At 63.0% G+C, this 57315-nt stretch carries 53 protein-coding genes (1 of these 53 only partly in view); 28 read left to right on the top strand and 25 right to left on the bottom strand.

The window, feature by feature from the left end; genetic code table 11:
- On the top strand, nt 1-1297 hold a 1297-nt coding region (locus tag RE4_RS22245), incomplete at its 5' end, for a DUF7927 domain-containing protein (RefSeq protein WP_155716987.1).
- Nucleotides 1298-1376: 79 nt separating this feature from the next.
- On the opposite strand, the gene RE4_RS22250 is transcribed toward RE4_RS22245, so the two are convergent.
- Complete coding sequence (locus tag RE4_RS22250; RefSeq protein WP_021346144.1) at nt 1377-3458, bottom strand: PhoX family protein; 2082 nt, start codon at nt 3456-3458, stop codon at nt 1377-1379.
- A gap of 234 nt (nt 3459-3692) precedes the next feature.
- Between RE4_RS22250 and RE4_RS22255 the strand changes: the two genes are divergently transcribed.
- The 7 genes from RE4_RS22255 (at nt 3693) to RE4_RS22285 (ending at nt 9178) form a co-directional block, all read left to right on the top strand.
- Complete coding sequence (locus RE4_RS22255; RefSeq protein ID WP_019746144.1) at nt 3693-3929, top strand: hypothetical protein; 237 nt, start codon at nt 3693-3695, stop codon at nt 3927-3929.
- Nucleotides 3926-4864 carry an ABC transporter ATP-binding protein gene (locus RE4_RS22260; protein WP_019746143.1) on the top strand — a complete coding sequence of 313 codons (939 nt, stop codon included), beginning with the start codon at nt 3926-3928 and terminating at the stop codon, nt 4862-4864. The genes RE4_RS22255 and RE4_RS22260 overlap by 4 nt, the downstream gene beginning before the upstream one ends.
- Nucleotides 4861-5652, top strand: coding sequence for an ABC transporter permease (locus tag RE4_RS22265; RefSeq protein ID WP_060939362.1), 792 nt, complete (start codon nt 4861-4863; stop codon nt 5650-5652). The genes RE4_RS22260 and RE4_RS22265 overlap by 4 nt, the downstream gene beginning before the upstream one ends.
- Before the next feature lie 21 nt (nt 5653-5673).
- Entirely contained in the window at nt 5674-6816 is a 1143-nt protein-coding gene (locus RE4_RS22270) for a sensor histidine kinase (protein WP_019746141.1), read from the top strand.
- Nucleotides 6813-7427, top strand: a complete 615-nt coding sequence (locus RE4_RS22275; protein ID WP_019746140.1) for a response regulator transcription factor — start codon at nt 6813-6815, stop codon at nt 7425-7427. The genes RE4_RS22270 and RE4_RS22275 overlap by 4 nt, the downstream gene beginning before the upstream one ends.
- A gap of 153 nt (nt 7428-7580) precedes the next feature.
- Nucleotides 7581-7988, top strand: coding sequence for a YciI family protein (locus tag RE4_RS22280; RefSeq protein WP_021346141.1), 408 nt, complete (start codon nt 7581-7583; stop codon nt 7986-7988).
- Between the two features lie 8 nt (nt 7989-7996).
- Complete coding sequence (locus RE4_RS22285) at nt 7997-9178, top strand: RNA polymerase sigma factor (RefSeq protein WP_029256772.1); 1182 nt, start codon at nt 7997-7999, stop codon at nt 9176-9178.
- On the opposite strand, the gene RE4_RS22290 is transcribed toward RE4_RS22285, so the two are convergent.
- The 11 genes from RE4_RS22290 to RE4_RS22340 form a co-directional block, all read right to left on the bottom strand.
- Nucleotides 9164-9910 (bottom strand): amino acid ABC transporter ATP-binding protein, encoded by a 747-nt coding sequence (locus RE4_RS22290; protein ID WP_019746137.1) that lies wholly within the window; start codon nt 9908-9910, stop codon nt 9164-9166. The two genes, RE4_RS22285 and RE4_RS22290, sit on opposite strands and share 15 nt — an antisense overlap.
- Nucleotides 9911-9914: 4 nt before the next feature.
- Nucleotides 9915-11732 carry an ABC transporter substrate-binding protein/permease gene (locus RE4_RS22295; RefSeq protein WP_021346139.1) on the bottom strand — a complete coding sequence of 606 codons (1818 nt, stop codon included), beginning with the start codon at nt 11730-11732 and terminating at the stop codon, nt 9915-9917.
- Between the two features lie 151 nt (nt 11733-11883).
- Entirely contained in the window at nt 11884-12825 is a 942-nt protein-coding gene (locus RE4_RS22300) for an SMP-30/gluconolactonase/LRE family protein (protein ID WP_060939363.1), read from the bottom strand.
- Between the two features lie 31 nt (nt 12826-12856).
- Nucleotides 12857-14056, bottom strand: coding sequence for a GTP-binding protein (locus tag RE4_RS22305; RefSeq protein ID WP_060939364.1), 1200 nt, complete (start codon nt 14054-14056; stop codon nt 12857-12859).
- A 98-nt stretch (nt 14057-14154) separates the two neighbouring features.
- Nucleotides 14155-14793: a nitrile hydratase subunit beta gene (gene nthB, locus RE4_RS22310; protein ID WP_060939365.1), complete on the bottom strand. Its 639-nt coding sequence runs from the start codon at nt 14791-14793 to the stop codon at nt 14155-14157.
- A 26-nt stretch (nt 14794-14819) separates the two neighbouring features.
- Entirely contained in the window at nt 14820-15443 is a 624-nt protein-coding gene (nthA, locus tag RE4_RS22315; RefSeq protein ID WP_042953455.1) for a nitrile hydratase subunit alpha, read from the bottom strand.
- Between the two features lie 73 nt (nt 15444-15516).
- Entirely contained in the window at nt 15517-17082 is a 1566-nt protein-coding gene (locus RE4_RS22320) for an amidase (RefSeq protein ID WP_060939366.1), read from the bottom strand.
- Nucleotides 17083-17196: 114 nt separating this feature from the next.
- Nucleotides 17197-18603 carry a substrate-binding protein gene (locus tag RE4_RS22325; protein ID WP_060939367.1) on the bottom strand — a complete coding sequence of 469 codons (1407 nt, stop codon included), beginning with the start codon at nt 18601-18603 and terminating at the stop codon, nt 17197-17199.
- 45 nt (nt 18604-18648) lie between these two features.
- Entirely contained in the window at nt 18649-19017 is a 369-nt protein-coding gene (locus RE4_RS22330; protein ID WP_020909773.1) for an ArsR/SmtB family transcription factor, read from the bottom strand.
- A 115-nt stretch (nt 19018-19132) separates the two neighbouring features.
- Nucleotides 19133-20194, bottom strand: a complete 1062-nt coding sequence (gene oxdA, locus RE4_RS22335; RefSeq protein WP_020971427.1) for an aliphatic aldoxime dehydratase — start codon at nt 20192-20194, stop codon at nt 19133-19135.
- A 204-nt stretch (nt 20195-20398) separates the two neighbouring features.
- Entirely contained in the window at nt 20399-21379 is a 981-nt protein-coding gene (locus RE4_RS22340; RefSeq protein WP_020909771.1) for a helix-turn-helix domain-containing protein, read from the bottom strand.
- A gap of 175 nt (nt 21380-21554) precedes the next feature.
- Between RE4_RS22340 and RE4_RS22345 the strand changes: the two genes are divergently transcribed.
- From RE4_RS22345 to RE4_RS22355, 3 genes are read left to right on the top strand one after another with little or no spacing between them, the layout of a single operon-like run.
- Nucleotides 21555-22190, top strand: a complete 636-nt coding sequence (locus RE4_RS22345) for a TetR/AcrR family transcriptional regulator C-terminal domain-containing protein (protein WP_060939368.1) — start codon at nt 21555-21557, stop codon at nt 22188-22190.
- A gap of 36 nt (nt 22191-22226) precedes the next feature.
- Entirely contained in the window at nt 22227-23732 is a 1506-nt protein-coding gene (locus RE4_RS22350) for a class I adenylate-forming enzyme family protein (RefSeq protein ID WP_021346129.1), read from the top strand.
- Nucleotides 23733-23742: 10 nt separating this feature from the next.
- Nucleotides 23743-25434 carry an acyl-CoA dehydrogenase family protein gene (locus RE4_RS22355; RefSeq protein WP_060939369.1) on the top strand — a complete coding sequence of 564 codons (1692 nt, stop codon included), beginning with the start codon at nt 23743-23745 and terminating at the stop codon, nt 25432-25434.
- Here the strand turns inward: RE4_RS22355 and RE4_RS22360 are convergent.
- Complete coding sequence (locus RE4_RS22360) at nt 25431-26309, bottom strand: LysR family transcriptional regulator (RefSeq protein ID WP_042953452.1); 879 nt, start codon at nt 26307-26309, stop codon at nt 25431-25433. The genes RE4_RS22355 and RE4_RS22360 overlap by 4 nt on opposite strands.
- Nucleotides 26310-26455: 146 nt before the next feature.
- Between RE4_RS22360 and RE4_RS22365 the strand changes: the two genes are divergently transcribed.
- Genes RE4_RS22365 through RE4_RS22375 form a run of 3 tightly spaced genes read left to right on the top strand, consistent with a single transcriptional unit; the run spans nt 26456 to nt 30767 of the window.
- Nucleotides 26456-27826, top strand: a complete 1371-nt coding sequence (locus tag RE4_RS22365; RefSeq protein ID WP_042953443.1) for an MFS transporter — start codon at nt 26456-26458, stop codon at nt 27824-27826.
- Entirely contained in the window at nt 27826-29541 is a 1716-nt protein-coding gene (locus RE4_RS22370; RefSeq protein ID WP_060939370.1) for an acyl-CoA dehydrogenase family protein, read from the top strand. The genes RE4_RS22365 and RE4_RS22370 overlap by 1 nt, the downstream gene beginning before the upstream one ends.
- On the top strand, nt 29538-30767 hold the full coding sequence (locus tag RE4_RS22375; protein ID WP_020909765.1) for a CaiB/BaiF CoA transferase family protein: 1230 nt from the start codon (nt 29538-29540) through the stop codon (nt 30765-30767). The genes RE4_RS22370 and RE4_RS22375 overlap by 4 nt, the downstream gene beginning before the upstream one ends.
- Here the strand turns inward: RE4_RS22375 and RE4_RS22380 are convergent.
- Nucleotides 30689-31483, bottom strand: coding sequence for an LLM class F420-dependent oxidoreductase (locus RE4_RS22380; protein ID WP_020971420.1), 795 nt, complete (start codon nt 31481-31483; stop codon nt 30689-30691). The genes RE4_RS22375 and RE4_RS22380 overlap by 79 nt on opposite strands.
- A gap of 321 nt (nt 31484-31804) precedes the next feature.
- On the opposite strand from RE4_RS22380, the gene RE4_RS22385 reads away from it, so the two are divergent.
- Both RE4_RS22385 and RE4_RS22390 read left to right on the top strand, forming a co-directional pair.
- Nucleotides 31805-32413 (top strand): ClpP family protease, encoded by a 609-nt coding sequence (locus RE4_RS22385; protein WP_020909763.1) that lies wholly within the window; start codon nt 31805-31807, stop codon nt 32411-32413.
- A 4-nt stretch (nt 32414-32417) separates the two neighbouring features.
- Nucleotides 32418-33005, top strand: coding sequence for an ATP-dependent Clp protease proteolytic subunit (locus RE4_RS22390; protein WP_003945993.1), 588 nt, complete (start codon nt 32418-32420; stop codon nt 33003-33005).
- Here RE4_RS22390 and RE4_RS22395 read toward each other — a convergent pair whose 3' ends face one another.
- Genes RE4_RS22395 through RE4_RS22405 form a run of 3 tightly spaced genes read right to left on the bottom strand, consistent with a single transcriptional unit; the run spans nt 33006 to nt 34751 of the window.
- On the bottom strand, nt 33006-33374 hold the full coding sequence (locus RE4_RS22395; RefSeq protein WP_003946041.1) for a helix-turn-helix domain-containing protein: 369 nt from the start codon (nt 33372-33374) through the stop codon (nt 33006-33008). It abuts the gene before it with no gap.
- A gap of 58 nt (nt 33375-33432) precedes the next feature.
- Entirely contained in the window at nt 33433-33930 is a 498-nt protein-coding gene (locus RE4_RS22400) for a TIGR04338 family metallohydrolase (protein WP_020971418.1), read from the bottom strand.
- On the bottom strand, nt 33927-34751 hold the full coding sequence (locus RE4_RS22405; RefSeq protein ID WP_042953437.1) for a DUF2786 domain-containing protein: 825 nt from the start codon (nt 34749-34751) through the stop codon (nt 33927-33929). The genes RE4_RS22400 and RE4_RS22405 overlap by 4 nt, the downstream gene beginning before the upstream one ends.
- A 114-nt stretch (nt 34752-34865) precedes the next feature.
- Here RE4_RS22405 and RE4_RS22410 point away from each other — a divergent pair, with 114 nt between their 5' ends.
- The 6 genes from RE4_RS22410 to RE4_RS22435 all read left to right on the top strand — a co-directional run bounded on the left by RE4_RS22410 (nt 34866) and on the right by RE4_RS22435 (nt 41962).
- On the top strand, nt 34866-35939 hold the full coding sequence (locus RE4_RS22410; protein WP_003946073.1) for an ABC transporter ATP-binding protein: 1074 nt from the start codon (nt 34866-34868) through the stop codon (nt 35937-35939).
- Between the two features lie 170 nt (nt 35940-36109).
- A complete protein-coding gene (locus RE4_RS22415; protein WP_003946022.1) occupies nt 36110-37399 on the top strand; it encodes an ABC transporter substrate-binding protein in 1290 nt (429 codons plus the stop codon).
- 20 nt (nt 37400-37419) lie between these two features.
- Entirely contained in the window at nt 37420-38595 is a 1176-nt protein-coding gene (locus RE4_RS22420) for a carbohydrate ABC transporter permease (RefSeq protein WP_020971415.1), read from the top strand.
- Nucleotides 38592-39428: a carbohydrate ABC transporter permease gene (locus RE4_RS22425; protein ID WP_019746113.1), complete on the top strand. Its 837-nt coding sequence runs from the start codon at nt 38592-38594 to the stop codon at nt 39426-39428. Before RE4_RS22420 ends, RE4_RS22425 begins: the two co-directional genes overlap by 4 nt.
- A 22-nt stretch (nt 39429-39450) precedes the next feature.
- Nucleotides 39451-39660, top strand: a complete 210-nt coding sequence (locus RE4_RS22430; protein ID WP_019746112.1) for a hypothetical protein — start codon at nt 39451-39453, stop codon at nt 39658-39660.
- Between the two features lie 112 nt (nt 39661-39772).
- Nucleotides 39773-41962, top strand: a complete 2190-nt coding sequence (locus RE4_RS22435; protein ID WP_041815441.1) for a transglycosylase domain-containing protein — start codon at nt 39773-39775, stop codon at nt 41960-41962.
- Nucleotides 41963-41984: 22 nt separating this feature from the next.
- Here the strand turns inward: RE4_RS22435 and RE4_RS22440 are convergent, their stop codons facing one another.
- Nucleotides 41985-43283, bottom strand: coding sequence for a T3SS (YopN, CesT) and YbjN peptide-binding chaperone 1 (locus tag RE4_RS22440; protein WP_060939371.1), 1299 nt, complete (start codon nt 43281-43283; stop codon nt 41985-41987).
- Nucleotides 43284-43425: 142 nt separating this feature from the next.
- Nucleotides 43426-44484, bottom strand: a complete 1059-nt coding sequence (locus tag RE4_RS22445) for an SDR family oxidoreductase (protein WP_019746109.1) — start codon at nt 44482-44484, stop codon at nt 43426-43428.
- 91 nt (nt 44485-44575) lie between these two features.
- Between RE4_RS22445 and RE4_RS22450 the strand changes: the two genes are divergently transcribed.
- A complete protein-coding gene (locus RE4_RS22450) occupies nt 44576-44887 on the top strand; it encodes an ArsR/SmtB family transcription factor (RefSeq protein WP_007735219.1) in 312 nt (103 codons plus the stop codon).
- Nucleotides 44888-45037: 150 nt separating this feature from the next.
- On the top strand, nt 45038-46429 hold the full coding sequence (locus RE4_RS22455) for an amidase (protein WP_060939372.1): 1392 nt from the start codon (nt 45038-45040) through the stop codon (nt 46427-46429).
- On the opposite strand, the gene RE4_RS22460 is transcribed toward RE4_RS22455, so the two are convergent.
- Nucleotides 46421-47152 (bottom strand): oxygen-binding di-iron domain-containing protein, encoded by a 732-nt coding sequence (locus RE4_RS22460; protein WP_020909757.1) that lies wholly within the window; start codon nt 47150-47152, stop codon nt 46421-46423. The two genes, RE4_RS22455 and RE4_RS22460, sit on opposite strands and share 9 nt — an antisense overlap.
- A 97-nt stretch (nt 47153-47249) precedes the next feature.
- Here RE4_RS22460 and RE4_RS22465 point away from each other — a divergent pair, with 97 nt between their 5' ends.
- Nucleotides 47250-47795, top strand: coding sequence for an ATP-binding protein (locus tag RE4_RS22465; protein ID WP_238077125.1), 546 nt, complete (start codon nt 47250-47252; stop codon nt 47793-47795).
- On the opposite strand, the gene RE4_RS22470 is transcribed toward RE4_RS22465, so the two are convergent.
- The 3 genes from RE4_RS22470 to RE4_RS22480 are packed head-to-tail and all read right to left on the bottom strand — an operon-like array spanning nt 47763 to nt 50309.
- Nucleotides 47763-48422: an enoyl-CoA hydratase-related protein gene (locus tag RE4_RS22470; RefSeq protein WP_020909755.1), complete on the bottom strand. Its 660-nt coding sequence runs from the start codon at nt 48420-48422 to the stop codon at nt 47763-47765. The two genes, RE4_RS22465 and RE4_RS22470, sit on opposite strands and share 33 nt — an antisense overlap.
- A complete protein-coding gene (locus tag RE4_RS22475; RefSeq protein ID WP_021346115.1) occupies nt 48419-49078 on the bottom strand; it encodes a TetR/AcrR family transcriptional regulator in 660 nt (219 codons plus the stop codon). Before RE4_RS22475 ends, RE4_RS22470 begins: the two co-directional genes overlap by 4 nt.
- Before the next feature lie 43 nt (nt 49079-49121).
- The gene (locus tag RE4_RS22480; RefSeq protein ID WP_020971408.1) at nt 49122-50309 is read right to left on the bottom strand and encodes a CaiB/BaiF CoA transferase family protein; all 1188 of its coding nucleotides are present in this window, start codon (nt 50307-50309) and stop codon (nt 49122-49124) included.
- Between the two features lie 282 nt (nt 50310-50591).
- Between RE4_RS22480 and RE4_RS22485 the strand changes: the two genes are divergently transcribed.
- From RE4_RS22485 to RE4_RS22495, 3 genes are all read left to right on the top strand, one after another.
- Nucleotides 50592-51707: an XdhC family protein gene (locus tag RE4_RS22485; protein WP_007735213.1), complete on the top strand. Its 1116-nt coding sequence runs from the start codon at nt 50592-50594 to the stop codon at nt 51705-51707.
- A 102-nt stretch (nt 51708-51809) separates the two neighbouring features.
- A complete protein-coding gene (locus tag RE4_RS22490; protein ID WP_019746100.1) occupies nt 51810-53453 on the top strand; it encodes a PucR family transcriptional regulator in 1644 nt (547 codons plus the stop codon).
- A gap of 148 nt (nt 53454-53601) precedes the next feature.
- On the top strand, nt 53602-55035 hold the full coding sequence (locus tag RE4_RS22495) for a uracil-xanthine permease family protein (RefSeq protein WP_020971407.1): 1434 nt from the start codon (nt 53602-53604) through the stop codon (nt 55033-55035).
- Between the two features lie 96 nt (nt 55036-55131).
- Here the strand turns inward: RE4_RS22495 and RE4_RS22500 are convergent, their stop codons facing one another.
- Complete coding sequence (locus tag RE4_RS22500; protein ID WP_020909751.1) at nt 55132-56643, bottom strand: carboxyl transferase domain-containing protein; 1512 nt, start codon at nt 56641-56643, stop codon at nt 55132-55134.
- Nucleotides 56640-57315, bottom strand: the 3' portion of a protein-coding gene (locus tag RE4_RS22505) for a CaiB/BaiF CoA transferase family protein (protein WP_020909750.1). It continues 551 nt past the right edge of the window; only the last 676 of its 1227 coding nucleotides appear in the window; its start codon lies off the right edge, out of view; it ends in the stop codon at nt 56640-56642. The genes RE4_RS22500 and RE4_RS22505 overlap by 4 nt, the downstream gene beginning before the upstream one ends.

Here is a 57315-nt window from a genome sequence, read left to right on the forward strand (position 1 = left end):
CGGTGTCGACGCGACTGCTCCGACCCTCGAGGGCACCACGCTCTCCTGGACGGGTGCACTCGAAGCTGGTAAGTCGGTTGTTCTGACCTATCAGGTGAAGATCAACGACGGTGTTGCCGGCGGCGTTCTGATCAACAACAAGGTCACCGGTACTGCGAAGCCGCCGACCGGTCCGGAGATCACTCCTCCGCCGGTCACGACCGAACACCCGGTTGATGGCACTCCCGCAATCGAGGTACTGAAGTCCTCTGACCCGTCCACCACGAACCGTGTGGTTGGCGGCCAGGAGATCACGTACACGCTCACGTTCAAGAATGTGGGCACCGCGGATGGTGAGATCAGCTTCTACGACGATCTGACCGATGTTCTCGACGATGCAGTAATGACGAAGAATCCGGCTACTACTTCCACGCTGGTTGTTTCGGGTGTCGTCGACAACGTCTTCACGGTCACCGGAAAGCTGGCCAAGGGTGAGAGCGCGACGGTGACGTACACCGTCAAGGTCAATCCTGAGATCGGAACGTTGTCAGGTCCCGGATTCACTCCGGGCGTCCTGAACAACTACCTGGTGGTTGGTGGCGAGAACCCGCCGGTGGACTGTGTTCCGGGCGACGCTCTCTGCACCGAACACCCGGTGGACCCGCCGGAGACCACCACCACGGTGCCTCCGACGACCACCACGACGCCGCCGGTCACGACGGAGCCCTGTGTTCCTCCGACGACGACGACCACGCGGATGGTTCCGACCACAACGGTTGCGACGACGACGGCTAGCGCGACCACTGCCGGTGACGCTGATGTGACCGGTACGGAGGAATCCACCACCAGGGAGGAGACCACCACAGAGGAGACCACGACAGAAGAAATTGTCGCGGAGGAGATTGTGGATCCGTGTGGCGTGACGACAACGACGCCGCCGACGACAACGACGCCGGTCACGACAGTTCCGCCGACCACGACGGTTCCGAACACGACGGTGCCGGTTACACCGACGATCATCATTCCCCCGATCGTCGTTGTGCCTCCGATCGTCGTACCGCCGACGGTTCCGGGTCAGCCGGTTCCGAGCACGGTTCCGGGACAGCCGAAGCCGCCGACAGCAAACCCGGGTCAGCCGGGTCAGCCGAAGCCGCCGACGTCTGCTCCTCAGGGTGGAACGATCAACTCGGGTGGTGGCGCTGGTGAGAGTGGCGTGAACACCGGGTTGCTCGCGGCAGGCGGTTTGGTTCTGCTGCTGGCGCTGGGAACGGGTGTTGTTCTCCTGACGCGTAAGCGTCGCGAGGATGGTGACAACTGATTCTCTTGAGAATCTGAGGTAAACGACGTGGGGCAGATCGCAGAGTATGCGATCTGCCCCACAGTCGTTTTCGTGTGTGCTACGAGCCGAGCCGAGATCCGTCCTTCTTCCAGGCTGCAACTACCGACGGGCGAGGCTGGGAGGAACCACCGTCGGGCCAATGGGATGCGGGGCTTTCGATGCTGGCGTCGTCGGTCTCGCCGGGGTGCTGGACGCAGACGATGACGCGCTTCTCGTCCACGATGGGGCCGCAGGTTTCGGCGCCGACGGGAACGGTGAGGAACTGCTTTGTCTCACCGCGGTTTTCGCCTTCGAGGACAACGCTGAACAGTCCGTCGTTGGACTTGAGTGCGTTGCCGTCGGTGGAGATCCACAGATTGCCGTGCGGGTCGAAGGCAAGGTTGTCCGGGCATGAGATGGGGCTGACCTTGCTCTTGTCGAACCCGCCGAAGTAAGTATCGGCTGTGGCCGGATCTCCGCAGACGAGAAGAAGATTCCAGCCGAAGGTGGTGCCGGCGTGGTCGTCGGTGATTTCGAGGACCTGGCCGTTCTTGTTGTTGTTCCTCGGGTTCGCCTCGTCGGCCGCGGCACCACCGTCGACTCCGCGCTTGGTGTTGTTGGTCAGTGCGACGTAAACCTTGCCGCTCTTCGGGTTTGCCTCGAAGTCCTCGGGGCGATCCATCTTCGTTGCCCCGACCTTGTCACCGGCCTGGCGGGTGAAGACGGCGACCTCTTCGGCGCTCATACCGTCTACCAGCGATTCGCCCTTGCCGTCTTCGCCGGTGCGCAGGATGGCTACCCACTCGCCGGTTCCGTCGAACGTGCCGTCCGACGGGAGTTTGCCGGTTCCGTCGATCTCGCCGGCGGAGTTTCCGCTGAGCTTTGCAACGTACAGTGTTCCGGCGTCGAGCAGAGTCATGTTGTGGCGCATGGCTGCCTGACTCTTGCCGTCCTGCATCTTTCGGCTCGAGACGAACTTGTACATGTAGTCGAAGCGCTCGTCGTCACCGCTGTATGCAACGACGGTGCCGTCCGACGTGATGTAAATGGTGGCGGCTTCGTGCTTGAAACGTCCGAGCGCTGTGTGCTTGATCGGAGTCGACGACGGATCCCAGGGATCGATCTCGACGACGTATCCGAATCGGTTGACCTCGTTGGGTTCTGCGACCAGATCGAACCGCTTGTCGAAGCGTTCCCACTTGCGCTCGGAAGCGGCTCCGGCCAGACCGTAGCGCTTCAGCCGGGCTGCCACCGTGGGATCGGTGACACCCTCGGCGTTAGCGAAGTACTGGTTGAAGTTCTCTTCGCCGGAAAGCACTGTGCCCCAGGGTGTGACGCCGCCAGCGCAATTGTTGAGGGTGCCGAGCACTTTGGTTCCCGTGGGATCGGCACTCGTCTTGAGGAAGTCGCTACCTGCAGCGGGGCCGGTCACGACAAACTCCGTGGTTCCGGTGATGCGGCGGTTGTTCGATCCGATCTCCGGTACCAGCTTGCCGTTGTCGGATTCGCCCTTGACCTGGACGACTGACAGTCCGTGGCTGGCCAGGCCGATCTTGAACTGCTCCTCGGTCGGGTTCTCCGCATCGTAGCCGCGGAACATCGCCGGCTCGGTGGAGTATTCGTGATTGACCACGAGGAGGTAGGTGTTGGGCTGCCCGTCGACCGGGAGCAATCCGGCGAAGTCGTTGTTGAATCCGAACTGCAGTTCCTGTGCTGCCGCAGTCTGCTTGTCGAAGTCGAATGCCGGGGCTCCGGCGAGAACGGCGTCACCCCAACGGATGACGACGGCCTGATCGTATCCGTCAGGGACCGTGACCTTGTCTTCCTTGTTGGGCGCGACGGCGTCGAAGTTCGTCCCCGCTGGTGTGGTTCCGCCGCTGCTGCCGCTCGCTGATCCGGTTCCCGGTTCGGCACTTGCGGATTCGTCCGAACACGCGACGAGGGCGCTGCCCGCTCCCACCGCGAGCACTGCCATGCCGCTGCCCCGGAGCATGCCGCGACGAGTCAGTGCCGTGCGTGCGATATCGCGGAAGTATTCGCCGCCCGAGGTGTTGGGGACCTCGTGAGAGCACGCGTTTCCGCACTTGTACTGGCAGGTGATCGACGCGCGTGCAGACACGCCGTCGTGTTTGACGAACAAGGCCAAAGGCTTGATAGCCACCGTGAACTCCCGAGATTCGATGTACGGACTTCGGGAACCGTAGAAGCTCTAAGCGAGGGTAAAGGAACGTAAAAATGAACGGCAAAACAACGAGGCGACCCTTACCTGCAATTTACGACGCGTCCCCGCGGGGACGTCGCATGACATTTGTCATCGCCGATCCATGACGGTGTCACCGCAGGTGATGACGCTGTGCACTGTTTTCGTCGCGGACTTCCCGCGAGGCTTGGGGGCATGAGAGAACCACATGAGGGAAGCCTCCTGACGGACCTGATGGACATCGGACCCGCACCCACGATGGGCCGCGAACTTGTTGTGATCGTGGTGAACATCGCGATCATCGGAGGGGTATTCGCGATCATCGGCTCCAATCCGGTGTCCTGGATTCTTGTTGCCGCTCTCGCGGTCTACGCGGGCATTCGATTCACGATCGGACTGCGCAGCTGGAACCGAGAGGAGGCGCAGCGATGAAGGGCGATCCCGTGATCGACGTAGTCGGAATGTCGCGGCGCTACGGCTCCGGCAAGGAGGCGTTCGATGCTGTTCGCAATCTGGATCTGAGTGTTCAGGAAGGTGAGCTGTTCGGCCTCCTCGGAACAAACGGTGCCGGCAAGACATCCACTCTCGAAGTGATTCAGGGCCTTTCACGAGCCAGTGCCGGTACGGTGCGCGTTCTGGGAATGGATCCGGTGCGCAACCGCAAGCAGATTCGACCGTCGCTTGGCATCATGCTCCAGAAGGGTGGGCTTCCCCAAGACCTGACTGCTCGTGAGAGTTTGGCGATGTGGGCCGGAACGTGCTCGAATCCGCTTCCCGTCGACGAGGTGCTCGAGCGCGTGGACATGCGCGACCGTGGCGATACCCGCGTGAAGTTCCTCTCGGGCGGTGAAGCGCGCCGACTGGATCTGGCGTGCGCGATCATCGGCCGGCCACTCGTACTGTTCCTCGACGAACCGACTACTGGTTTGGATCCCGAAAGTCGTCGTAACACTTGGCAATTGATCGCTGACTTGAAAGCGTCGGGCGTCACCATCATGTTGACGACGCACTATCTCGACGAAGCTGAATCCTTGTGCGACCAATTGGCGATCATGCACCGTGGATCGGTCGTGCGCAGCGGAACCGTGGCGGACGTCGTCGCAGATCATCCCGCCCAGATCAAACTGCACCGCCCAGGCCTTCCGCTCCCAGCGCTGGCCGGCGCCGAGGTGCGCGTCGAAAACGATCTGGTGCTGATCACCACTCGCACCGTCCAGGAGACGCTGACGGAACTGCTGCTGTGGGCGCAGCACAATGATGTCTTGCTGACCGGCTTGGATGCCCGGGCGGCGTCCCTGGAGACAGTATTCCTCTCCATTGCAGACCAATTCGATCATCACGCAACTCTCGAAGGAGCGTCGGCATGAACCGCATCGCAACCCTGTCTCGTTCGGAGTTCACGCTCCTGGGACGAAATCGACTGTTGCTCTTCAATGCAATCGTCCTCCCGCTGATCTTTCCCGTGGGAATGCTGTACCTGTCGCGAGACGGCGGGCTGTCGGACAAGTCGGTGTCGGCAGGCCTCGAGGTATTTGCGCTCTTCCTTCTCGTCTTCGTGGTCTTCTACAACCTGCTGTCGGTGTACGCGACGCGCCGTGACGAGTTGGTTCTCAAGCGACTACGGACCGGGGAATGCAGCGACGCCGAGATCCTGGCGGGCCCGGCAGTGCCGTCGTGGGTTCTCACCGGCCTGTTGACGGTGGTGATCGGAATCGCCGTGATGGTTCTGGGCGGTAGTGCTCCGTTCAATCCGGTCCTGGTGCTGGTCGCAGTGATCGGCGGCGCCGCGCTCTTCACGGCGCTGGCGTTGATCACTTCGGCTGTAACGCGAAATGCAGAGGCGGCGCAGATCACCTGCATGCCGATTCTGATTCTGGCGACGGCAGGTATGTCTTCGATCAGGAATGTCGTGCCGGACAACGTTGCTCGCATTCTCGATTTCACTCCGCTGGCCGCGGTAGTCGACCTTCTCAATCTCGGATGGCTGGGGCGGACCACTGGCGAACTGGCTGATCTGGGCGATGCGCCCGGTGCGGCAACGGGATTTGTCGACACCTTCGGTTCGGCTGCGCAACCGCTGTTGGTCATGCTGGCGTGGATCGTCGGTTCGGTTCTGATCGCGAACGTCCACTTCCGCTGGGAACCGCGTTCGTAGAACTCTGAGAAGGTAGTGGGCATGATCGCGCAGAACTTCGGACGCTGGAATCCGAGACGGACGTGGCGAACCGCGTCGAACGTCGACAAGGTTCGCCTCTACACGCGGCAATCGTTCATCATGGTCGCAGTGGTTTTCGGTGGCTTCGGTGCGGTCACCGAGATCGTTGCGGATCGGTACCTGTCGGGTGTCTTCCTCGGGATCAGTGCCGTTGCGTGCGCCATCGCCGTGTCTCGGATGCCAGATCTGGGTGGAGTCGTGGCCAAGCCCGTCCAGATTCCTCTTGCCGTGATGACGTTGTCGGCGTTCTGCTCGGCGGGAATCGCCTTGGGAAGCAATGGCGAGAACGGTCCGTACTTCTGGCTGGCGGCAATCCTTGTCGTGCCCCTTGCCGGGTTGACGTCGTTGCGCTGGCTGATCGTGGGCTCGGTGGCCGCCGGGGTTGTACTGGGACTGCTTGCGGGTCCGGAAAGCGGCGTGTCCGTCGGAATCGTCGCCGCCTTCATGGGGCTGACCGTTTACATGTCGGTGTGGCTGCTTCGCATGGTCACCGAATTGGACGAGGCTCGCGGAGCTGCCGCTGCCCTGTCCGTCGCCGAGGAGCGGTTGCGATTTTCGCGCGATCTCCATGACGTCGTCGGGCGTGCGCTGTCTGCAATTGCGGTGAAAAGCGAACTTGCAGCCACTCTTTCACGACGCGGCGACGATCGTGCCGCCGCGCAGATGGACGAAGTACGCGAACTTGCGCAAGATTCTCTCGACGAAGCGCGCGAGTTGGTTCGGGGATACCGGTCCATCGCCTTGGCATCGGAGCTGGCCGGTGCGCAGTCTCTGCTCGAGGCCGCCGGAATCTCCACCGCGATACGTGGATCGGCAGATCAACTGCCGGTGGAACTGGCCGAGGCCGCCGCGTGGGTCGTCCGTGAAGGCGTGACCAACATTCTCCGGCACTCCAGTGCCGAGAATTGCAGCATCGAGGTGTCCGCGGACGGCGTCGTGATTGCCAACGACGGCGCACGGATCGCAGAGCCGAACAACGGAACCGGTCTGAACGGATTGCGCGAGCGCGTCGGCGCCGTCGGAGGAACTGTCGAAACCGTCCAGGACGAAGATCGCTTCACCCTCACCGCCCACTTTCCGTCCCGAACGAAGGAGTCTCGGTGACCGAGCCGATCAAGGTACTGCTGGCCGACGACGAGAACCTGATCCGCTCGGCTCTGGCCATGATGTTGTCGCTCGAGGACGACATCGTCGTCGTGGCAGAAGCCGAATCCGGCGAGGATGCCGTGATCGCTGCTGCAAAGCATCAACCTCACGTAGCCGTGCTCGACCTTCAGATGGCGGGTATCGACGGCATCGAGACGGCGCAACAGATTGCGCAGACGGTCTCGGGGTGCGTCTCGATCATCGTGACGAGCCACGGGCGTCCTGGGTACTTGAAGAAGGCACTGTCAGCAGGTGTCCGCGGATTTCTACCGAAGACGACGCCTGCGGCGACGCTCGCCGAGGTGGTCCGCAGCGTCCATGCCGGCGGGAGGTACGTCGACCCGTCGTTGGCTGCCGAGGCGATCGGCGCCGGCGACTCACCGCTTACTCCGCGCGAGGCGGACGTACTCGAATACGCGGCCGACGGGGCATCCATCGAGCAGATCGCTTCCCGGGCACACCTGTCTGCGGGTACCACCCGAAACTATTTGTCGTCAGCTGTCACCAAACTAGGTGCAGCCAATCGGCACGAAGCTGCAGTGATCGCTCGTCGGCAGGGGTGGATTTAGGGCCTCCGGCCCCCGTGCGCCTTTCTGGTTGCGGGCACTACCAAAAAGGCGCACAGGGCCGAAGGCCCTGCGATGTCGAGAATCCCCGACTTGCTTCGTCCCTGTAGTGAAGTGCGACCAGAATGGGTGGCACCGACACAGAGGAGATTCACGATGGCCAAGTACTTGCTGCTCAAGCACTACCGCGGCGCTCCGGCTGCAGTCAACGACGTGCCGATGGACCAGTGGACACCGGAAGAGATCACGGCCCACGTGAAGTACATGCAGGACTTCGCGGATCGGCTCGAGAAGGCGGGCGAGTTCGTCGACGGTCAGGCTCTCGCTCCTGAGGGCACCTTTGTCCGGTACGACGGTGAGGGTCGCCCGCCGGTCACCGACGGCCCGTTCGCGGAAACCAAGGACCTCATTGCCGGCTGGATGGTGATCGACGTCGACAACTACGACCGAGCCGTCGAATTGGCCGGGGAGCTCTCGGCCGCGCCCGGCGCAGGCGGGAAGCCGATTCACGAATGGCTCGAACTGCGCCCGTTCCTGACCGAGCCGCCGACCATCACGGACTGACGACTCTCATGGACGACGCGCTGCTTCGAAGTCTGACTCCGAGCGTGCTCGGCATCCTCGTCCGCCGCGGAGCAGATTTCGCGTCGGCCGAGGATGCCGTGCAGGATGCTCTGCTCGAGGCGGTCAGGACCTGGCCGGACAACCCGCCGCGGGACCCCAAGGGCTGGCTGGTCACAGTGGCCTGGCGGCGGTTCCTCGACGGGATCCGGTCGGATGCGGCTCGTCGCAAGCGGGAGTTTCTGGTTGACGAGCAGCCAGGCGAGCGGCCGGTCAGCGGGTCGGTGCCGGGCGTGGACGACACACTCCAGCTCTACTTTCTGTGCGCTCACCCGTCGTTGACGCCGTCGTCCGCCGTTGCACTCACGCTGCGCGCTGTCGGTGGGCTGACCACTCGCCAGATTGCGCAGGCCTACCTGGTGCCCGAAGCGACGATGGCTCAGCGCATCAGCCGAGCCAAGCGCACGGTCTCCGGCGTCCGGTTCGAGCAACCCGGCGATGTCGCCACCGTTCTACGTGTCCTTTATCTGGTCTTCAACGAGGGGTACTCCGGCGACGTCGACCTGGCTGCCGAGGCCATCAGGCTCACCCGGCAGCTCGCCGCTGCGATCGATCATCCCGAGGTGGCGGGGTTGCTCGCTCTGATGCTGCTTCATCACGCTCGCCGCGCCGCGCGCACTGCCGCAGACGGCAGCCTGGTTCCGCTTGCCGAGCAGGACCGCGGACGGTGGGACACCGAGACGATCGCGGAAGGGGTCGTGATCCTTCAGGGAGCCCTCGCTCGCGACCGACTGGGCGAGTTCCAAGCCCAGGCCGCGATTGCCGCACTTCATGCCGACGCTCTCACAGCAGACGAGACCGATTGGGTGCAGATCGTGGAGTGGTACGACGAACTCGCAGCCCTGACCGACAGCCCGATCGTCCGGCTCAACCGAGCGGTGGCCGTCGGCGAGGCAGACGGACCACGCGCCGGCTTGGCAGCTCTTGCAGCGCTGGACGATTCACTTCCACGCCATGCCGCAGTCGAGGCCTATCTCCGTGAACGCGACGGAGACGTGGAGACGGCGGCGAGGTTGTATGCCGATGCAGCGCACAAGGCATCCAACCTCGCCGAACGTGACCATCTGATGCTTCAGGCGTCGAGGACCAACGCCCGTCGATCTCTGAAGCGTCCTGGGTCAGAGAACCTGTGACAGGAACGCCTGCAGTCGATCGGTCTCGGGATCGTCGAAAAGCTGTTCAGGAGTACCGGTTTCGACAACGGCGCCGCGGTCCATGAAGAGCACCTTGTCGGAAACGGAACGCGCGAAGCCCATTTCGTGCGTCACGACGACCATGGTCATACCGGACTTCGCGAGATCGGCCATCAACGCCAGAACGCCCTTGACCAGTTCGGGGTCGAGAGCTGACGTCGCCTCGTCGAAGAACATGACCTCGGGCTTCATCGCCAAGGCGCGGGCAATGGCGACGCGCTGCTGCTGACCACCGGAAAGGTTGCCGGGCCGCGAGTCCGCCTTCTCCTTGAGCCCCACCAGATCCAGCTGCTCGAGCGCGAGCGCCCGAGCTTGTTCCTTGGACAACCCCTTGAGCTTGTTCGGCCCGAGCGCGATGTTCTCGGCGACGGTCTTGTGCGGGAACAGGTTGAAGTGCTGGAACACCATGCCGATTCGTTGGCGAAGCTCGTCGGGATTGTCCTTCAAGACGGACTTCCCGTCGAGCAGCACGTCACCCTGCTCAGGCTCGTGCAGACGGTTCAGCACGCGCAGGAGAGTCGACTTGCCCGAACCCGAGGGCCCGATGACGGTGACGGTGTTTCCGGCGTCGACGTGCAGGTTGACGCCGCGAAGCACCTTGTTGGCACCGAAGGACAGATGCAGGTCCTTGCCGGTGAGCGATACGGACTTCAGTTCAGAGCTGGTGGTCATGTCCTCAGCCCCTTTCCACGACGATGGCCTGCTCGAGCGGATCCAACGTGCCTGAAGTGTCGGCGCGTCCGGTCCGGAGCCGGTTGTCGATGTAGTTGACGAGGTGCGTCAGCGGGATGGTCAGAGCAAGGTAGAACAAGCCTGCCGCAACGAGCGGGGACAGGCTGCCGGTCTGGGCGTTGAGATCACGTCCGACGGCAAAGAGTTCCCGCTGGGTGACGAGGAGACCGAGGAAGTAGATCAGCGACGAGTCCTTGATCAGCGAGATGAACTGGTTCATCAACGCCGGCAGAACGCGTCGTACACCCTGCGGGATGACGACCAGCGACATGGACTTGCGGTAGCTGAAGCCGAGGGCGCGGGAAGCCTCGAGCTGCCCGGACTCGACGCTCTGGATACCGGATCTGAAGATCTCACCGATGTATGCCGACGCGAGCAGCGACAGCGCCGCGACACCGAGCCAGTACGGATTGCTGCCGGTGATTCCCTTGACGATCGGTCCGACTCCGAGCCCGATGATCAAGATGATGACGACGGCGGGCAGGCCACGGAAGATGTCGGTGTAGACGCGGGCGGGCCAGCGCAGCCAACGGGTGCGCGAGATACCGGCGACAGCGAGCAGCATGCCGAGGACCGTGCCGATGATGCCAGACGCGAGCGCAAGGATCAGGGTGTTGGGAAGACCGGTCTTGAGGAGATCGGGGAATGCCTTCTTGTACAGATCCCAGTCGAAGAACGTGTCCTTGAGCTGTTCGAGCGTCGACTTAGGTTGGTACGACGCGGTATCGCCACCGTCACCGTTTGCTGCGTTTTCCGCCGCAATGGCTGCGAAGTCGGGCAGTTCCGGAGTGGCCGCGGCCTTGGATCCGGGCTTCCAGCCTTCAGGGAGTTGACGCGGTACCCAGTCGGCGTACAGCTGAGACCAGGTTCCGTCGTCGATGACTGCGTCGAGGCCGGAGTTGAGGGCGTCGATCAGCGGCTGGTTTTCCTTGTTCACCGCCCAGCCGACGAAGTTGTTGACCGAGAAGGTGTTCTGGATGATCGAGGTCGGGTCACCCGGAGCGATTGCGCCTTCGGCCTGCTGAGACGGAGCTACCCAGGCGTCGATCTGTCCGGACTTGAGGTTCGCGTACGCCGTGGCGTAGTCGGGAAACTTCACGGGATCGAGCTTGAGCGTGTTCACGACGTAGTCGTCCTGCACGGTTCCCTGCACGACGCCGATGCGCTTTGATGCGTCCAGGTCTCCGAAGCCGGTGATCGGGCTGCCGTTAGGCACGACGAGGGAGAAGTATCCGAAGTCGTAACCGTTGGTGAAGCCGACGGTGTTGCGACGGTCGTCTGTGGTGGTGATGGACGACGAGCCGACGTCGAAGCGTCGACCGGCAACCTGGGCGAGGAGCCCGGCGAACTCGGTGCCGACGAACTCGACCTTCAGGCCCAGCTTGTCCGCGACGGCCTTCAGCAGCTCGTTGTCGTATCCGGTGTACTGATTCTCGGAGTTGACGCAGATGCTCGGGGGCGCGTCACCGAGCGTGCCGACCGTGATGACCCCGGGTTTGATCAAGTTCAGCTTCGAGGTGTCGATCCGATCGACCGGGGTGACGGTGGCCGTGGTGTAGCGGTCTTCGGCGCCCGCACCCGCTGCCGCATCCAGATTGGTGGGCGCCGCGGTTGCGGCTCCCACTCCTGGAGGTGCACACAGGTCTGTGGGGGCTGCCGACGAATCCGAGCCACTCGAGCACGATGACAGAGTCAACGCCAGGAGGGCAGTGAGGAGCAGTGCCACCACCAGGCGGATCTTCGCTGCGACGGAAGAAAACATGCGAGCAGCGTAAACCTAAGGGTAGCCATTTCTCCGTGTAGAACTGTTGACAGTTTTCGGACAAGCGGCCGCTGCGCTGCGGGCATGCCTTCAAATCAGCGTGATTTTAAGTATCGCCAGGTCGGAGAATCCCGTCTCGAAGAGAACGGAGTTACCGAACCGGTGCGAGTTCGACGCCCGCCGGAGGTACCAGGCGGCGCAGTGTCCCGTCGAAGCCGGTGACGTAGAGCGCCCGGCCGTCGCCGTCCCGGCCGATACGCACTGAACTCGGCCCGGTCCACCCACCCGACAGACCCGAAGCGACGACGCAGGACTTCCCGGTCTCGGGATCTACACGATAGATCGCGCCCTCGAGGTGAGCAGCGACGTAGAGCATCCCATCCCGCGACATGGTCAGATCGTCGAGACCGGGTACCGGGCTCGGGACGGTTGCGACAACGGCCCACGCATCAGGGGTATCCACAGGGACTCGAATGATCTGACCTGTGAACAGATCATCGGTGTACACGGCTCGATGATCCGGACTGAGCGCGAGCCCCTCCGAACGTGGCACTGCGGCCCAATTGGGTACGACGGTTCGGGAGTCATGTTGATAGCGCGACACGCCCTTCGACGGGCCGCCCTCCGTTCCGACCCACGTCGTCAGCAGATCGCCGTCAGGTAGGCGGAGCAAGCCGTTGCCCGCGAAGTCGGCGGGGGCGGACAGCTGATCCGTCGTGGTGTCCAGTTGCCACAGCTTGCCGTCCTGTCTGGTGAGGAAGGACAGCCTCGAACCGTCGAGCTGCAAACCGCCAGGAGCAGCAATGCCGTCGAGGACGGTTCGTACCTGTCCTTCGGCGTCGACGTGATAGATCTTCGACTCGCCGGAGAGGTAGAACCCGCCGTTGTCATCGGTCTCGAGGTTTTCGAGCTGTTCCAACCCCTGGGCTACGGTCTCGACCTGCCAATCGCCGCACATCGGCGCGGTTGTCCAGGTGGCCTCCGCCGGCGTCGCCGCGGCAGCGGTCCCGGCTGCGATTGCCGCGGCAGCGGTCCCGGCTGCGATTGCCGCGACGATCAACAACGCCCGAGTTCGGTTGCGTGATAGCCCCATTGCGCACAACTTACGGCAAATCGGACCAATATCAAACGGTCTGGTCGGTATAGTCGACGCCCAGGGGGTCGCTCCAGGTGGTCCACACGTCTGGCCCGAGTTCGATCTCGGCTGTGGTGAGTAGACACGCGTCGAGTTCTCGGTGCAGTCGAATTGGGTCGATGGATTGGCCGATGAAGACGAGTTCTTGTCGGCAGTCACCGACAGGTTCTTCCCACTTGTCGAGGATTCCGTCGCGACGGTAGTCGTCGGCCGGCCACTCGTCACGGGGTAGAAACTTCCACCAACGGCCGACGTATCCGTGGCGAATGAGATGACCGGCCTGAGAAATACTCCCGATCTCGGTGAACCGGCCGGCATTCCAGTAGTAGCCCTTGGCCCGAAGTAACTTTCCGTTGGTCCACTCGCTGCTCAGGAAATCATGCAGGCGTTGTGGGTGGAAGGGCGCGCGCTCGCGGTACACCACCGAACCGATTCCGTACTCCTCGGTTTCGGGGGTGTGTTCACCTTGGAGTTCTTGTAGCCATCCAGGGGCCTGAGCAGCTTTCTCGAGCGAGAACAAGCCGGTATCGAGAATCGTGTCGAGTGGGATACGGCCGAGAGTCATCGGAACTATCGCAGCAGTTGCGTTCAAAGATCTTAGGACCGAAGTCAATTCGACCAGGTGCTGGTGCGAGACGAGATCGGCCTTGCTCACCAGGATGACGTCGGCAAACTCGATCTGATCGACAAGCAGATCCGCGATGTCGCGTTCATCTTCCGGGGCATCGGCTTCGACGCGACCTCCAGCCGTGTAGTCGCGCAGAAAACTGTTGCCGTCGACGACTGTGACCATGGTGTCGAGTCGGGCGACGTCGGCCAGGGCATGGCCGTCGGTATCGATGAAGGTGAACGTCTCCGCGACGGGCAGCGGTTCGGAGATGCCCGAAGATTCGATGAGAAGGTAGTCGAATCGGCCATCGGCGGCCAAGGCGCTTATCTCGGAGAGAAGATCCTCTCGCAGAGTGCAGCAGATGCAGCCGTTGGTCATCTCGACCAGTTTCTCCTCGGAGCGACTGAGCGAGATCTCACGCTCGACTTCTGCACTGTCGATGTTGATTTCGCTCATGTCGTTGACGATCACCGCAACCCGGCGGCCCTCCCGATTGCGCAGGATCTCGTTGAGTAGCGTCGTCTTCCCGGCGCCCAGGAAACCTGACAGCACCGTGACCGGAAGTCGTGTGTCGACCATGATTTCCAGTGTCCTTCCGAATGAGTGAATCGTTGTGATCAGGCGGCGGTCACGCGAACCGCTGCGATCGCGTGACCGCCGCCTGGAATGCTGGAAGATCAGGCCGCAGGCTCGAGGTAACCCTCGAAGAGGTCGACAACGACGCTTCCGCCGTCGGTGTCGCTGCCGAACAATTCCTCCGCAGCGAACGTCACGTGGTAGGTGGGTTCTTCGCCGGCGTCGTTGCGGCCGTGACCGATTGCGTCGGGGAACGGCCACTTCTCGGTGGTCCGGTGAGCGATGGTCCCCACCCGTCCTCGGCAGTAAGCAGGCATTCGAATATGCCCGGGAACGTATTCGTCTCGCACACGTACTCGCTGACCGACCTCGAAGGTGGTTGTGTCGACGCGAGCCGGTCGGCCTTCGGATTCGCTTGGCCGTGAGAGTGGGAACGGTCCTCCTGCAAGGCTTTCGAGCTCTTCCTGCGTCAGGATTCCCTTTTCGACCATCAGCGCCGCGACGCCGATGACGTACCGCTCGTAGTACGAGGTCATCATGTAGTGGCGGGGCTCCATCCGCTCGACGACGTATCGAACTTCGTCGACGCTGAAGGCCCCGAGTTCGGCGACACCGGCGAACATCAGGCTGTACGGCAGGTGCTCCCACTCGGCGTGGAAGGTGGGGCCGATGTCGGCGTTGACGGTATGCGGGACTTTGCCGAAGCCTTGAACTCCGGCAAGATCGTGTACTCCATCCATGGTGTGCTTCTTTCTTGTCGGGGTGGTCAGACGGTGGGGACCTGCGGGACTGCGACGCCGATCAGGCAGTCCTTGGTGACGATTTCCTGCAGTTGTTCCCGGCTCCAGCCTTCGGTGCCTGCGGGACGTTGCGGTAGGACCATGTACCGAGTTTCGGCGGTGGTGTCGTAGACGCGGATCTCGACGTCCGACGCGATCTCGGTTCCCATCTCGGAGAGAACCTTCCGTGGCTCGCGGACCACGCGTGCACGGTATTCGAAACTCTTGTACCAGGTCGGCGGCAGACCGAGGATGGGCCACGCGGTGCATGAACACAGCGAGCACACGATCACGTTCTTGAGGGTCGGGGTGTCTTCGACTGCCACGATGTATTCGCCCTGGGGGCCCAGATATCCGTACTGGGCAACCGCGGCGGTACCGTCGGTGAGAAGCAGCTGCCGGAAATCGGGGTCGGTCCAAGCCCGCGCGACCAATTCCGCTCCGCGCCTTGGACTGAAGTCCTCCTCGAAGGTCTTCTTCCATCCCTCGACGTAACCGTCGGGTACCAATCCCTTACCGTCGAGTGCGCGGAACAGGGCCCACGCGCGATCGGAGACCGGCGCCTGGGCCGGTGCGGCGTTCTCCGTTGTGTGGTCGATCGTTACTGACATCTGGTTCACCTTTTCTATGCGGGCTGATCATGTGTGAATCGGTGGAATTTGTTGTGCAAGTGCGGATACAGGACTAGGTGAGGCTGAGTTGTGGTGCGGAGTCGGAGATGTGGTCGGCAGGAGCCGGAAACGCGCCGCGAAGCTTTTCGAATGCGCGCCCGACCCGGAGGACCGTCGCATCGTCGAAGGTCTTGCCGGTGATCATCATTCCGACCGGAAGCCCGTTTACCAGGCCGGCCGGAACGGACAGGGACGGATGTCCGGTCACGTCGAATGGTGCCGTGTTGGCGATCATCCCGAGAGCCTTCGTGATGAAGGTTGCACGATCCACGTCCTTCGCCGGCAATTCGGATGCGACGTAGGGCAGTGTGGGCATCACCAGGACGTCGAATTGTCTCAAGGCAGTGTCGTAGGCGGCGCGGGCGAGCGGTACGAGGTTCCGGGCTTTGCCGTAGCTCGCGCCGCCGAGGGTGGTGATGCCGTGGTGGCCGGTCAGGGCCACTAGTTTGACGGTTTCGGACAGAGCGTCGGCGTGCTGAATGCGTCGAGAAGCAAAGTGTGCCATCAGTTCCGGATCGTACAAACCTTCGGCGTTCATGCCGTATCCGTTGCCGTCCAACATCTGGTAGGCACCACCGTCCGTGGCGATCACGTTCCAGATGTGGAAAGCATGCAGGTGCCACGGGATGTTTACTTCCTCTACCGTGCAACCGATTTCGGTCAGACTGTGTGCCGCTGCGCGGACTGCGTCGTCGACCTCGGGCTGTGAGACCGCGTGCCCGAAACCTTCTCGAACGATCCCGATTCGCAGACCATCCACATCGGAGTCGAGGGTGGACAGATAGTCACCTGCTTCGACGCTGTCGGCTTGGCGTGGGTCGTTACCGTCGCGACCGGCGATGACCGAGAGCATCAGTGCGGCATCGTGGACCGTGCGTGTGATCGGGCCGAGATGGTCGATTGTCCGCTCGATGGGAAATGCACCGGTATACGGGACGAGCCCGAACGTCGGCTTGTGTCCGACGACGCCGCAGAATGCCGCCGGGATCCGGATCGATCCGCCTTGATCCCCGCCGATGGCAAAATCGACGTCCCCGTTTGCAACGAGAGCTGCACTGCCACCGGATGATCCACCTGCTTCACGCTGTGGGTCCCATGGATTGCGGACCGGTCCGCTTGCCGGTGTGAAGCTCGAACCGGAGAAACACAGGTCCTCACACACAGCTTTGCCTGCGACGGTTGCACCGGCCGCCAGTAGTCGAGTGACCACAGTCGCGTCGCGAGACGGAGTGAATCCCTCTACCGTCCGAGACCCGTTCATCATCGGAACTCCGGCCACGGTCACGTTGTCCTTTATCGCCACGCGTCGGCCGGTCAGGACGCCGTCCGACGTCGGCGGGATGCTTGTGGTCACATACCAAGCGCTCAAAGGATTTTCGTTCGCAGTTGGCACCGCATGCTCGCGTGACGTGGTCGGCGGGGTTGCCTCGTCGGCGTACAACTGGTCGACGACGTCGTAGGAGCCCAGTGCTCCGTCGATCAGTGCCGGCCACTCGAGCCGGGCTGATTGGTCGAGAGTGATGCCGTAATGCCTTGCAGCGGTGTCTATTGCATTGTCGTCAGGTCGGATTGTCGCCATGAGAAGTGTGCTCCTGATGTGATCGGCTTCACTTGTCTTTCAGACTAGGGCCGGATCAGTAATTGCGTCAATAGGTATCGACATATTGACTCGTTAAGTTCGGGTTACGCGCGCTCAGAGAGAGCGGGGGTACAGACGCCCATGGCGTGATTCAGCGATCAGAATCGGCCGATGCAGTGGAACGCCGGTGTCCGTCGAGCTTTTCGACGTTGTGACAAGCTGCCGAAGTACTGTTTCCGGATCGCCCGCCGACGTTCGTTCGACTGCGCGTGCGTAAGCGACGATCGCTTCGTACGTTGTCTCCGACAGAGAGCTGAGCGGAGGCAGGAGTTCGTTCGAGCTTGCGCTGTATCGCTTTTCGAGGTCGTGCTCGCCGGCTGCGGATTGAAAGTAGCCGAATGCCGCCCAGACTCCGTCGGCATCGGAATTGCCGATGAGCTGCTGAGTGGCCTCGTCGAGGACCAGCGCGAACGTCCGCGTGGTGGCCCGCAGTCCGTGCTGGGCGCATTGCCGTTCGAAGAAGACCTCGTCATGGCCCACCAGGGTGGAAAGAATCAGTTCCGCCCCGGAGTCGACTATCGACTCGATGATCCGTGAGAAGTCGGTTGTTCCCAACGGTACGTAGACTTCGCCGGCCACCGAACCTGTGGATTCGGCGATCACACGCCGAGCCGCCCAATGTGCTCCGAACGACCACGAATACTGCTGACCGACCAGGAACCAAGTGCGAGAACCGGTCTCGGACATCATTGCGGGTATGCCCGCTCGCGTCTGGTCGAGTGGCCGCTCACCCAATCGAAGGATCCCCGGACGCGATCGACCTCCTTCGTTGAGAACTGTGTGTACCAACAACACACCGGTGTTTTGCAACGCAGATGCGGCGGCGTTGAAGGTCGACGACGTCACGCACGCAAAAATGGCGCGACATCCGCTTTTCACCAATCGCAGTGCGGTCGCCGCTCCGGCCGCCGAGTCGGAAGCGTCATCGCCGATCACCAAGTCGACGAGAACGCCGCCGACACCGCCGTCGGCATTGATCTCTTCGACCGCCAGGGCAGCGAGTGTTTCTGTGGCCTGGGCGAATACAGCCGCCGAGCCGGATTTGCTGACCAGCAGTCCGATCCGATGTCGGTCGGAGCGCGGAGGTTCGGGTGGAGCGAATCCGCGCTTGTTGGCAAGCCAGGAAATGCCGTCCTGATCGAGGCTGGACTCGAGAACGATTCGGGTGCCGGTGCCGTCGGGAAAGAACCGGATCGTCAGACGGCCGCGCCACGGTTGGTGGTGCACGATCACGACCGATCGGCCCCGCTTCACGCCGGCGACGTACCCCAACAGAGTGATCGGCATTCCGGCTACATCTGCGCGTGCGCCGTTGCCGACGGGAAGGGAGATGGCGACGGCGGCCCCGACCGTCAGTTGCTCACATTCGAGTTCGAGCAGTTGCCCCGTTTCGAAGCGCTCGAAGGCTGACCCTGGCGGGTCCGTCGTCACGATCTGTGCCGTTACGGAGAGACCTGGCACGTTCTACTTCCTGCCTGAAATAGATGCTGGGGCTCAAACAGGGCCTCAAGCCCGGCGACGCACCGAAGCCGCGTCGGAATCCTCAGTCGCCGTGGTCGGCAACTCGGAGGCGTTCGAACCTGCTTCCAGCGCTCGCCCGAGGACGTCGCGCAGGAACTGGAGTGCATCGTTGGCGGGCCCAGACGGATCGATCGAAAACAAGCGATGACGTCCTTGACGGCGTTCGACGATAACTCCGGACAGCCGCAGCGCCTTGAGATGTGTGGATACCGTGGTGCGACCGACCGTCGAAATTTGATCGCTGATGAAGCCTGCGTTGCATTCGCCGTGGGTAGCCAGAGTGTCGAGAATCTGTCGGCGCACCTGGTCGGCCAGCACAGCAAACGCCAACTCTTCGTTTCGTTGAGTAGTCACTGTGTGCTGTCCGCGCTTCCTCGATGGCCTCTACTGAGATATGTCGACACTCGTCAACATATCTCGAGTTGCCTCCGAGGGAAAGAACGTGGCCGAAGTTTTCCGGCGGCTTCGGTCAGTGCGCGGCGGTGGTCACCGCGTCGCGCAGCATCCCGGTCCCGGGATGGCAGTTGATGTACTCGTACAGCTGATCGGCGGCATCGAATACCGAGACCTCATGGTAGAGACGTAATTTCGACAGGCCCTCGGCGACCCGGAAGAACGTCGTGAAGATCCGCAGATGGGTCGGGTGAGATTCCGACCACCGCTCGAGTTGGTCGAGTGAGGCCCAGTGACCGATGTTGTAGCTCAGGTCGAGGAAGTTTCCGTCGATGTCGATATTGCGTACGAAACGGTTGCTGTAGCACCCGACGGCCGGGCCGTTGTCGCGGAGGAAGTCCATGCCCGATTGAAGAGTCGGCAGGATTTCGTCGAGGTAGAGGCTGCGCTCGTCTGCTTCCGCGTCGGCCCAGTCCTGCCCGGATCTGATCAGTGCGATGTTGTCGTGTCCCCGCACTACTACCCGCCCACCTGCGGCGGGGTCACCGGCGACGACCCGTAGTTCGCCCGAGGCCTGCATCCAGTCGGTCTGAGAGATCGGAAAGCGCTCGCGCATCGAACCCCAGTAGCCGTGCTCGTTGATCTCGCCGCTGACACCGTCCATGACTGCTCCCACTCCGGGGAGATCGTCCTGGAACGCGTAGAGCGTTTCGAATTGTTCGGCTCTCGGGGCCACGATCTCCCGGAAGAACCCCAATCCGTCGGACAAGCGGTCCTCGGACTCCCACCAGGAGGCCACCGGAGCTGATGTGCTCCAACGATGTTGGGAAGAAACATCTTTCCAGTACCCGACCACGATCAGATTCTCGTAGCCCTGGTTGTCGATGTGGTGGGTCAGATCGTGGTGTGCCGGTCCGTCCGGCAAGTCGAAGCCGGCGACGATATCCCGCATGGACTGCAGTGCTGCCGAGCGCTGATCCTCGCCGCGGAACTGCACGCCGAGATAGCCCATCGCGACCTGGTGCAATGTGTCGTCCGCACGCCCGACCCACATGGGAAATGGTGGCGAATAGGTATCCGGAACGCGCCTGGTCAGCGTGCGCGGGCATTGAAGATGTTCACCGATTGCAGATTCCATGAGTGCTCCCTGTGATGTAGGTGGCCGGATCGGGTGCCTGGCACTTGGCAACGCCGTGCCGAAAATCTACGCCCGCGAGGCCGAGCAAACTTGGCCGTCAGCGCCCGATACTTGGCCTACCGCGCCGAGAATTGTGGATAGGCGTCGGCGACAGAACGTTTTGAACATCATGTTGAATGGGTAAGTGTCCGAGGATGTTACAGATCAGCGGGCAGTACTTGTGGGGGCCACTGCTTGCGACCGGTATTGCCGCGGGCTGATCCCGAACTCCGCCTTGAATGCGCGACTGAAGGCGGCCAGGTCGGTGAATCCCCAGCGGTGAGAAATCTGGGTCAGCGACCGCTCTACGCCGTGGCGTTGCACGATCTCACGACGGCAACCGTCGAGTCGACGGCTGCGAATCGAACGCGACACCGTTGTGCCGTGTTCGGCGAAGGCTCGGTGCAACTGGCGAATGGAGACTTTGACTGATCCCGCGATGTCCACCGGAGACAGGGCCGGGTCAGCGAGGCGGGCGTCTATGGCCGACAGAGCGGATTCGTACAGGCCAGTTCGCCGGGAGACGATCGGACGCGCGGTTGCGTGAAGAACCGACTTGACCAGGCTGCCGATCTCGTTGACGACTTCCTCCTCGTCTCCGCTCGCGTCGGACGTCATGCGGACGGAGGCAAGATCGTGAAGAAAGCGACCCAGCAGGCCACTCAGGCCCGCGTGTCCGTCGAAGGCAATGGCTGTCAAGCTCGTGACCTCCGCGTCGCTGAGGGACAGGTATGACCGTGGCCAGGTGAACACCTCGAGTCCCCAGATGCCGTCGTGTGCGTGTCCCTCGATCTGCCAATCGAAGGGGCGCGTGGTGTCGTACAGAACGTAGTCGCCACGTCGTAGGACGCATTCGCGGTCGTCTTGCCGCACTACCGCGCTACCGCGGCGGATCATGCCGATTTGCAGATAGTCAGCACCGTCACTCTTGATCAGGCTGCTACTACGGACTATTCGTTGTTCCATCGATTGAACTGCGGACACCCGAACGTGTGCGAGTTGGGCCGAGTGCACGGCCCCGCTGAATCCATCGCCGTCTTCGATATCGGATACGTCGAGCGCGACAAAATGCTCACGCAATAAATCTGCCCAGTCGCCCGTGAGAGTCGTGCGTGTGGGCAGGGAGAAGCCGGATCGCGCGAGCATTGCAGGGCGCCTCCTCGCAGAAAAGCCGAAGTTCTCGGGTGCTCGATGTTCAGAGAGTAATCCCGCACATCGGACATGTCGATAGGAGTCGACATGTCATCACGTCGGGAGAAATTGTTTGCCATACAAACAACGCCGAGTTATTGTTTGTCATACAAACAAGTAGGAGTTCGTGATGGTCACCGAGTCAGTTCCCGCAGCGCGCGCGACGCGTGAGTCGGGCAAGCAGACGCGCATGGCACTGTTCAACGCTGCAACCGAGCTCTTCCTCGAACATGGCGACAGCGCGTCCATCGCGCAGATCTGCACCGCCGCCGGCGCCCATCCAAACCAGGTGACCTACTACTACGGCTCAAAAGAGAAGCTCTTCGTCGAGGTGGCGTGTGCAGCCGTTCTGCGCGCAGGCAAGCGTGCCGAGGTCGATGCCGCCGACGCCGACACCGTGGGCGACTACACCGAGAAGCTGGTCGGATCACTCCTCGGCTCGGGCGCTCCCAGTGTCGAACTGTTCGTGGAAGCGATGATGATGACGGGTCGCCGTGGTGAACTCCGCGATCTGATCTCCGAGACGCTTCGCACTCTGCATTCCTCGGGTGAAACAGCCCTCCTCCGTACCTTGATCCGCACCGGCTGGCAGCTGCGCGCGGGCATCGACGTCGAATCCAAGGCCTTCTGGTCTGCGATCTTCGGCCTCGTCATTCAGAAAACTGCCACCGGCGAGAGCTTCGGTTACTCCCTCGAGGAGGCGGTCGCCGTCATCTTCGCCACTCTCCAGATACCCGACGCCGTACTCAACAGCTCGATGGAATGAACTCTCTTCGAGCGTGATTCTCCGACAAGGACTTCGATGAACATCGTTCGCGTATTCGACAGCAACGTCACCAAGACCCCGGACAAACCCTTCCTGATATTCGACGGTCACGATCACACGTACTCCCAGGTTCAGGACGGAAGTCGACGCGCCGCAGGCTATTTGCAGTCGCTGGGCGTGCAGCCGGGCGACCGCGTCGCGCTGATGTGTTACAACACTCCGGGATTCGTGTACGCGATGCTCGGTGCCTGGCGCTTGGGCGCCGTCGTGGTCCCCATCAACCACAAGATGCAGACTCCGGAAGTTGCCTACGTGCTGGGACACGCGAAGGTGTCGGTGTGCGTCTTCGACGGTGAGTTGGCGCCGGTTGTCGGTCGACTGGAGACAACGGCCAAGCTGATCAGCACGGACTCTGTCGCAGACGGTTTCGACTTCTTCGACGACGCCATCACCCGCCAAGAGGGCGTTGACGGTATCGACATCGACGAGAACGATCCGGCTGAAATCCTCTACACCTCGGGGACCACCGGCTCGCCCAAGGGCTGCGTCCACAGCCACCGCAACGTCGTCGGTGTTGCCGTCACCGCGGCCCTCGCCGTGTCGACGACTCGGGACGAGCGCCTGCTCATGGCCGTCCCGATCTGGCACGCTTCCCCGCTCAACAACTGGTTCATGTCCACGCTCTACATGGGCGGAACCGTCGTGCTGCTGCGCGAGTACCATCCCGTCAAATTCCTGGAAACTGTTCAGGAACAACGTATTACCCTCTGCTTCGGCCCGCCGGTCATCTACACCACTGCACTCAACCTCGTGCCGAACTTTGCCGACTACAACCTCGGTAGCGTTCGTGCGTGGTTGTACGGCGGCGGACCGATCGGCGCGGATGTCGCTCGGCGACTGGTGGAGTCGTACGGCACCACCGAATTCCGGCAGGTCTACGGCATGACCGAGACCGGGCCGGTGGGCACTGTGCTGTACCCCGAGGAGCAGTTGAGCAAGGCGGGCTCGATCGGCCGCGTCGCGCTGGCCGGCGTCGACCTGCGCCTGGTTGCCGATGACGGCACCGACGCGGAGCCCGATCAGATCGGTGAGATCTGGCTGCGCGCCGACACCGTCATGCAGGGGTACCTCGACGACCCCACTGCCACGAAGGCTGCTTTTGCCGACGGAGGTTGGTACCGCACCGGCGATCTGGCGCGCAAGGATGCGGACGGTTACCTCTTCATCGTCGACCGCGCGAAGGACATGATCATCACGGGCGGTGAGAACGTCTACTCCAAGGAGGTCGAGGACGTGATCTCCGGCCACCCGGACGTCGTCGACGTCGCCGTTGTCGGAAAACCCAACGAAGAATGGGGCGAGACCGTCGTCGCACACGTCGTCTGGCGTGAACCGGATGTCATCAGCGCCGACGACATCAAGGACTACCTCTCGGACAAGTTGGCGCGCTACAAGATTCCGCGTGAAGTGGTGTTCGCGACCATTCTTCCGCGTACACCGACCGGCAAGATCCAGAAGCACCTCATCCGCGCAGCGAGCTGAAAGGCCTGTCATGACTGATATTTCCGAGAAGACCGTCACCCACCCGGCTCCGCATCGCACCCATGCAGTGCTCAACCAGTCGGTACCGCGCACGGACGTCAACGAGTTCCAGCTCGATACGGTCCTGGCCGAAGGGGTCGCGCGCCACGACGCGGATTGGGCCACAAGCGAACTCACCGACATCGGTGAACTGGTCGGCAGTGCTGGATTCCAGCACGACGCCGAGCTGGCCAACACGGTGATCCCCGAATTGAAGACCTTCGATCGCTGGGGAAACCGCATCGACGAGGTCGAATACCATCCGTCGTATCACCGGATCATCTCTGCTGCCGTAGCGCACGGTGCGCACACCTCTGCCTGGGCTGACCCCAAGCCGGGTGCCAACGTGGCTCGGGCCGCGGCATTCATGCTGTTCTCCCAGGTCGAACCGGGCCACGCGTGCCCGATCTCCATGACGCACGCCGTGATCCCCTCGCTCGAGCTGCAACCGGACGTGGCCGCTCTCTGGACGCCGCGAGCCCTTTCTCGGAGTTACACCCCCGAGTTGGATGCTCCCGGAAAGGCATCCGCGATATTCGGAATGTCGATGACGGAAAAGCAGGGCGGCTCCGACGTGCGAGCCAACACGACCATCGCCAAGCCGGCCGGACGTGGCGGTCCGGGTGCGGACTACCTGCTCACCGGACACAAGTGGTTCTGCTCCGCGCCGATGTCCGACGCCTTCCTGGTTCTCGCTCAGGCCGAAGGTGCTGCCGGTGAGGGGCTTTCCTGCTTCCTTCTCCCCCGCATCCTGCCTGACGGCACGCGCAACGTCTTCCGCATCCAGCGTCTGAAGAACAAGCTGGGGAACAAGTCCAACGCGTCGTCCGAGATCGAACTCGACGGCACCGTCGGCACCATGATCGGCGAACCGGGTCGTGGCGTGCGGACCATCATCGAAATGGTGTCCCAGACGCGACTCGACTGCATCCTCGGCAGCACGGCAGGTATGCGTCAGTCGGTCGCCGAAGCGGTGTGGCATGCACGGCACCGAAGCGCTTTCGGTGCCGTCCTGGCAGATCAGCCGGCGATGACGTCGGTGCTTGCCGATCTGGCTCTCGAATCCGAAGCCGCCACCATCACTGCACTGCGATTGGCTCGCGCGCAGGACGAGGACGCGGACGAGCAGGAAAAGGCGTTCCGCCGACTCGCGACGGCTGTTGCGAAGTACTGGATCTGCAAGCGCGGCCCGCACCACTCCTACGAGGCACTCGAATGCCTGGGCGGTAACGGTTACACCGAGGACTTCCCGCTTGCCCGTCGCTACCGTGAGCAGCCCGTCATGGCCGTGTGGGAGGGGTCGGGCAACGTCATCGCGCTCGATGTCCTGCGCGCGATGACCCGTGAACCCGATTCCGTTGCCGCCTTCGACCACGAGGTCAACCTCGCTCGCGGCAACAACCCGGTCCTCGATCAGCACCTCGATCGGGTACGACGCCAACTCGGTGAGCTCGCCACGATGGCACCCGCCGACGCCCAGCTCCGCGCTCGGACCGTCGTCGAGGCAATGGCGTTGGCGCTGCAGGCTTCGCTCATGGTGCGCCACTCCCCGGCCGCCTCGTCCGATGCGTTCATTGCCGCTCGCCTCGGCGCCGACCGTGGTCACGAGTACGGAACTCTGCCTGTGGGAACAGATTTCGCCGGAATTCTCGCGAGAGCCTAAGGCTGTTCCCTCAGTACCCTGGTGACGGTGTGTACTGCCGGCGTCGGATTGTTCGGTCGCCATGCCATCGCGATTTTCAGCGTGGGCGTGGCCCCGGCGATCGGCAGGTACACGACCCCGTCCATGGACAGATGCGCCGTCGACTCCACGACGACGGCGATCCCGACCCCCGCTCCGACCATGGCCAACAGGCTGTACGGATCGGGGGCTTCGTGCGCGACGGTGGGCGTGAAACCTGCTGTGGCGCAGACGGACAACGTCGCATCGCGCACCACCGAGCCGTGCTCGGCGGGATACATCACGAATCGCTCGGTTGCCAGGTCTTCCGGTGACACCGACTCCCTGGTACTGAGGTGATGCCTGGCCGGGACCGCGACCATCAAGGTTTCCTCGCGCACAGTGTGAGTCTCGAATCCGCGCGGAATGGGCAGGCCGACTATGCCCATGTCGAGTGTTCCGCGTCGGAGAGCGTCGAGCACCTCACCCGAGTACATCTGCGGCCGTAGGTCCAGTTCGATTCCCGGATGGGAGTCGGCCAGCGATCGTGTCAGGGCCGACAGCACCGTGTAGCCGCCCGTTCCGCCGAAACCCACCGTGACACGGCCTGTTTCCCCGGTTGACGCCGCCGATGCGATATCTCGTACGACGGCGATCTGCGCTTCGATGATTCGTGCGGGCGTGACCAAGGCCTCGCCGGCCGCGGTCAATTGCACTGATCTGGTGGTCCGGACAAACAGGTCGGTGCCGAGTTCGCGCTCGAGCGCCCGAATGGTCTGGCTGAGCGGGGACTGCCCGATGTGGAGGCGCTCGGCGGCCCGGCCGAAATGAAGTTCGTCGGCGACTGCGAGAAACGCGCGCAGCTGACGCAATTCCATGTCGCTCCTCCCGGGTTTCATTATGTGGTTCTTCCACATAAATGAGTCGAACTAAGTCTTGGACTCTACATGGATTTCGGACGATAGTGATTCACGCCTCACATTGCATCCCTTGGTGATGCCCGACGCGAGAATCAGGGAGAACCGTGGATCAACACCCAGGTCAAGACACCAATCCGCCTGAATACAACACCAAACAGGCACGCAAGGCCGGAATCACGGCGTTTGTCGGAACGACTATCGAGTGGTTCGACTTCTACATCTACGGAACCGCATCCGCCTTGGTGCTCGGCCCGCTGTTCTTCCCGGATGCGTCGCCGGCGGTGGGAACACTCGCAGCCTTCGCGACTTTTGCCGTGGGATTCGTGGCTCGTCCGGTCGGCGGAGTGGTGTTCGGTCATTTCGGAGACAAGTTCGGTCGCAAGAACGCCGTGATCATCACCCTCGCGCTCATGGGGTTGGGAACTGTCGGTGTCGGCCTCCTCCCTACGTACTCCCAGATCGGGATCTGGGCACCGATACTGCTTGTGGCACTGCGTGTTCTCCAGGGCATTGCCATGGGCGGCGAATGGGGTGGCGCCGTATTGATCGCCACCGAGTTCGCTCCCCCGAAGAAAAAGGTGCTCTACGGTGCGTTTGCGCAGCAGGGTTCACCGGTCGGCAACCTGCTCGCGACGCTGGCCTTCCTCGGCCTGACGTTGATGTCGGATTCCGTGTTCGAGTCGTGGGGTTGGCGTCTGCCGTTCCTCGGATCCGCAGCTTTGGTGATCGTCGCTCTCTACATCAGGTTGCACATCTCCGAGACACCCGAGATGAAGAAGGCTGTTGCGGCACAGGAACGTACACGGATGCCGCTGGTCGAAGTGTTGCGTTCGCATCCCGTCGAACTTGCTCTCGGCGTCGGCGCTGTGGTTGCCGGTGTTGCCATCACGTACGTCAAGACAACCTTTGCGCTCTCCTGGGCGACAACGGATCTCGGCTTCGAGCGCAGTGACTTCCTCCTCGTGATCACCGTGGCACTGGTAGCCCAGGCGCTCGTACAGCCTTTCGGCGCTGTGCTGGCCACGCGGATCGATCCGTCGAAAGCGGTCCGCTGGATGCTGCTTCCGGAGATCGTGCTCCTACCACTGATGTTCGTGCTGGTTCAGACGGGCTCCGTGCCCTTGGCGATTCTGGGGATGGTCCTCGCGACGGCGCCACACGCAATGTATTACGCCGCGTTGGCCGGCATCCTGGCGCAGGTTTTCCCCACCAATGTTCGGTATACCGGCATCTCTCTGTCGTACCAATTGTCGACCGCCGTATTTGCCGGAACGGCCCCGATGGTCAGCCAGTATCTGCTGACGCGAACCAACTCGATCTGGCCGGTCGTCGCTCTTGGGCTCGTGTATGTCGTTCTCTCCCTTGTCTGTATGACGGCTTTATTGCGCAGGAGTGCGCTGCACGCGCAAGGGCTGGAGTCGACGAGCTCCTCGAACATGACCGATGCTTCCACCCTGAAAGGCGTTGACCACTGATGAACTTTGCACACACCGACCCCGCTCTGACAGCGGTAGTGGACAGATGGACCGCCGGGGCGGACCGAGAGACGTTGAACGGATTGCTCGACCGACTGGGCCGAGATGCCGCCGGCCGCTTGTCCGAGCTTGCCGACATCGCAGACAAGAACCCGCCGGTGCTGCAGCAATTCGACAAGGCCGGTGACCGCGTCGACCGGATTTCCTATCACCCGGCCTACCTGGAACTGTGCCGGGCGGCGTACAACGAGTACGGCCTGTCCGCGATGTCGCACCGAAAAGGGTTGCACGGATGGGACTCCGTGCATCCGCCACTCGCGAAGTACCTCGCGTCGTACATCTTCGTGCAGGCCGAGTTCGGGCTGGCCTGCCCGGTGTCGATGACAGATGCTGCTGCGCGGACCCTGCGTATGTTCGGTGATCCGGCCGTGTTCTCGCCCTGGATCGACGCGTTGACGTCGACGGACCCCGAGCAGGCGAAGACGGGTGCGATGTTCATGACCGAGATTCAGGCAGGCACCGACATCGCCTGCACCGAAACACGCGCCGAGCGCGACGGTGACGGATGGGTTCTGACGGGCAAGAAGTGGTTCGCCTCCAACCCGGATGCCGATGTGATCATCACCCTCGCAAGATTCCCGGGCGGACAGGATGGTTCGACGCGTGGAGTTGGAATGTTCATGGTGCCCAAGACCTTGGGATCCGGCGAGCGCAACAACCTCACGATCGATCGTCTCAAGGACAAGCTGGGTACGCGTTCCATGCCGAGCGGCGAGGTGACGCTGAACCGCGCGCACGCACTCCAGGTCGGTGAACTCGATCGAGGGTTCCGCCAGATGGCGGAGATGGTCAACACGTCTCGCCTGTCCAATGCGATGCGTTCGAGCGCTCTCATGCGCCGAGCAGTCCGCGAAGCCGTAGACCATTCGAAGAGCCGAGTCGTGTTCGGTAAGAGGCTCTTCGAGCAGCCGCTGATGCGGGCGACGCTTCTTCCCCTTGCACTCGATGCCGAGGCTTCGCTGGCCCTGGTCGCGTACAGCGCACAGTGTCTTCAGGCAGCAGACGGCGGCGACGAACAGGCGCGCGCACTGATCAGGGTACTGACACCGATCGCCAAACACTTTGTCTGCAAACGCGCGCGGGTGGTCACCGGCGAGGCCATGGAGGTGCGCGGAGGAAACGGCTACATCGAGGAATGGGCCAACGCGCGATTAGTGCGGGATGCCCACTTGGGCTCGATCTGGGAGGGCTCGAGCAATGTCATTGCGCTGGACGTACTTCGGTGCCTACGCAAGTTCAACTCGCACCGCACGGTCGCGGGAGCGATGACGGACATCCTGTCCACCGTCGGACCGGATTGCGAAGCCGGGGCCGGAGTTCTGTTGCGGCGCTGGGAGGAACTGGTAGAGGAAGGAGATCGTCTGATCTCCGGATCTGACGATGCCGCCCAGGCCGCCAGCGCAAAGTATGCCGACGAGTTGGCTCGTGCCGTCATGGCGACCCTGCTTTTCGATCTTGCGGATCACGGCATCCGACACGGTAATGGGTACCGGTCACTGCTGGTGGCGAATTCCTACCTGGCCGGTCTTGCGGGGAAGGTGCCGTCGGCTGCACTCGGCAATCTCGACGTGATCACCGACGGCGGTGACGTCGAGCTGGATGATGCACGTGACGTCGTAGCCGAGTTCCTCTCTGTAGCAGGTGGTCATCGGTGAATTCTCCAACAGGCCCCACACCCCTCGCCGGCGTCCGTGTTCTGGATCTGTCGAAGATCCTTGCCGGGCCGTACGCAACCATGTCGCTTGCCGATCTCGGTGCCGACGTCACCAAGATCGAACACCCTGAAGGCGGCGACCCCACGCGTTCGTGGGGGCCTCCCTTCGTCGGGGTAGATGCCGCCTACTATCTCGCGATCAACCGCGGTAAGAAGTCGGTCACGATCGACCTCAAGTCCACCGAAGGACAGGAGATCATCCACCGCATGCTCGAAGAGACCGATGTAGTCGTGGAGAACTTCAAGCCGGGCAGCGGATTACAGAAGATCTTCGACTACCAGGCACTGTCCGAGCGATACCCGCATCTGATCACCCTGCACATCTCTGCCTTCGGTGAAGAAGGACCGCTGCGCGACGAACCGGGGTACGACATGATCGCGCAGGCCGCGGGTGGGCTCATGTCGCTCACCGGTGAACCGGGTGGTGCTCCGATGAAATCCGGGTTTGCGTTGGGAGACTTGGGCGCAGCGCTCTTCGGACTGGTCGGTGTCCTGGCTGCCTTGGTCGAGCGAGGCCGGACCGGGCGCGGACAGTACGTGACCACGTCGCTGTACGAGTGCCAACTCGCGATGCACGTGAACTGGGCGACCAGTTACTTCGCCACCGGTGAGCGCCCGACTGCGTTGGGCTCCGGTCATCCGAATCTTGCTCCGTATCAAGCATTTCCTGCCAGCGACGGGTACTTCGTCATCGCTGTCGGCAACGACGGGATGTGGGCGTCGCTGTGCGAGGCCATCGGAAGGAGTGAACTGGTCACCGATCCGCGTTTCGTCCACAACCGCGACAGGGTGGAGAACCGCGAGAGTCTGGAACGAGAACTCACCAGCGCCTTCACATCGGAAACCGTCGAACACTGGTGCGCACTTCTCGCCGAACGCGCGGTGCCGGTGTCACCGATCCGCCATCTCGACGAGATCTACTCCGATCCCCACACCGCCGCGCTCGGAATGGTCGGAACCGTCGACCATCCGACGCTCGGACCGTTGAAGCAAGTGGCCTTTCCGGTCAACTTCTCCGGCCAGAGGCCACGTCTGACGTCGGCGCCGCCCGTTCTCGGCGCCGACAACGACGAAGTCCTTGGTACCGCTCAGGCCAGCCCGCTCAACGCAGGCGGTGTGTTGTCGTCGCGCCAAGCGATGGCCTCGGCAAGCGTCGTGAGGTCGTAGTCCGGTCCGCTGACGCCGACGGTGAAGAGCGAGACACCGTCGGCGACCAGGTCAGCAGCATTCTCGAGCCCAGGCCACGGAACCGAGTGCTCTACTTCCAGCGGGTTCCGGCCTACGTCGGCGCAATGGTCGGAGAGGATGCCTGACTTGCGCAGGTGTGTCTCGCGGTCACCGAAGCTGTGCCAGACGTCGGCGTACTCGGCGACCAAGCGCAGGGTCTTCTTCTCGCCGCCACCGCCGATGAGGACCGGGATGTTGCGCGTCGGCGGCGGGTTGCCCTTCGCCAGGCGGCCCGTGATGCGGGGGAGGTATTCGCCCAGCAGTTTCAGCCGTGAACCGGGAGTGCCGAAGTCGTATCCGAACTGGTCGTAGTCCTTCTCGAACCAGCCGGCACCGATGCCGAGGATCAGGCGTCCGCCGCTGATGTGGTCGACGGTTCGCGCCATGTCGGCCAGCAGATCCGGATTGCGGTAGCCACCACCGGTGACCAGGGCGCCGATTTCGACGCGTTCGGTCTGCTCGGCCCAGGCGCCGAGCATGGTCCAGCATTCGAAGTGGGCGCCGTCGGGATCGCCGGTCAACGGGTAGAAGTGGTCCCAGTTGAAGACGATGTCCACCCCGGCGTCCTCGGACCGCAAGACGGCGTCGCGTATCAACCCGTAATCGGGTGCGTGCTGGGGTTGGAGTTGAACACCGATGCGTACCGGACGAGTCATGCCACGCTCCTGACGAGAGGAATGGTTGTCTTCTCCCATCATGGCCGGGTGTGCGCGGTACCGCTACCGCCGCCGTCGGTGACGGGTTTGCCCGCTCTTGTACCCACCCCTTTTCGAGCGAACGGTACCTTCGGCGCCTTAGATCGACTGAACGTGCCGTTCGCTCACAAAGGGGGGGCGGGCAAAAAGGGGGGGCAGGCAAAAGGGGGGGCAGGCAAAAAGGGTGGCAGGCAAAAACAGGGGGGCGGGCAAAAACAGGGGTGGTCTGCCCACAGCAGACAGGCGGGGCCCCGGCATCGCTGCGCCGGTAGGAATGGATTCATGACTACTGAAGCGCCCACCGACACCGGTTACCGTGACCTGTTGACAGACAGGCTCTTCCGACAGCGAACGATTCTGCTCACCGGCGAGGTCAACGACGCCATGGCCGAACGTGTGTGTTCGGAACTGGTGCTCCTCGCCACCACCGACCCCAAGCGCGACATCGTGCTCTACATCAATTCACCCGGCGGATCGGTGTTTGCCGGGCTGGCCATCTACGACACGATGAAGCTCATCCCCAACGACGTCGTGACGGTCGCGATGGGCTTCGCCGCCAGCATGGGCCAGGTGCTTCTCTGCTCCGGCACCCACGGCAAGCGAATCAGCCTGGCGCACAGCCGCATCATGATGCACCAACCTTCGGCGGGTATCGGTGGCACTGCGGTGGACATTGCGATCCAGGCCGAGAGCCTCGAGCTGATGAAGCGTCAATCGCAGGAAATCCTCGCCGCCGAAACGGGCCGGACCGTCGAAGAGATCGAGACCGACAGCGATCGGGATCGCTGGTTCACCGCCGAGCAGGCGCGCGAGTACGGAATCGTCGACCGCGTCGTGACGTCCTTCGCCGAGATAGCACCGCAAGCCACCTTCCCCAAGATCGGATTGTGACGTCATGTCCCAGTACACGATTCCCAGTGTCATCGAGCGAACACCAACGGGTGAGCGATCTTTCGACATCTTCAGCAGGCTGCTCAACGAACGCATCGTCTTTCTCGGCACGGAGATCGACGACGGCGTCGCCAACGTCGTGATGGCTCAGATGCTGCATCTGCAAGCCGACAACCCGGATCGCGAAATCGGTTTGTACATCAACTCTCCCGGCGGTTCCACCACGGCGATGCTCGCGATCTACGACACCATGCAGTTCTTGAAACCGACGATTTCGACGTACTGCATGGGTCAAGCGGCTTCGGCTGCTGCAGTGCTTCTCGCCGCGGGCACTCCGGGCCATCGGCATGTTCTTGCCCATTCGCGGGTGCTGCTGCATCAACCGTCGACGCAAGGTAGCGGCACCATCTCGGACCTCGCGCTTCAAGCAGCCGAGATCCTGAGAATTCGGGAGCAGACCGAGGCGATTCTGAGTAAGCACACCGGTCAGAGCGTCGAGCGGCTCCGTAAGGACACCGATCGCGACAGGATCTTCACTGCCGACGACGCTATCTCCTACGGACTGGCTGACACCCTCATCGAAGGGAACTGATCAGGCCGCCATCAGGACGGGACCGGAGATCGGTGCGGGAGAGTGCCCGAAGGTGAGGGAGTTGAGCGCAACGATCCTGTTGCCCGCTCGGAACAGCAGGTGCTCGAGCGGCATCCCGAGCGCTTCGCAGATGGCGCGCAGAATTTCCGACGACGGTTCCTTCTTGCCCCGTTCGATCTCGGAGAGGTACTGCTTCGACATCCCGACCTTTGCGGCTACGTCGTCGAGAGTTCGGTCCTGATCGCGTCTGACCTCCCGCAGCACTCGTCCGTAGGCTTCACGAATCAGCGGGGGTTTGCGCACGGCGACAGCCGGATCGGGGAGTTCCGACTCACCCTTGACCAGGACCAGTCTGCGCGGCGCATCCATAGGCTGAGTATTCCAGCCGACCGGTTCGCACACCACCCGGTTCACCGAGGGCTGACATCTAGTCCGTTCGAACACCACCGGCAAGAAACATCGCTCGAAGAACGAAGGTCGCCTCGGGTCCGATGATCTCACCGACCAGGCTCGTATAGCGGTCGACGAACTCGGGCCCGTGGGAGGCCTCGTCGGAAGTGGGGTCGCCGAGGTGGTGCGCAAGTTCGTGCAAGACAACGAATTCGCGTAGCGCCCACCGGCCGTCACGGTCGTCCGGGACGGCGATGACGTCGTTCGAGTAGTGAGCGGCGGCATTGCCGGCGCGGGAGCGTACGGACACCGGAATGGTTGCGCGAGGCCAGGTCGCGAGTACCCAGTTCAGCCCGAGTAGCTGATCGCAGTACGCCTGGACCGACTCCACGGAACCGAATTTGCGCTCGACCGGCAACGTGATGGTGGAACCCATGACCTCGACGCTCCGAAGTCCGCGCTCGTCGGCGCGATCGAACATGGTGCGCACCAACGTCTCTGCCTCGTAGACGGCGTTCCGCTGCGTATCCCTCACGAGTCGAGCTGCCCGCGCACCCCGCCGATCTCCGGAAGGTTTCCCAGACGTGCGGAGCGCGCCGCCCGATCACCCGCCCGTCGCGCATGCGAGGAATGCCCGGCACTCGCGCGGCCACCGCCCCGCCACGTCCCACGTGCCTGGGAGTTGGACGCGTAGTAGTCCTTGAGCTCGATTTCCTTGTTGCGCAGCACGAGTGCGGTTTCCGAAGACGACGTGGCAGATTCTGCGATCGCCGCCTTCTCCGTCTCCTGCTTCGTCTCGGCCAACCGAGCGCCGATGCGGGACGCGTACGCCATCTGGAAGTTCAGGCGCGCCGTCACTCCGGCCACCGGCTTGCGGACCTGCGTGTTGACGCGTCGTCGTCCACGAGTTTCGACGACGGTCCGCACGGATGTTTCGCCGCGGTACGCCCCGGAGCGCACGTACGCGTCGGAGTCACGGACCATCTGGAAGAGCAGGCTCGAGTACAGCGCTTCGCACACGTCGATGTCACCGGCGAAGCCGTAGGCGTAGATGACGGCCGACGTCTGCGCGATGTCGCACTGTACGTCGTTGGCAGCGGCGATCGCGATGAACAACTGGGCGTACGTTCGCAGCCCGCGCTTGCCCGGTTCGCCGATGGTGATGAGCCGCTGAGTGGGTGTGGCACGTTTTTCCGAGGACGCGGTGTGCGCCCGCGCGACCGCCAGGTCGATCGCGGAACCGGTGGCCAACCGCTGCGCGGCCGCCATGAAGGCTTCACCTTCGTGTGGATTGTCGGTGGACTCCGCTTGGCGAAGCAGCGCACCGATGCGGGTCAGCATCTTCTCCGAACTCACCGTGAAAGACTACGCTCGCGCGCCGACACGGACGTTTATGCTGCTAGCGCACACGCTCACCCTCAACTTGGATCGTCCGGCACGTTCCTGCCGGTAGAAGGGATCAACCCCGTCATGGCTTCAGTGACTTTCGAGAGCACCACCTGCCTGTTCCCCGGATCGAACACCCCGGCAGTGGACAAGCTCGACCTCGAGATCGAGGACGGCGAGTTCCTCGTCCTCGTCGGACCCTCCGGCTGCGGAAAGTCGACCACCCTGCGCATGCTCGCCGGGCTCGAAGACGTCCACAGCGGGCGCATCCTCATCGGCGACCGCGACGTCACCGGTCAGGAACCGAAAGAGCGCGACATCGCGATGGTCTTCCAGAACTACGCGCTGTACCCGCACATGTCGGTGGCCGAGAACATGGGTTTTGCGCTCAAGCTCGCCGGAACCAACAAGACGGAGATCCGCGCCCGCGTCGAAGAGGTCGCGAAGATGCTCGATCTCGAGCCGTACCTCGACCGCAAGCCCAAGGCGCTGTCCGGTGGTCAGCGTCAGCGAGTTGCGATGGGCCGCGCCATCGTCCGCCAGCCGCAGGTCTTCCTCATGGACGAGCCCCTCTCGAACCTCGACGCGAAACTCCGTGTTCAGACACGCACGCAGATCGCTCAGCTGCAACGACGCCTCGCGACGACGATGGTCTACGTGACCCACGACCAGGTCGAGGCCATGACGATGGGTGACCGCGTCGCAGTCCTCGAAAAGGGAATCCTGCAGCAGTGCGCCTCGCCGCGCGAGCTCTACAACAAGCCGAAGAACGTCTTCGTCGCCGGCTTCATGGGTTCACCCGCGATGAACCTGTTCACCCTCCCCGTCGTCGACGGCGGCGTCGCATTCGGTGACGGGATCGTTCCGGTTCCGCGCGAGACGATGAACGGTGTCGTCGAAACCGAGGTTGTTCTGGGTATTCGCCCCGAGCACCTCGAGATCGCCGCCGAAGGCTTGCCGATGGAGGTCGACGTCGTCGAGGAACTCGGTTCCGACGCCTACGTCTACGGACGCACCACGATCGGCGGACGGTTGCAGCAGATCGTTTCGCGTGGTGACTGGCGCAACCCGCCGCAGAAGGGCGAGCGAGTCAACCTGCGCGTCGACCCTGAGAAGGTGCACATTTTTGCCACCACCGACGGGCGTCGCCTGGGTTAGGCGGACCTGTCAAACGACACATGACCGATTCAGGTTCGGCGTAATACCCACAAGTAGGGGTGTCTCGTGCCACAGTAGGGGCCGATGCCGGGAGCCGGCACCCATGGCGCATGCCGTGAGCCGGCTCTCGGTGACCGTCTATTTGTCATACACATACGGGGAGCGAATCCATGGTTCTGAACTCGAAGGCGATGCGCCGCGCTGCAATTGCAGCCACGGCAGCGTCCATGCTGGTACTGGCAGGCTGCTCGTCCGATTCGGACAAGGACAGCGGAACCAGCACCACGGCCGCATCCGGGGGATCGTCCTCGAGCGAAGGCCGCGGACCCATCACGATCGTCGAGGGGCAGGATGCCCTGAACGAGGCGCTCGAAAACATCATCACCGACTGGAATGCGGAGCATCCGGACGAGAAGGTCACGCTCAAGCCGCTGGCCAAGGAAGCCAACGCGCAGGTCGACGACATCACCCAGCGCATGCAGGCCAAGAGCGACGAGTACGACCTCATCGGCGTCGACGTCGTCAACACCGCTCAGTTCGCCGCAAACGGCTGGCTGCTGCCGCTCGAGGGTGACCTCGCGATCGACGAGTCCGGCCTGCTGCCGTCGACCGTCGCTTCGGGCACCTACAACGGCAAGCTCTACGCAGCGCCGAAGAACACCAACGCCGCGTTCCTGTACTACCGCAAGGACCTCGTCGAGAAGGCTCCCACCACGTGGGCCGAGCTCAAGGAAAACTGCCCGAAGGCTGTCGAAGCCGGCATCTCCTGCTACATCGGTCAGTTCAAGAACTACGAGGGCCTGACGGTCAACACCACCGAGATCACCAACGCTTTCGACGGCCCGTGGGTCGGCCCGGACGGACTCACCCCGGCCATCGACGACAAGACGAAGGCAGGCGTTCAGTCGATCGTCGACAACTTCGCCGACAACACCATCCCGCAGGAAGCACTGACCTACTCCGAGGGCGAGTCGCAGACCGCGTTCGGTGACGGCAAGGCACTCTTCATGCGCACGTGGTCCGGCTTCTCGGTCGACGGTGAGAAGACCTCGGTTGCCGGCAAGTACGGCTACACCGTTCTTCCGGGTGTCGACGGACCGGGCGCTTCGACCGTCGGCGGCTACAACGTCGGCATCAGCGCGTACTCCGACGCGCCGGCAACGGCTCGTGACTTCCTCGAGTTCATGCAGACCAAGAAGTCGCAGACGTACTTCACCGAGGTCGGCGGCGCACCCGTCCTCTCGGCTGTCTACGACGACCCGGCAGTGCTCGCCCAGTTCCCGTACTTCGCGACCCTGAAGGAAGCACTCGCTACCGCTCAGCCGCGCCCCGTCACGCCGTACTACACGCAGGTGTCGAAGTCGATCTCCGACAACACCTACGCTGCTATTCGCGGCGAGAAGACCGTCGAGCAGGCTTTGGCGGACACCAAGGCCGGCATCGAAACCGCCGGTAACTGATCTACCAGGAGCAATAAGCAATGGCAGAACCGCAGGATCCTTCCGCGGCTGTGCCTACCAACCCCACGGTCGGGGCCGGTTCAACCGGTCCCGACCGTTCGGGCGTTGGTGGGAGACACCGTGCACCGGAACCGCTAGAAGAGCCGTCGGCATCCGAGGCAGCAGGGACATCCCTGACCAAGGTTCTGCCTGACCTTGCAGCTACTCCACCCCCACCGACCTCGCCCCCGCCTGCGTCGGCCGACAAGCCGAAGAAGCGTCGACGAGTTCCGGTGTGGGCGTTCGTCGCACCGTCGCTGATCGTTCTCGCCGTCATCATTCTGTATCCGCTCGGACGAGCGATCTGGATGTCGATGCACAGCGACGGCAAGAAGCTCGACCCCGAGACCGGCATGTTCGTCACCGGTCAGTTCACGTGGTTCGAGAACTACAAGAACTGGATCACCCAGTCCTGCAACACCGCCAACGGCTCGATTCCCTGCCCGCCCGGCACGCTCGGATCGCAGTTCTGGCAGTCGATCGGAAATACCTTCGGCTTCACCGTCGTCACCGTTCTGCTCGAGACGGTGATCGGTCTGTCGATGGCGCTGATCATGGCCAAGACGTTCCGCGGCCGCGGTTTGCTCCGCGCTTCCGTGCTGATTCCCTGGGCCATCCCCACCGCCGTCACCGCGAAGCTCTGGTTCTTCATCTTCGCCAACGACGGCATTGCCAACAAGATCCTCGGCACCAACATCCTGTGGACGGCGGATCCCTGGCCGGCACGATTCGCGATCGTCGTCGCCGACGTCTGGAAGACCGCGCCGTTCATGGCGTTGCTGATTCTCGCGGGTCTGCAGATGATTCCCGCCGACGTCTACGAGGCCGCCAAGGTCGACGGCGCGACGGCCTGGCAGCGATTCCGCATGATCACGCTTCCGCTGGTCAAGCCCGCACTCATGGTGGCCGTGCTCTTCCGCACGATGGACGCGCTGCGCATGTACGACCTGCCCGCGATCATGATGGGATCCAATCCCGCCACCTCCACCATCTCGGTTCTGGTGGTCGATCAGATGCGCGTCGGCGCCAATTCGGCGTCGGCCCTGTCCACCATCACGTTCCTCATCATCTTCGCTGTGGCCTTCATCCTGGTCCGATTCCTCGGAGCCAATGCGGTCAGCACGCAGGAAAAGCAGCGGAAGGGGGAGCCGGTATGAACAAGGCACTACGCGGCAAGATCGGCACCTACATCGGCGTCGTACTGATCATCGTGTGGGGACTCGCTCCCTGCTACTGGATGATCGTGACGGCGTTGCGCGACCCGGCGGACACGTTCTCGACGTCGCTGTGGCCCACCAATCTCACGCTGTCCAACTTCACCGCGGCGCTCGATCCCGACGCGAAGGTGAACTTCACCCGGGCACTGATGAACAGCCTCATCATCGCGGGTGCGACCACGCTGATCGCCTTGGTCATCGGTGTGTTCACGGCGTACGCGCTCTCGCGATTCGATTTCCGTGGCAAATACTTCGTCACCGGAATCATCCTCGGCGCGTCCATGTTTCCGGTCGTCGCCCTCGTGACCCCGCTGTTCCAGTTGTTCACCGACATCGGCTGGATCGGCAGCTACAAAGCGCTGATCATCCCGAACATCTCGTTCGTGCTGCCGCTGACGGTCTACACGCTGACGTCGTTCTTCTCCGAACTTCCGTGGGAGCTCGAAGAAGCGGCGCGTATCGACGGCGCCACCCGTGGCCAGGCGTTCCGTCTGATCATGCTGCCGCTCGCCGCGCCGGCCCTGTTCACCACCGCGATTTTGGCTTTCATCGCAACGGTCAACGAGTACCTGCTCTCGCTGCAACTCTCTAGTGACAAAACCGCGCCCGTCACGGTGGCGATGGCCAAATTCTCCGGAACCGACCCATTCGTCACGCCGTACACCTCGATCATGGCCGGCGGAACCCTTGTGATGATCCCGCTGGTCATCATGGTTCTCATCTTCCAGCGACGCATCATCGCCGGTCTGACCGCAGGCGGCGTCAAGTCGTGATGCGCGCCTGCGCGCGGTTTCGATGAGGCGGGCTTCGCGCGCCCAGCGCATGGAGCTGATCGCCGGCTTCATCTCGGTCTTCGCCCTCATGGCGTTGATCGGCGCTGTGGTCGCGATCGTCAAGGGCGACCCCGGCGTGATGCCGTCTTTGGTGCTGCTCGGTTGCGTCGTCGCTCTCGGGCTGGCGTTCCGCGGATATCGGAACGCGGTCCGAGCAGAACGTCGCGAGTAGCCAGCCCGGTAGGGTGACATTTCGGTATCGCAGTTGCCGGGAGTTATCTGATCGAGATATCACCCTGGTGGAATGGTGCCGGTAAGTCCGGATCCACGACCGGGAGTGTTGAGTGAGTCCATCGAACAGATCGAGTGCGACGGGTGGCGATCAGTCGTCGGCTCGATCGGGCAAGTCGGCTAATTCCCCACGGTCGAGCAAGTCGGCCAAGCCGGAGAAGAAGCAGCGCTCCAAGTGGCGGTACGTCCGGCGGACCATCTACGTTCTCGTGCTCCTGATGATCATCGTGCCTGCGTCGGTTTTTGCTGTCGCGTACAGCCGGACCGACGTCCCGCGCCCCTCGGACATGCAGACCAATCAGGTGTCCACCATCTACATGGCCGACGGCACGACCGTGCTCGGCAAGGTGGTGCCGGCGGAGGGAAACCGCACCGAGGTCGCGTTGTCGGCCATCCCGATTCACGTCCGCGATTCGGTGCTCTCGGCGGAGGATCGCAACTTCTATACCAACCCCGGCTTCTCGATCTCCGGATTTGCTCGCGCTGCCCGAGACAACGTGATGGGCAAGGAAAGCGCCGGCGGTGGCTCGACGATCACTCAGCAATACGTGAAGAACGTCTTGGTCGGTGACAAGCGCAGTATCGACAGGAAGCTGCGTGAGCTTGTCATCTCCGCCAAGATGGCGCGCGAATGGTCCAAGGACGACATTCTTGCCGCGTATCTCAACACCATCTACTTCGGTCGCGGTGCCTACGGCATCGCCGCCGCGTCGAACGCGTACTTCGACAAGCCGGTCAGTGAGCTGAGCGTCGAGGAAGGCGCAGTTCTCGCTTCCGTCATCCAGAGCCCGTCGTTCCTGGACCCCGAGACCAATCTGTCCGCGCTGCAAGCGCGCTGGGACTACGTTCTCAACGGCATGGTGGAACTGGGCAGCCTGACCAAGACGGATCGCGACGCGATGCAGTTCCCGGCTGTCGCCCCCGCCAATCGGCCGACCGATCTGAACCAGGCGCCCGGACCCGAAGGCCACATCAAGACTCAGGTACTCAAGGAACTGGCCGAGGCCGGTATCAGCGACCAGACGCTGAACACCGCTGGTCTGCAAATCACGACAACCATCGACCCGGTTGCGCAGGAAGCTGCGCTGGGCGCCGTCAAGCGGAATCTCGACGGTGAACCGGAAGACCTGCGGACCGCAGTAGTGTCCATCGACCCCAAGACCGGTGGCGTCGACGCCTATTACGGCGGTGACGACGGAGCTGGATTCGACTACGCCCAGGCGCCGCTGCAGACCGGTTCAGCGTTCAAGGTCTTCGGCCTGGTCGCAGCATTGATGGAAGACATTCCGCTGTCCGCACGGTTCGACAGTTCACCGCTCACGATCAACGGTGTGACCATCGGAAACGTCGGCGGCGAATCCTGTGGTCGATGCACCATCGCCGAGGCACTCAAGCGTTCGCTGAACACCAGCTTCTACCGGTTGATGCTCTCGATGGAGAACGGTGCCCAGAAGATCGCCGACGCCGCCCATCTGGCCGGCATCCCCGAACAGATTCCCGGACTCGACTACCCGACGCTCACACAGGAGGGTGGCCCGCCGGAGAACGGAATCGTGCTCGGCCAGTATCAGTCTCGTGTTATCGACATGGCATCCGCGTACGCGACGCTCGCCAACTCCGGTGTGTACCAGCAGCCGCACTTCATCCAGAAGGTCGTGACGGCCGAAGGTGAAGTCCTGCTCGATCGCCCGGTCTCTCCCGGTGAGCGTCGTCTCGATGCTGCCGTTGCCGACAACATCACGCAGGCAATGCTGCCGATCGCGTCGTACTCGAACGGTCACGCGCTCGCCGGTGGACGCCCGTCTGCTGCCAAGACCGGCACCGCGCAGTTGGGTGACACGGGGCAGAACAAGGATGCGTGGATGGTCGGTTACACGCCGTCGCTGTCCACCGCGGTGTGGATCGGAACTTCGGACGCTCAGGCCATCACCAACTCCTACGGCGGCTTGATCTACGGCTCCGGAGTGCCTGCGGACATTTGGAAGAGCACGATGGACGGCGCCCTGAAGGGCTCCGACTGGGAGAGCTTCCCGTGGCCCGACCCCATCGGCGGGCAGGCCGGCGTTCCCGCCAACTCCGGTGTGACCTCGGGTGACGGGACGGGCACGCCCACGACGGGCGCGGCCGCTCCCCCAGCACCCATCGAGGTGCCCGGCCTGCCGCCGATCGAAGTGCCGCAGCTTCCCCAGTTGCCGCGTCAGATCGAGATCTTGCCTGGCATCGTCATCCCGCTACCGGGCTGACACAGCGCTCGATTTCCGGCTCTCAGGCCTGATCGTCGAAGAGGCCGAGCTGGGTCGGCGCTGCATCCTTGGCGGGAAGTACAACGACGCGCAGTCCGCGCCTGAGATTGCGGATCGCGTGCGTCCACGCGCGCTTCTCGCCCGCGCACAGGTCGGTGTCGTCGTCCTTGCGCCGGATGGACTCGGTCAACGCCTCGTGCCACGCCGTCTCCTGCTCCTGGCTGATCCTCAGGTAGTCGAGAATGGTGTCGCGGTCGTGCTCACAGATCACGGCAACCTCTTCGGCGCTGAGCTCGCCCGTTCCGTCGGCGTCGAGTTCGAGGAGCGCCATGAGTGCCGGAGGAAATTCGTGGCACTCGTGTGATTCGTATTCGGCACCGGGATCTTCGTGCTCGGAGGCCATCCCGTCGTTGAAGGCGGTGTCTCCGGTAGCGCGAATGGGTTGCCCGCCCAGTTCTTCGGCGAGTTCGTCCGATGCTTCGGCCAATTCGGCGAACGAGCGCAGAGCCCGGAGGAGGTGCTCGGCGACGAAGGGTGCGCCGTCCACCCGCACAACGCCCAGCACACTCTGCTCGACGAGAATGAGTTTGATGGTCGGCCACTGCCGATTGAGCTGGGCGAGAACAACAGCAGCGTTATCGAGGTTCTCCACCGAATGCACGACCCGCGAGAACACCTCCACGTACTCGTCGTCCTCGAGGACACGAACATAGGTGACCTGCTCACCGCGGACCAGCGGGATGTCGCCGTCGTCGTCACGTTTGGGCGGATGACCGAGAAGGCGTTCGACGGCTCCGTCGACCAGGATCCGCAGCATGTCACCCGAACCCGAGGGAGCGTGCGACGGCGTCGTGGCGAACGCCGGCGTCGACTCGCGTCCACTGGTGCTGGCACGTAGGAATGACGGGTGCGCAATGCTCCACATCTCGCGGAAGACACGCAACACCTTTGTCACCAGTTCCTCGGGACGAGTGCGGTCGACGTCGATGTAGAAGGACATGGACCCGTTGCCCTCGGGCTCGTGCTCGCACAGATCGGGAGCGCTGAACCCCATGTCGAGCAGCGCTGAATGGTCTTCCGGCTCGAGCATCCGCAGTGGATGCAGAAACCTGTTGGAAGGGACTTCACAGCGCACGGAGGTCTGGTTCCACGCGAAGAACTGGATGCGCGCGGGTGCGTCTGCCAGTTCGTCCATGCTGTCGTAATGCGACTCCACCACGAGAGTGTCGTCGTCCTCCATCACGGAGATGTAGCGAGCGAGATGAGTCTCGAAAGTAGTCCAGGCACTCAGGATTTCCAGATCGAAAGTATTGTCCGACATCGTCGCTCCTCTGGTCCGGGGGGCGCATGGGGCCCTACCGACGACTCGCCGAAACCCCTGCTTTTCAAACCCCGCCTACGACGGTAGTCCCGGGGTCCGACAGTGACAGTGTTCGTAGGATCCGAACCGACCGTGTTTCCAGTCAGGGGATTATCTTCCGAGCCTGCAGATTGGCGAAGATGTCGAGGAACATCGCTTCGGTGTCGACGTGGCGGTGAAATCCGAACCGCCGAGCTTTCGATCCGTCAGCGAAAAAGTCGTAGTCCCATCCGAATACGAAGTCACCGAACCCCCAGGACGAGACATCGGAATACGGGGTCCGAGCAAGTTGGTGTTCCTCGACGAGTTCATCCCACACCGACTCCTTGTCCGCCATCGCGACATCGAGGGACATCGGGAGCGGAGGTGCGACGTCCATGTCGAAGAAGGCTGCGATCTTCGGCCACATTTCCTGCCAGCGAAACAGGTCGCCGTTGTTGATGTTGAACGCCTGATTTGCGCACTCGGGATTGGTCGCGGCCCAGACTGTTGCCTCGGCCAGGAGTCCGGCGTCGGTCATCTCGATCAAGCTGGTGTACGCGCCGGGTTTGCCGGGAAACCGGAGTGGGACACCCAGTTTCTTCGAGATGGTCGCGTAGACGGCGATGACCATCGCGAGGTTCATCGGGTTGCCCAACGCGAATCCGGAGACGACCGAGGGTCTGATCGCCGACCACGTCCACGACTTGCCGAGCTGCCTGCGTTCGAGGAACTGCTGTTGGTCGACGTTGAACTCGGGTGGCATGTGCGGTGGATCGCTCTCGCGGGCCGGAGTTTTGAACGGTCCGAGATGCGCCCCGTAAACCTTGTAGCCCTGCATCAGGCTGACGTGCTCGAGTCCGCCGGCAACGGGTTCGATGGCGTCGAGAGTGTTGACCAGCATCGCCAAGTTGGGCGGAACCAGCTCGGCCCATGTCGGGCGGTCTTGATAGGCGGCGTAGAAGACGTGGGTGACGTCGTCCAGTCCGCTCAGTGCCGCTGCAGTCCGGGAAGGATCGAGCAGGTCGACTGCGATGTGTTCGACCCGGTCGGTGTTCGTGCCGCCTCGGCGCGAGAGTCCGATGATCTTCCATTCGCCGGTTGATTCGAGGTGATCGATCAAGTTCCCACCGATCACACCTCGGGCTCCGACCACGAGTGCGACTTTATTGTGATGCACCATTTCAGCCTCCCATTGGAATATCGCGATGTTGCGATATAGGGAGTGAACCATATATATCGGCATTTCGCGATCTAGCGGTATGATCTCGAGCATGGAAGACGCAACAACCGAGTGGGAAACGGCGTTCAAGGCGCTGGCCAACCCGATGCGTGTACAAATCCTGCAGTGGTTGAAAGACCCCGGGAGCTTTCCCCCTCAGCTCGAGCCTGCCGAGGAGGTCGGAGTGTGCCTCAAGCACATACAAGCGAGGGCGAAGGTGTCGCAATCGACTGCGTCTCAGTACATGGCCGCACTCCAGGCCGCGGATCTGGTCACCACCACACGAATCGGCCAGTGGAGGCATTACAAACGAAACGAGCAACAGATCGAGAAGCTTGCTGCATTCATCAGGCAGGGCTTGTAGGTACCAGCACCTGACCGATCCCTCCGGAACCGCGGACGTTGTGGCAAAACCTCACATCGCCGGAGCCGTCGGTATGTGCATTGTGGTCGTTTCTCGGGTTGCTTACTGTCCTTACGCTCGGCAGAGGAGTCCGGTGAGGAGAGGCATGCGATGAGTCGTGAGAGCTGGGTGGGCCGTGATGCCCGATCCATCGCCGAAGCCGTGCGGTCGGGTCAGGCGTCGGCGCGGACCGTCGTCGAAGATCATCTCGCACGGATCGACGAACGTAACGGCGAACTCAACGCACTGGTCACCGTGTGCGCCGAGGACGCGCGTGCGGCCGCAGACAGCCTGGACGAACGTCGCCTTCTCGGCGAGACACTCGGTCCCCTTGCCGGGGTTCCGTTCACGGTCAAGGACTTGATCGCTACTGCCGGCGTGCGTACCACCGCCGGTTCTCGCACTCTGGCGGACAACATACCGGCCGTCGACGCCCCGGCCGTTGCAGCGTTCAAGGCTGCCGGCGCAATCCTGATCGGCAAGACCAACACGCCGGAATTCGGCGCGTGCGGCCTGACTCGCAACGAATTGTTCGGAACCACGGCCAGCCCGGTGCGACCGGACGGCGTCGTCCGGTCCCCCGGCGGATCGAGTGGCGGCGAGTCCGCGTCGGTTGCTGCCGGAATGAGCGTGCTCGGACTCGGTACGGATTTTGGTGGTTCGGTGCGTTGGCCCGCCCACTGCACCGGGCTCACTTCGGTTCGCCCGACGCTCGGCCGTATCGACCCTGAAGGGCAATACCCCGGCGTGCTTTCGGATGGACGGGTACTCGCCAATCCTGCGACGATGCACGGCACGATCCAGACCATCGGCCCCCTGGCCCGCAACCTCGGTGATGCGACGCTTGCGCTGCGCGTCCTGTCGAAGCCGCATTTCTCGTGGACCGAGCCGGAGTCGGTCGACGTCGAACACCTCGACATCCGCTGGGCACCCGGCGAAGGGACCATGCCTGTCGACGAAGAAATCCTGGCGGCGGTTCGCTCGGCGTCGAACAGTCTGGATGCGAGCGAGTACGACGGTCTGGCTCTGCCGCGGGCCAACGCGCTTTTCGGCGCGTTGCGATCGGTCGAGACCCACGCGGACATCCACTCTCTCGCCGCAGGTTCAGCGCACTCTTTCGACGCGGACATCACCGCCATGCTTGCGGCAGGCCATGATCGGAGTTCCGCCGAGGTGGAAGCGCTGTGGGCGGATCGTGCGATGTTGATCGCCGACTTCCTCGACGAGATGGGCGACGTCCTGATTCTGCCGGTTGCGTCGGTGCTCGCTCCGCCGCTCGGTGTGGAGAGCTTCGAGGTGGGCGGTCGCAAACTCACGTGGATGGACGCGCTCGCGAGTTGCCGGGCGATCAGTGTGCTCGGCCTTCCGTCGGTCGTGGTTCCGGTAGGACTCTCCCGCAACGGTTTACCGGTCGGAGTGCAGGTGGTGGCGCGGCCGTTCCACGAGCACGTTGCGCTGTCCGTGGCGGCGCGAATCACGTCGAACGCGCAAGCTCTAGTCTGACTTCCATCTTTCGGTTTCGGCTGCGAAACGTGTTGCGTACGAGTCGGCCAGGTCGTGAAGCGTGGTGACGCAGTCGCCGTAGTACGTCGGTGCATGCATGGTAGCCAGAATCCGCGGCTCGAGGTCGGCCAGGGCGCGGATCGTGGGTTCGAGATCCGGGGTGAGGCAGGTGGCGTGGCCCAAGTCCTCGGCTTCCAAAGCGGGACCGACGATTTCGTGCTCGGTGGTCGCGGGGTGGTGCCCGAACGCTGTGAAGAGGTCTCCGCAGAACAGCGTGGACGTCGTCTCCTCGAACATCAGGCCCGCGTCCCAACCGTGCGGGACGTGCGGGGTGTCGATGTGCCGAACGCGGCGCCTGCCGGTTTCGAGTACATCGCCGTCCTGCAAGGGAAGTGGCGCCCGATCGGCCAGATCGTTGACCTGGACGAAGCACCCCATCGCGCCGTGCGCCACTTGTGCTTCGGGGGCCGCCGCAAGCCAGGAGTTCATAGACCCGCACTCGTCGGCCTCGACGTGACCGAACGTGATCCATTTCAGACGGTCGATGTCGATCAGCGTGGAGAGTGCGTCGGAAGCCGAGGTGAACAACGCTCGCTGCCCGGTGTGGAAGAGCAGGGGTTCCTCGCCGTCGACGAGAAACTGGTTCATCGTGAGGTTCGCTTCGTCCACGAAGGTCGACAGCCGGTAGATGTCCGGCGCGATTTCGGTGATCGTGGTGGTCATCGCTGTGCTCCGATCAGGGCTGTTGTGCACGTCAATCTGTCTTCTCCAGCCTTCTCGCCGCCCCGCGCCTGCACAAGGCTCTGGAATAGTGGAGGATGTGTTCGTACTACTGCTGACAGGCCCGCCGGGCGCGGGGAAGAGTTCCGTGCTGACCGCGCTTCACGATCGACTCGGCGAGGCCGGGGTGAGCAACGCGATGATCGAGGTGGACGAACTCGAGCGGTGCTACCCGCCGCTGGGAACCGAGCGGGCAATCGCACACGTCGGGATGTTGTGCGCGTCGTACCGGGAAGCGGGGTACGAACTCCTGTTCCTCACGGCGACCGTCGAAGACGACGACTACGGGCATGCCTTGCTGGCCGCGACCGGCGCCGAGGGGCACCTGCTGGCGCGCCTCGAGGCCGATCCGGATACGTTGCGCACCAGAATCGTCGAACGTGAACCGGCCGGCTGGGCCGGGCTGGACGACCTGGTGGAAGCGTCACAACTGCTGGCCGGTTCGATGCCGACGCTCAGTGGGGTCGACGTGGTTCTGAGCACAGAAGGCCGCGATCCCGAAAGTGTTGCCGATGATCTGGAAGCGGCTCTGCGAGAACGCAGTCCAGCGCTCTTAGCCGTCGGTGTTCAGAGCGGTGACTACTGAAGCGAACATCGTCGATTTGATTGCCCCAAGTGTGCCCGCATTCTTCGGGCCGATCGGCGCAACCATTTCGATGGCCTTCGCGGTCAAAGCATCGACGGAAGCTGTGAAGTCCACCAAACCGGCTGCGAATGCGTCACTTCCGCCGTATCGCCGCCCCGTGGTCATGGCGACGATTGCCGACGCCGGGCTGAGCTTGGCCTGGATGAGAGCTGCCATTCCTTCGGTGAAGGGGATGTTGATGTCCACCTCCGGGAAGCAGTAGTAGCCGCGATCATCGCGCATGACGCGGTAATCGTGCGCGATGCCGAGCATGGCGCCGGCTCCGAAGGCGTGGCCGTTGATCGCCGCGACGGTGGGCATGGGGAACGTCAGCATCCGGGCAAACAGTGACTGCACCTGCTGCACATACCACTTCGCCTTGTCGCCGTTCGCGCCCAGCCAGTCGAGGTCGAGTCCGTTGGAGTAGAACTTGCCCGTCGCCGTGGTGACCAGGGCGTGTGCGCCTTCGCTCAGAGCCTGGTCGAGTAGCTGGTCGACGGAATCGAGCCAATCCGGCGAGAATCGATTCTCGTCCTCGCCGAGATCGAGAACGGCGATCTTGTCTTCGAAGCGCAGAGTTGCGGTCATGATTGGCCTTTCCTGTTGCGGGGCTTGGGCAGTGGTGGGTCGAGATGCAGAACCGCTCGAACGGCGGCATCCAACCGCGCGCGTGCTGCGGCGTCGGGGACTCGCCAACCGTCGGCGCGTTTGGCGGGATGAATGAGCAGCCCGGTAGGCAGGCCGACAACACAGGCTTCGATTGCTTCGACGGCTCGGCCGTCCTTGCGGCCCCAGAGCGCGGTCGACAACCGGATGAACAAGTCGACCAGAGACCGGTCGAGTTGTGTGAGTTTCTCGGCGATGTCGGCAGGGACGTCGGTGCCGAGCAGTTCGTCGCGCTGAATCGTCAGCAGCAGCAACGCGGATTGTGGGTAGTCGAGCGCGAAGACGGCCGGAACTTCGGCGGCTGCGACGACGGCGGAAACCGCGGAGGTCGGCGCGGGGTCCGCGAGAGCGTCGTCCACTCTCGATTGCTGAAGCGCGAGAAATCGTTGCGCGGCACGCAGCCACGCGCTACCGACCAGTCCACTGCGAGAGCCGAATGCGTGATAGATCGCCCCGTTGGATACACCGGTGGCGTCGGAGACCGCCCTGACCGTGACAGCGCTCGGCCCGGCAGTGGCGGCAAGTTTTTCGGCAGCGTCGAGCAGCGTGTCGAGATCGTGGACGCGTGGCCGAGGCATGAACGCACAGTAACAGAGCGTCTGCTCTGTTACTAGTGTGCGGTCAGATCACCGAATTTGCGCGAAGATCCTCGATCTCCTCCGGGCGCAGGCCGAAGTCGGTGAGTACGCCGTCGGCGTCACCGCCGAGAGTCATGGGTGGCGCATTCCTGACGGGAAGGGTCTTGCCGTCCACCCAGAACGGTCCGCGGACAACGGGAATCGATGTTCCGTCGGCGCTCTGGGTCTGCTCGACCATCTGCAATGCCTCGACCTGCGGGTCGGAGAACACCTGATCGATCGAATGAATCGGGCCGCAGGGGATTCCGGCACCGCGGATCTCGGCGATCCACTGTGCGGCGCCCTTCGTGGTCAGTAGGTCCTCGAGTTCTTTGGTCAGTTGGTCTCGGTGCGCCAAACGTTCTTTACCCGTGGCATATTCGGCACGGAAGGCGAGATCGGGGTCGCCGATAACCGAGCACAGCGCGATCCAGTGCTTGTCCGAGCCGGTGGCAATGTTGATCGGGAAGTCGGCAGTGTCGAAAGCGCCGTACGGCGTGATCGTCGGGTGCGTATTGCCGTTCGGCGTCGACACCCGCCCGGTGCTCAGGTAGTCCTGCGCCTGGAAGGTCATGATCGAGATCGCGGATTCCAGCAACGAGGTCTGCACGCGGTGCCCACGACCGTCGCGTCCGCGCGAAGCCAACGCCGCCGTGATACCCAGCGCCGCGTAGATGCCCGAGACCGTGTCGATGATGGGGATACCGACCCGCATCGGGGTCTGTTCCCCGGCGCCGGTGACCGACATCAACCCGGACATGCCCTGGGCCACCTGATCGAGTCCGGGCGCGAACTGGTCCGGGCCCACCGGGCCGAAACCACTGATGCTCATCACGACGAGACCCGGATTCTCCTGCTCGAGCGAATCGGGATCGAGCCCCATGTCGGCCAGCACTCCCGGACGGAAGTTCTCGACCAGCACATCCGCGTCGAGGGCCAGGCTGCGAAGCAGTTTCCGCCCGCGGTCACTGCGCATGTCGATGGCGATCGACCTCTTGCCGCGGTTCACGGAAGCGAAGTAGAGGCTTCGATCGCCGTCGAACGGCGGCCACTGACGCGAACTGTCGCCGGAGCCACGGGTTTCGACCTTGACCACGTCGGCGCCGAAGTCCGAGAGCAGCGACGTGCACAGAGGGCCCGCGAGAGCGCGGGTGAGGTCGAGAACTTTGATACCGCTGAGCAATTGGTCCATGGGAGAAACCTCGGTTCTGTGGTGTGCAACGTCGCCCACTCGATCCGTCGCACCATCTGCGTGAATTACCGCTGCAGTGATCGTCGGAGAGGGGAAGAATGAAGGTCAGGCCTGCTTTCGGCTGGGCTCGGTGACAACACTGGTCGAGAGCGCACGGTGATGCGACGGCGACATTGCACAACTGCAGGGCCCGGATTTAGGCGCATTGTGTGACAGGCAGGATTGCGGTGGGCCGATACCGTGAACTCTCTACGGACGGCGATGCAAGCGGGAGGCGAGGCGATGCGCGACATTTCCACTCAGCTGGCGCAGTGGCACGCCCGCGGCGAGGATTTTGCACTGGCGACGGTTGTCCGTACCTGGCGATCCTCACCGCGCATGCCCGGTGCTTCGATGGCCGTCTCACGCTCCGGGGAGGTAGTCGGCAGCGTCTCGGGCGGGTGTATCGAGAGTGCACTGTACGAGATCGCCCAGGAGGTTCTCGCCGACGGCACCAGTCGCGTCGAGGTCTTCAGCGTCTCCGACGACGACGCCATCGGAGTAGGTCTGACCTGCGGCGGAACCATCGAAGTGTTCGTCCAGGCCGTCGGAGCCGATTTCGTCGAGTTCGGTCAGGTCTGTGAACGGATCGAAGCCGATACGCCCGTCGTCGTGGTCACCGAAGTGCGTCCGGGAGCGCCGGCGCGGCACCTCGTCGTCGAGCACGGCCGACGAAGCGGGGATCTGGATGCCACGGAGGACGAGGTCTCCATCCTGTTGCGCACGATGGACACCGGTGAGTCCGTAGCCTTTGTCGCGCCGGCGGGAACCCTCATCGATTCGCAGCACGACCTGCTGGTCGAGATCTTCGCGCCACTACCGCGGATGTACGTGTTCGGGGCCATCGACTTCGCGGCATCGATGTGTACGTTGGGCGCCTTTGCGGGTTACCGAGTGACCGTCGTGGACGCACGGCCGGTCTTCGCGACACGGGCGCGCTTTCCCGACGCCCACGATCTGGTCGTGATGTGGCCACACAAGTTCCTCGAAACCGCACCGATCGACAACAAAACCGTCCTGGCCGTGCTCACGCACGACGAGAAGTTCGACATCCCCTTGCTCGAGATCGCTCTGCGTTCGCCGGCTGCATACGTCGGCGCGATGGGAAGTCGTGCGACGCATGAGCGTCGGGTGGCGCTGTTGAAGGAGCGAGGCGTTACCGACGCCGAGTTGGGGCGTCTGCACTCACCGATCGGGTTGGATCTCGGCGCCAGGACGCCGGAGGAGACTGCAGTGTCGATCCTCGCCGAGATGACCAAGACCCTGCGCAATGCATCCGGTTTGGAACTGCGGGATCTGCAGGGGCCGATCCACCCGCCACCTCAGGAGAATCCGACCGCCCTGCATCGAACGGCCTGAGTCGACTGCGCTGAATTCGGACATCTTGTGTTCGGTGGGGATAGGATCGTTTCTTTCGTGAACCATCTTCCGTGATCCGAATGAAATCGAGGTGCCTGCCAAGTGGCAAACCCGGCCGTACCGGCATCCGAGGTGAATGCTGTTCTCTCCGAACTTCTTCGAACCCCGCTCCTTCCTGGTGTTCGAAAGGTCGCCGGCGGCTCCGAAGACCCGACGGTAGCCCGGGTGGGATTCATGGCGGTTCCGGACATCGGACCGTGGCTGCGACACGGACAGTTGCTGATCACCACGCCGGAAACCCTCGCCCGGGTCACCGAAACCTTCAAAGCATTTGTCGGACGGTTGTCGACGCGCGGAGTTGCAGCGCTCGCCGTCCAATTCGGAGCAGACGGGGACACTCTCGCGCCGGAACTGGTCGACGCGGCCGAAAGCGCCGGCTTCCCGCTCCTGGTTTTTCACGGTGCGTGCGATCACCCGGCGGCGAGAGACCGTGAGCAGACGGAGTCGGCCCAGATCGACGCCATGTTCGGGGCCGAGCGCTTGCGACGGCTGCTGGTCGACGTCGTGATGGGCGGCGGTGGCCTCCCACAATTGACCGAGGTCATCGCACGGGAGATGAAGGGCGCCGCCCTGATCACCACCTCGGACGGACGCGAGATCTGCCGCGCCGGGGATGCGGCGGAGCGCAAGCATCTGTCTGCCTGTCCCGCCGTCGATTCCACCGGTCGTCTGCGGACCGACACCGTCGAGGGCGGGTTGGGTCTGCACGAGTTCGACGGTCAATTCATCGCGGTGTCCGCGATTTCCGCCAATCACATCGATCACGGGCGTCTCGCGTTGTTCACCGGTGAGCGCGTGATGACGAGTTACGACCAGTACCTGGTCGAGCGAGCGGCGTCGGTGTGCGCGTTGGTCATCACCCGTGAGCAGGCCGTGGCGTCGGTGGAAGAACGCCATCGCGCCAACTTCGTTCACGATCTGCTCCTCGGCCGGGCCGGGGACCACGATCACGTTGTCTCCCACGCCAAGACGTTCGGTTGGGACTTCGATCGCCCGCTGGTGATCGTCTCGATCGAGCCGGACCCGATCGACGAACCGGCCTCTGCGGCGCCCGCTCGGCTGCCCGTCGTCGATCGCCAGGCGATGGCGTTCTCCGGGGCGATCGCCCACCGCGATCCCGGTGCGGCGGTGACCGCGCTGACGGGCGAGACGGTGATCGTCATGGGCGTCGGCACCGACACGATGGCATTGGTGCGGGACCTCGTCACGGTCGTTCGCGGTGAAGGTGGCGGCGGGAGAAGGCCGTTCAGTGTCGGGGTGTCCCGGCCGACAGCGGCGATCGACGCCGTCCCCGCGCTCTACAGTCAGGCGCGCACCGCACTGACCGTCGGACGCCGGATCTCCGGTCCGTGGACGGTGACTCAGTTCGACGATCTCGGTGTGTACAGACTGCTCAGTCTGGTCGAGGACGAAAACGAGCTGGAGACGTTCGCGCGGGAGACACTGCGGGAACTGACGGAGGAAACTGCCGAAGCGCAGGACATGCGCAAGACATTGGAAGTCTTGCTCGCGACCAACATCAACATCGCCGAGACAGCGCGCAAGCTCCACTTCCATTACAACACACTGCGTTACAGGGTCGTTAAGCTGGAGAAAATGCTTGGACCCTTCACGGCGCAACCCGAGCTACGGCTGGATCTGTCTCTAGCACTGAAGATAACCGCGATGCGCGGCATCAATCACTAATATTGCCAATCCGGGTCCGTGGGTTCTGGCAGATTGTCATCACGTCGATACCCCGGCGCTGTAATAGCGTTTCACTCCAGTCACGGTGTTTTGTGAGCTGGAGCACACTCAGCGTTCGGACACCTTCCTCTGCACGAAAGGTCCCATCATGCCGATTTGGACGTTGCACGGAGATGGAAAGAACATCAGACCGGGTGAAGTGGTCGCTCCCGGCGAGCGGCTCAGCTGGGGAAGAACCATCGGGCTGGGCAGCCAGCACGTGGTGTCGATGTTCGGCGCGACGTTCGTCTTCCCGATCATCATGGGGCTCAATCCTCAACTTGCCGTGATGATGTCGGGCTTTTGTACGCTCTTCTTCCTGCTGGTGGTCAAGGGACGCATTCCCAGCTACCTCGGTACGTCGGCGGCCTTTGTCGGCGGTATCGCCGCCATTCGTGCCCAAGGCGGAACGTCCGCAGAGGTGACCGGCGCGATCCTGGTGTCCGGACTGGTCCTGGCAGCCATCGGTATCGCGATCCACTTCCTCGGTGGCCGGGTCGTATTCAAGGTTCTTCCCCCGGTGGTGACCGGCGCAGTGGTGATGCTGATCGGATTCAACCTGGCACCCGTCGTCGCGGGGCTGTACTGGCCGCAGGACCAGTGGGTGGCTCTGATCGTCATGGTGGCCCTGATCGTCATGAGTATCGCGCTACGCGGCTTCATGGCGCGCATCGCCATCTTCCTGGCGCTGATCTTCGGCTACGTCCTCTCCTGGATCCTCGACCGGGTCTCGGGCACGATCACCTCGTACGACGCAGGCACTGGTCAGATCACCGAGCACTTCCGCGTCAACTGGGATTCGGTGCAGTCGGCGTCGTGGTTCGGCCTACCCCCGTTCTCGGACGAGGCCAACGGAATCGTCGGCATCCATGCCCCGTCGTTCAGCCTGACGTTCATCATCCTGGTTCTTCCCGGTGTCATCGCGTTGATCGCGGAGAATGCCGGCCACGTCAAGGCAGTCGCAGAGATGACCGGCGACGATCTCGACCCGTACATGGGACGCGCGCTCGCCGGTGACGGTTTCGCCACCGCTATCGCCAGCAGCGTCGGCGGTTCGCCCACCACGACGTACGCCGAGAACATCGGTGTCATGGCAGCGACCCGTGTGTACTCCACCGCCGCTTACGCAGTTGCCGGCATCGTCGCGATGATGCTCGGCTTCTCCCCCAAGTTCGGTGCCGTCATCTCGGCGACGCCCGGCGGTGTTCTCGGCGGAATCACCGTGGTGCTCTACGGCATGATCGGTCTGCTCGGCGCCAAGATCTGGAAGGAGAACGGCGTCGACTTCGGCAATCCCCTCAACCTCATGCCGATCGCGGCCGGCCTCATCATCGGTATCGGCGACACGGCTCTGAAGTTCAGTGACACGTTCTCGCTCAGCGGGATCGCGCTCGGCACCATCGTCGTGATCGGGATGTACCACCTGTGCCAGTTCATCGGTTCGAAGAACCCGGAGCTGAATGCGAAGAATCCGGAACCGAACAAACCGGATTCGAAGGCTCCCGGCGGCGAACGGGAAGAACCCGCCCCGCAGCTCACGTGACACTTGGCTGAGTGTGCTCGATTGTCGAAGGCCGGACATCCTCCTTGGAGGATGTCCGGCCTTTCGCGGTGTGTGCGTGTTCTGTGTACTGATCGATCAGACGGCAGTGCTGGCTTCGACCAGGCCGATACGGTCGATGCGTTCGGTGCGGGTGATGAGCCGTTCAGTCGCATCGGTAGCACTGAGCACGCTCAGCTCGTAGTGCAGTACCGCTCCGACGCGAGTGCAGAAGGCGGCGGATTCGTCCGCGGCATCGGGAAATTCGGGGATGACCCGATCGACGATGCCGCCCGTGAGCAGATCGAAGGACCGTATCCCTTGACCGGCCGCCATCTCCGGAGCGTGCGTGATGTCGTGGAACATGATCGCGCTCGCCCCCTCGGGAGGTAAGGGCGAGAGCCAACCGTGGCGGGCCGCCAGCACTCGATCGGCCGGAATCAGTGCCAGGGCGCCGCCGCCGGTGCCCTGCCCGAGCAGGAGGGAAATGGTGGGGACCTCGAGTGAAATCATGTCGGCTATGCACCGAGCGATCTCGCCGGCCAATCCACCTTCTTCGGCTTCCTTCGACAGTGCCGCGCCTGCCGTGTCGATGATCGTCACCAACGGCAGGTCGAGCTCTGCGGCAAGCCGCATCCCTCGCCGAGCTTCCCGCAGAGCGCCGGGGCCGAGTGGGGAGTGAGCAGTCTGCCCGCGTCGGTCCTGTCCGAGAAGGACGCAGGGCATGTCGCCGAAGCGAACGAGCGCGAGCATGATGCCGGGATCGTTCTCGCCTTGGCCGGTTCCGTTGAGCGGGAGCATGTCCGAGGCGGAATTGAGCAACACTTCCCGGATCCCCGGTCGGTCTTCGCGTCGGGATGCGACGACGGATTCCCACGCCGACGTATCGGGTGGGCAATCGTACGAGCACGGGTCACTCGGCAACGAGTACCCACGACGTCTCGAGGTGATGATGCGCAATGCGCGGTCGACGATTTCGGCGAGCTGGTCTGGCGGCCTCACCGCATCGATGAGTCCGTGCTCGTGAAGGTTCTCCGCTGTCTGGACACCGACGGGGAAAGGTGAGTTGTACAAAGCCTCGAACACCCGGGGGCCGAGGAATCCCACGAGGGCTCCTGGCTCCGCGATCGTCACGTGACCGAGTGACCCCCAGGACGCGAATACGCCTCCGGTGGTGGGGTTTCGGAGGTAGACGATGTAGGGCAGGTGCGCTTCTTTGTGCTTGATGAGCGCCGCGGTGATCTTGACCATCTGCAGAAATGCCGTTGTCCCCTCCTGCATACGCGTTCCTCCGGAGGTGGGAAGCGCAAGAAGGGGCAGCTGCTCTTGCGTCGCTCGACGGATGGCGACGACGAGGCGTTCGCCCGCCGCCACGCCGATCGATCCGCCGAGAAAACCGAACTCGCAGACGATGATTGCCACACGGCGGCCTCGGACGGAGGCGCTTCCGGTCAGGACGGACTCGTCGAGCCCGGTCTTCTCCTGCGCCCGCAGAAGTGCTTCGGCGTAATCGGAGTCGGTCGCGACGGGGATCGGAGGGGTATCCCACGACTCCCAGGTGCCGGCATCGATCACCAGGTCGAGCAAGTCGCGAGCCGTCAGGCGGTTCATCGGGTGAATCCTTGTAGCCACGACATGACTTCGTCAGTGTCTTCACCGAGCACCGGCGGTGCCGTGTGCCGGGTCTCCGTCACCTCGGTTCCGTCCGGATCGAAAAATCGAAGCGGCGGACCGGGCAGAGTGATGTTGCCGAGCGTGCTGTGGTCGACGTCGACGAGCAATCCCTGTGATCGGGTCTGTTCCCATTCGTACACTTCGGAGATCGTCCGAACCCGTCCTGCCGGTATTCCGATGCGGTCGAGTTCGGTCAGAAGCTCGTCACGCGAATACGGTTTGAAGGTACGTTCGATCAATTCGACGACCTGGAAATGATTCTCGACGCGTTCGGCGTTTGTTGCCATACCGGGGGCGTCGGGATCGAGTTCGAACCCTTCGCAGAATCTTCTCCACAGGCTTTCGCTGCCGACCGAGATCTGTACTGCGCCATCGCCGGTACGAAAGAGTCCGTACGGTGCGATGGAGGGATGGTGGTTGCCTTGCGCTGTGCCTACCTCGCCGGCGACGGTCCACTTCGTTCCTTGAAACGCGTGAACACCGACCACGCTGGCCAAGAGCGACGTTCGAACGACACGGCCTCTCCCCGTCTGTTCGCGTTCCTTCAAAGCCGCGACGACACCGAACGCCCCGTACATTCCGGCGAGAAGATCGGCGATCGGAACTCCG

The organism is Rhodococcus erythropolis NBRC 15567 (genome assembly GCF_001552595.1).
Taxonomy (GTDB): Bacteria; Actinomycetota; Actinomycetes; order Mycobacteriales; family Mycobacteriaceae; genus Rhodococcus_F; species Rhodococcus_F erythropolis.

What these genes read in the sequence shown, in the direction of transcription:
- RE4_RS22455 (WP_060939372.1), top strand. Translation starts at nt 45,038, where the DNA reads ATGAGTCGTGAGAGCTGGGTGGGCCGTGATGCCCGATCCATCGCCGAA.
- RE4_RS22350 (WP_021346129.1), top strand. Translation starts at nt 22,227, where the DNA reads ATGAACATCGTTCGCGTATTCGACAGCAACGTCACCAAGACCCCGGAC.
- RE4_RS22395 (WP_003946041.1), bottom strand. Translation starts at nt 33,374, where the DNA reads ATGGATGCGCCGCGCAGACTGGTCCTGGTCAAGGGTGAGTCGGAACTC.
- RE4_RS22495 (WP_020971407.1), top strand. Translation starts at nt 53,602, where the DNA reads ATGCCGATTTGGACGTTGCACGGAGATGGAAAGAACATCAGACCGGGT.
- RE4_RS22355 (WP_060939369.1), top strand. Translation starts at nt 23,743, where the DNA reads ATGACTGATATTTCCGAGAAGACCGTCACCCACCCGGCTCCGCATCGC.
- RE4_RS22470 (WP_020909755.1), bottom strand. Translation starts at nt 48,422, where the DNA reads ATGACCGCAACTCTGCGCTTCGAAGACAAGATCGCCGTTCTCGATCTC.
- nthB (WP_060939365.1), bottom strand. Translation starts at nt 14,793, where the DNA reads ATGGATGGAGTACACGATCTTGCCGGAGTTCAAGGCTTCGGCAAAGTC.
- RE4_RS22420 (WP_020971415.1), top strand. Translation starts at nt 37,420, where the DNA reads ATGGCAGAACCGCAGGATCCTTCCGCGGCTGTGCCTACCAACCCCACG.
- RE4_RS22385 (WP_020909763.1), top strand. Translation starts at nt 31,805, where the DNA reads ATGACTACTGAAGCGCCCACCGACACCGGTTACCGTGACCTGTTGACA.
- RE4_RS22480 (WP_020971408.1), bottom strand. Translation starts at nt 50,309, where the DNA reads ATGGACCAATTGCTCAGCGGTATCAAAGTTCTCGACCTCACCCGCGCT.
- nthA (WP_042953455.1), bottom strand. Translation starts at nt 15,443, where the DNA reads ATGTCAGTAACGATCGACCACACAACGGAGAACGCCGCACCGGCCCAG.
- RE4_RS22255 (WP_019746144.1), top strand. Translation starts at nt 3,693, where the DNA reads ATGAGAGAACCACATGAGGGAAGCCTCCTGACGGACCTGATGGACATC.
- RE4_RS22430 (WP_019746112.1), top strand. Translation starts at nt 39,451, where the DNA reads ATGAGGCGGGCTTCGCGCGCCCAGCGCATGGAGCTGATCGCCGGCTTC.
- RE4_RS22290 (WP_019746137.1), bottom strand. Translation starts at nt 9,910, where the DNA reads ATGACCACCAGCTCTGAACTGAAGTCCGTATCGCTCACCGGCAAGGAC.
- RE4_RS22340 (WP_020909771.1), bottom strand. Translation starts at nt 21,379, where the DNA reads ATGCTCGCGCGATCCGGCTTCTCCCTGCCCACACGCACGACTCTCACG.
- RE4_RS22425 (WP_019746113.1), top strand. Translation starts at nt 38,592, where the DNA reads ATGAACAAGGCACTACGCGGCAAGATCGGCACCTACATCGGCGTCGTA.
- RE4_RS22320 (WP_060939366.1), bottom strand. Translation starts at nt 17,082, where the DNA reads ATGGCGACAATCCGACCTGACGACAATGCAATAGACACCGCTGCAAGG.
- oxdA (WP_020971427.1), bottom strand. Translation starts at nt 20,194, where the DNA reads ATGGAATCTGCAATCGGTGAACATCTTCAATGCCCGCGCACGCTGACC.
- RE4_RS22360 (WP_042953452.1), bottom strand. Translation starts at nt 26,309, where the DNA reads ATGGAATTGCGTCAGCTGCGCGCGTTTCTCGCAGTCGCCGACGAACTT.
- RE4_RS22305 (WP_060939364.1), bottom strand. Translation starts at nt 14,056, where the DNA reads ATGGTCGACACACGACTTCCGGTCACGGTGCTGTCAGGTTTCCTGGGC.
- RE4_RS22265 (WP_060939362.1), top strand. Translation starts at nt 4,861, where the DNA reads ATGAACCGCATCGCAACCCTGTCTCGTTCGGAGTTCACGCTCCTGGGA.
- RE4_RS22370 (WP_060939370.1), top strand. Translation starts at nt 27,826, where the DNA reads ATGAACTTTGCACACACCGACCCCGCTCTGACAGCGGTAGTGGACAGA.
- RE4_RS22415 (WP_003946022.1), top strand. Translation starts at nt 36,110, where the DNA reads ATGGTTCTGAACTCGAAGGCGATGCGCCGCGCTGCAATTGCAGCCACG.
- RE4_RS22460 (WP_020909757.1), bottom strand. Translation starts at nt 47,152, where the DNA reads ATGACCACCACGATCACCGAAATCGCGCCGGACATCTACCGGCTGTCG.
- RE4_RS22345 (WP_060939368.1), top strand. Translation starts at nt 21,555, where the DNA reads ATGGTCACCGAGTCAGTTCCCGCAGCGCGCGCGACGCGTGAGTCGGGC.
- RE4_RS22260 (WP_019746143.1), top strand. Translation starts at nt 3,926, where the DNA reads ATGAAGGGCGATCCCGTGATCGACGTAGTCGGAATGTCGCGGCGCTAC.
- RE4_RS22440 (WP_060939371.1), bottom strand. Translation starts at nt 43,283, where the DNA reads ATGTCGGACAATACTTTCGATCTGGAAATCCTGAGTGCCTGGACTACT.
- RE4_RS22500 (WP_020909751.1), bottom strand. Translation starts at nt 56,643, where the DNA reads ATGAACCGCCTGACGGCTCGCGACTTGCTCGACCTGGTGATCGATGCC.
- RE4_RS22380 (WP_020971420.1), bottom strand. Translation starts at nt 31,483, where the DNA reads ATGACTCGTCCGGTACGCATCGGTGTTCAACTCCAACCCCAGCACGCA.
- RE4_RS22285 (WP_029256772.1), top strand. Translation starts at nt 7,997, where the DNA reads ATGGACGACGCGCTGCTTCGAAGTCTGACTCCGAGCGTGCTCGGCATC.
- RE4_RS22300 (WP_060939363.1), bottom strand. Translation starts at nt 12,825, where the DNA reads ATGGGGCTATCACGCAACCGAACTCGGGCGTTGTTGATCGTCGCGGCA.
- RE4_RS22280 (WP_021346141.1), top strand. Translation starts at nt 7,581, where the DNA reads ATGGCCAAGTACTTGCTGCTCAAGCACTACCGCGGCGCTCCGGCTGCA.
- RE4_RS22485 (WP_007735213.1), top strand. Translation starts at nt 50,592, where the DNA reads ATGCGCGACATTTCCACTCAGCTGGCGCAGTGGCACGCCCGCGGCGAG.
- RE4_RS22445 (WP_019746109.1), bottom strand. Translation starts at nt 44,484, where the DNA reads ATGGTGCATCACAATAAAGTCGCACTCGTGGTCGGAGCCCGAGGTGTG.
- RE4_RS22475 (WP_021346115.1), bottom strand. Translation starts at nt 49,078, where the DNA reads ATGCCTCGGCCACGCGTCCACGATCTCGACACGCTGCTCGACGCTGCC.
- RE4_RS22295 (WP_021346139.1), bottom strand. Translation starts at nt 11,732, where the DNA reads ATGTTTTCTTCCGTCGCAGCGAAGATCCGCCTGGTGGTGGCACTGCTC.
- RE4_RS22450 (WP_007735219.1), top strand. Translation starts at nt 44,576, where the DNA reads ATGGAAGACGCAACAACCGAGTGGGAAACGGCGTTCAAGGCGCTGGCC.
- RE4_RS22390 (WP_003945993.1), top strand. Translation starts at nt 32,418, where the DNA reads ATGTCCCAGTACACGATTCCCAGTGTCATCGAGCGAACACCAACGGGT.
- RE4_RS22410 (WP_003946073.1), top strand. Translation starts at nt 34,866, where the DNA reads ATGGCTTCAGTGACTTTCGAGAGCACCACCTGCCTGTTCCCCGGATCG.
- RE4_RS22270 (WP_019746141.1), top strand. Translation starts at nt 5,674, where the DNA reads ATGATCGCGCAGAACTTCGGACGCTGGAATCCGAGACGGACGTGGCGA.